Here is a 55,153-nt window from a genome sequence, read left to right on the forward strand (position 1 = left end):
CAGGTGGATGACCGCATGCTGGGACTTCCAGCGGGGGCGTCACATGTCCGTCGCGCAATACATGTGCGCAAACGACCGTAAAACGCGGTTACAACTCGTCGCAAAGTCGACGTCAACGCCATAAGATGGCGTGCCGTTGTTGCGAGTGACACGTCTGACACGCGTCGAACCCTCCAAACTTCGGAACCTCCTGAGGTACTCGCAATGAAAAAACTGATCGCTGCCCTGGCTGTTGGCCTGTTCGCTACCGGCGCCTTCGCGCAGGCTTCGGCCCCGGCCGCTGACGCCATGCCGGCCGCCAAGGAAGCCACCAAGCCCGCGAAGACCACCCACAAGAAGCACACCAAGAAGCACGCCAAGAAGGCGGCCGCTTCGGCCCCGGCCGCCTGATACGGCGGGCTGCCGCGCCGCCCCCCGCGGCGGCGCGCATCGCAAGGCAGGCGCCCCGGCGTCCTGCCTTTTTTCATGCCCGGCGCGCGGGCACGGGCAGCATGGCTGCGCTATGCTCTCGCCTGCAGTTGACCTCCAACGACAAGAACCGCCATGCATCCCGTGTTCAAGTACCTGATTGCCGTGGGCGCCACCGCGCTGACGGGCCTGGCCCAGGCGCAATCGGCGCTGCCCGTCATTCCGCTGACGGCCGGCATGTATGCCATCCAGGCCGAGGTGGCCGGCACGCCCGAGGCGCGCGAGCGCGGGCTGATGTACCGCAAGTCGATGCCCGCCAACGCCGGCATGCTGTTCGTCTTCGAGGAAAAGGCCGGCCATTGCTTCTGGATGCGCAACACGAACCTGCCGCTGTCGATCGCCTTCCTGGCCGACGACGGCAGCATCGTGAACATCGAGGACATGAAGCCCCAGACCGAGGACAACCACTGCCCGCGCGCGGCCGTACGCTACGCGCTGGAGATGAACAAGGGGTGGTTCGCGCAGAAGGGCATCAAGCCCGGCGCAAAAATCGGCGGCCTGCCGCAGCCGCGGCAGGCGCAGTAGGGGCGGCTGGGCGGGCGCTCAGTCGCGGAAGTTGTTGAAGTCCAGCGGCGCTTCGCTCACGTCCTTGCGCAGCAGCGCGATGACCGACTGCAGGTCGTCGCGCTTGCCGCCGGAGACGCGCACCGCGTCGCCCTGGATGCTGGCCTGGACCTTGATCTTGCTGTCCTTGATCATGCGGACGATCTTCTTGGACAGGTCGCCGGTGACGCCCTTCTTGATCGTGACGACCTGCTTGACCTTGTCGCCGCTGATCTTCTCGACCTTGCCGTAGTCCAGGAAGCGCACGTCCACGTTGCGCTTGGCCATCTTGTTGATCAGCACGTCCTTGACCTGGTCCAGCTTGAAGTCGTCGTCGGCAAAGACGACCAGTTCGCCTTCCTTCTGCTCGACCCGGGCGTCGGATCCCTTGAAGTCAAAGCGCGTGGAAATTTCCTTGTTGGCCTGCTCCACGGCGTTCTTCACTTCCACCATGTTGGCTTCGCACACTACGTCAAACGACGGCATTTCGGTTCTCCTGGCACGGCTCGGCGCGCCGCCTGCGGCGGTGGCCGGTCCATACGGTTACGTATAATCGGGGCCTGCCCCGGTCCGGGGTGCTTTCCCCGTCCTTCATGGCAGATTTTCACGAATTTTATCCCCTGCGCCGCCACAATACATTCGGCTTCGATGCGCGTGCGCGCCTGGCGGCGCATATTCGCACCGAAACCGACCTCGTGACCGCCCTGGCGGACCCCCGCGCGGCCGGCATGCCCGTGGTGGTGCTCGGGGGTGGCAGCAACGTGGTGCTGACGGGAGACCTGGACGCCTGCGTGCTGCTGATGGAGATTTCGGGCTACGCCGTGGCCGACCAGGGCGACAACTGGCACGTCACGGCCGGCGCTGGCGAGAACTGGCACGCGCTGGTATCCCGCACCGTGGCCGACGGCCTGCCCGGCCTGGAAAACCTGGCGCTGATCCCCGGCACGGCCGGCGCGGCGCCGATCCAGAACATCGGGGCCTACGGCGTGGAACTGCGCGAACGCTTTGCCAGCCTGCGCGCCTACGACCGCCAGGCGGGGGAATTCGTCACGCTCGACCTGGACGCCTGCGCGTTCGGCTACCGCGACAGCCTGTTCAAGCGTGCCGGCCGTGACCGCTACATCATCACGGCCGTGACGCTGCGCCTGCCCAAGGCGTGGCAGCCAGTGCTCAACTATGGCGAACTGGCACGCGAACTGGAGGGCCTGGCCGCGCCGACGGCGGCGCAGGTCCGCGACGCGGTCATTGCCATCCGCTCGCGCAAGCTGCCCGATCCGGCGCGGATCGGCAATGCAGGGTCGTTCTTCAAGAATCCGGTGGTCCCGGCCGCCCAGCGCCACGCGCTGCTGGCCGATCACCCGGCGCTGGTCAGCTATCCCCAGCCCGACGGCAGCTACAAGCTGGCCGCCGGCTGGCTGATCGACCAGTGCGGGTTCAAGGGGCTGGACGACGGCCCGGTGGGCGTCTATGGCAAGCAGGCGCTGGTGCTGGTGCACCACGGCGGCGGCACGGGTGCCGCGCTGCTGAAGCTGGCCGACCGTATCGCGGATACGGTCCAGGCGCGGTTCGGGGTCAGGATCGAGCCGGAGCCGGTGATCCTCTGAGCCCCGGCGGGGTCATTCGAAGTGGCAGACGTAGTCGAGCGTCTCGGTCACTTCGATGTCGAAGCTGCTGTTGCCGGGCACGTTGAACTGCTGGCCGGCGCCGTAGGTCTTCCACTCGTCGGCCCCGGCCAGGCGCACGCGGCAGCTGCCCGCGTTGACTTCCATGATCTCCGGGGCGCCCGTGTTGAACGTCAGCGTGGCCGGAAAGATCACGCCCAGCGTCTTGCGCGTGCCGTCGGCAAACAGCACCGTGTGGCTCACGCACTTGCCGTCGAAATACAGGTTGGCTTTCTTGACGACCGACACGTTGTCGAACTGGCTCATCTCATCTCCTCGATTCGGGTTTGCAAGGACGTAAAAAAGGGAGCCCTCGCGGCCCCCTTCCATCGGCTCCGGTGCGCGCTCAGTAGCGGCCGCAGAGCAGGTATTCCATCAGCGCCTTCTGCACGTGCAGGCGGTTTTCGGCTTCTTCCCAGACCACGCTGCGCGGGCCGTCGATCACGGCGGCTTCCACTTCCTCGCCGCGGTGCGCGGGCAGGCAGTGCATGAACAGCGCGTCGTCGGCGGCGCGGTCCATCATCGCCGTGGTCACCATCCAGTCCTTGAACGCGCGCTTGCGGGCGTCGTTCTCGGCCTCGAAGCCCATGCTGGTCCAGACGTCGGTGGTCACCAGGTGGGCGCCCTCGCAGGCCTGCAGCGGATCGGCAAACACCTTCACGCGCGACGCGGCGGAGGCCGGCACCATCGCCGGGTCAAGCTGGTATCCCGGCGGCGCCGAGAACGTGAACGTGAAGTCGAGCCGCTCGGCCGCCTGGATCCACGTGTACGCCATGTTGTTGGCGTCGCCGATCCACGCCACGGTCTTGCCGGCGATGCTGCCGCGCTGCTCGATGTACGTGAAGACATCGGCCAGCACCTGGCACGGGTGGTATTCGTTGGTCAGGCCGTTGATGACCGGCACGCGCGAGTGGGCGGCAAATCGGTCGATGATGTCCTGGCCGTAGGTGCGGATCATGATGATGTCCACCATCCGCGAGATGACCTGGGCCGCGTCCTCGATCGGCTCGCCACGGCCCAGCTGTGAATCGCGCGTGTTCAGGAACACCGCATGGCCGCCAAGCTGGTGGACGCCGGCCTCGAACGACAGCCGCGTACGCGTGGAATTCTTCTCGAAGATCATGGCCAGCGTGCGGTCGTGCAGCGGGTGCCATGTCTCGTAGTTCTTGAACTTCGCCTTCAGGATCCTTGCGCGGTCCAGCAGGTACGCGTACTCATCGGCACCGAGGTCGCTGAACTGGAGGTAATGCTTGATCGGGGTTGGGCTCATAAAACAAAGAAGGCGACTCGCTTGGGACACGCAGTCCGGAGGCGCGCGCCAAGCGCAAACCTTCAGGACTGGAGCGTGTCGCGGAGCCGCCTTTCGCGTCGCTTACGCAATGTAATTGCAAAGATCATAAGGGATTATTCCAGCTTTGGCGAGCCCGCGCCGTTAACCCGGCAGAGGACCCTGATGGCCGCCGCTGACAGGTTCCCGACAGGATTTCGTCGTATGCGCAAGTCTTATATAAGATATAATACTCGCTGATTCACGCGGGGCCCGGCATACCCATGCCACCGCCCGCCGCCGGCATCAAAAGTGCCCCCGTCGACATGACCGCCCCGCTCCCCGTCCGGACGCGCGCGAACCAATCGCCCGCCGGACCCGTCAAACGGGGCGCCCGTGCCACGGGTTTACCGTCGAGTCACCAAGCAGATCCCCGCAGTCCCATGACCACCCCCCAAGTTCGCGAATATTTCATCCAAGGCGTGACAAAGGAAGGCAAGACCTTCCGTCCCAGCGACTGGGCCGAGCGGCTGTGCGGCGTGATGGCGCAATTCCGACCCGAGGGCGATACCGGCGATCCCCGACTGACCTACTCGCCGTACGTGCGGCCCGTGATCGTGGCTGGCGTGAAGAACGTGGTGGTCGATACCCGGCTGCGCGAGATCGAGCCCAAGGCGCTGGACTTCGTGCTGAATTTTGCCCGCGACAACAACCTGCAGGTCGTGGAAGCCTGTTCCGTGCATCACGACTGACCGGCCCGCCCGGCACCAGAAAAGCAAAACCCGGCCTACGCCGGGTTTTTTACTGGACGGCCCACCCGAGGCGGATCGTCCGGCAACAAAAAAGCCCGTCCGGAGACGGGCTTTTCGATACCACCGGCCGCCGGAGCGGCCCGGGCGGTTATCAGGCAGCCATCGACTTGATGGCGGCCGACAGGCGCGACTTGTGGCGCGCTGCCTTGTTCTTGTGCACGATCTTCTTGTCGGCGATGCTGTCGATGATCGTCTGCGATTGCTTGAAGATCTCGGCGGCTGCGGCCTTGTCGCCAGCGTCGATGGCCTTGCGGACGGCCTTGACGGCGGTGCGCAGACGCGAGCGCAGGCTGGAGTTGTGGGCGTTCGCGGCGACGGCCTGGCGCGCGCGCTTGCGAGCTTGTGCGGAATTTGCCATGTATCTCTTCCTGAATTCAGAATGCGCGCCCGGGGCGACGCAATAATTTGGGACGCAACAATTAAGTCACATCGTGCGACCCGGGATGTTTCGACAAACGAATCCTGGACGCGACTGTCCTTGCGAATCGGCGATTATACACACATGGCCGCGCCGGAGGCAAGGCCGATCCACGACACTTGCGCCACGGCGCCCCCGCAGCCGGCAAACCGTGGCCGATCCGTATAATAAGCGCCACAATCGGCACCCCGGCGTGGCGCCGCGGCAACTTTGCGCGCGGCCGGGCAGTCTGATCCGCCAGACAAGGCGCCCGGCTTGCCGGCGCCAGGCACCGCAGCTTCCCCCGACCGATACCTTGAACCTCCTCAAAGCGCTCGCCACCATCAGCGGCCTGACGATGCTCTCGCGCATCACGGGCCTGATGCGCGAAATCCTGATCGCCCGGGCCTTTGGCGCCTCGGACATGACCGACGCCTTCAACGTGGCGTTCCGCATCCCCAACCTGCTGCGCCGCATCTTTGGCGAGGGCGCGTTCTCGCAGGCGTTCGTGCCGATCCTGAACGAGTACCACGGCAAGCGCGGCGACGAGGAAACCCACCGGCTGATCGACGCCGTGGCCACGGTGATGGCCTGGGTGCTGGCGGCCGTGTCGCTGCTGGGCGTGGTGGCCGCGCCGATTGTCATGACCGTCGTGGCCACCGGCTTCCGGGGCGACGCCGAGACCTACGACGCCGCCGTATTCATGACGCGCGTCATGTTCCCGTACATCGGCCTGATCTCGATGGTGGCGCTGGCGTCGGGCGTGCTGAACACGTGGCGCAACTTTGCCGTGCCGGCCTTCACGCCGGTGCTGCTCAACGTCTGCCTGATCGTGGCGGCGCTGTGGGTCGGCCCGCACATGGCGCAGCCGATCTACGCGCAGGCGTGGGGCGTGCTGGTGGGCGGCGTGCTGCAACTGGCCATCCAGGTCCCGGCCATGCGGCGCCTGGGCGTGCTGCCGCGCGTGTCGCTGAACCTGCGCGCGGCGTGGTCCAACCCCGGCGCCCGGCGCGTGGCCCGGCAGATGGCGCCGGCGCTGCTGGCCGTGTCCGTGGCCCAGATCAGCCTGATCATCAATACGAATATCGCGTCGCGGCTGGCGGCGGGCAGCGTGTCGTACCTGACCTATGCCGACCGGCTGATGGAATTCCCCACCGCCCTGCTGGGCGTGGCGCTGGGCACCATCCTGCTGCCCAGCCTGTCGCGCGCCAGCGCCAACGATGACCGCGAGGAATACTCGGGTCTGCTGGACTGGGGCCTGCGCCTGACCTTCCTGCTGGCCGTGCCGTGCGCGGTGGGCCTCTTCGTGTTCGGCACGCCGCTGACGTCGGTGCTGTTCAACTACGGGAAGTTCGACGCCCACGCCGTGGAAATGACGCGCCAGGCCGTGGCCACCTACGGCGTCGGGCTGCTGAGCCTCATCCTGATCAAGATCCTGACGCCTGGCTTCTATGCGCGGCAGGACATCCGCACGCCGGTCAAGATCGCGGTGCTGGTGCTGGTCATCACCCAGGTGTCGAACTTCGTGTTCGTGCCGATGTTCGCCCATGCGGGGCTGGCGCTGTCGATCAGCTTTGGTGCCACGGTCAACGCGCTGCTGCTGTTCTTCGGCCTGCGCCGGCGCGGCTTCTACCACCCCGCGCCGGGCTGGGGGCTGTTCCTGCTGCGGCTGGTGGCGGCCGTGCTGATCCTGTCGGGCATGCTGCTCTGGTTCTCGCGCAACTTCGACTGGGTGGGAATGGGCGCCACCCCCTGGCTGCGCATCGCGCTGATGGCGGCCTGCCTGGTACTTGCGGCGGCGGTCTACTTCGGTACACTGTGGCTCATGGGCCTGCGCTATGCGGCCTTCCGGCGCCGCGCCGGCTAGTCAGGAACATCGCCCCCATGACCTCCACGAAAGTCCTGGACTATTTCGCCAGCCTCGTGGCCGACGACGACGCCATCCCGCTGACGGAAACCGCGCTCGCGATCGCCCAGGACGCCTATCCGGACCTCGACCTGCAGGCCGAGCTTGCCGCGCTGGACGTGCTGGCGGTGCGCCTGAAGCGCCGGATTGCCGAGGGCACGCCGGCCATCCAGCGCCTGCGGCTGCTCAATCATTTCTTCTACCGCGACCTGGGCTTCGGGCCCAACGCGAACGACTACTACGACCCCGACAACTCCTACCTGAACGTGGTGCTCAAGCAGCGCCGCGGCATTCCCATCTCGCTGGCCGTGTTGTACATGGAACTGGGCCAGCAGATCGGCCTGCCGCTCAAGGGGGTGTCGTTCCCGAACCACTTTCTGGTGCGCATGACCATTCCGGCCGGCGAGGTCGTGCTCGACCCGCTGACCGGCGAGACGCTGTCCCGGGAGCAGTTGCAGGAAATGCTCGACCCGTGGCTGGAGCGCGAAGGCATCACCGGGTCCAACGAGGTACCGCTGGGATTGTTCCTGCAGGTGGCCGGCCACCGCGAGATCGTGGCGCGCATGCTGCGCAACCTGAAGGCGATCTACCTGCAGGAATCGCGCTGGCAGCGGCTGCTGGCGGTGCAGAACCGCCTGGTCATCCTGCTGCCCGATTCGATCGAGGAAGTGCGCGACCGGGGGCTGGCCTATGCCAACCTGGAGTGCTTCCGGCCGGCGCTGGAAGACCTGGAAGCCTACGTGCGGGCGCGGCCCGATGCGGCCGACACCACGCAGATCCGCGACCGCATGCCGGCCCTGCGGATGATGAGCCGCAGCCTGAGCTGACGGCCCACCGGTGAGCGCCCCGGGGGCGCCCCCCGCTCAGGGCTTGCGGTCGGCCGGACGGCGGCGCGGGCCGCGCACCAGCTTCCAGAGCCCGCCCAGCACCAGCGGCACGATGGCCGCGCCGATCCCGGCCAGCACGATCAGGTTCAGGTACTGCTTGATGAACGGCAGGTTGCCGAAGAAGTAGCCGGCAAAGACCAGGCCGAACACCCACAGGGCGGCGCCCAGCACGTTGAAGAGCTGGAAGCGCGCGAACGTCATCTGCGACACCCCCGCCACGAACGGCGCAAACGTCCGCACGATCGGGATGAAACGCGCCATGACCAGCGTCTTGCCGCCGTGGCGCTCGTAGAAATCGTGCGTCTTGCGCAGCGCGTTCTGGTCCAGGAAGCGCCACTGGTGGTCAAACACCTTCGGCCCGATCCAGCTGCCGATGAAATAGTTGACGGTGTTGCCGATCACCGCGGCCGCGAACAGCAGGCCGCAGAGCATCCACTCGTTCATCGCCCCGGTGGCGCACATGGCCCCCGCGATGAACAGCAGCGAATCCCCGGGCAGGAACGGCACGACCACGAGGCCGGTTTCCGCGAACACGATGGCAAACAGGATGCCGTAGACCCAGACGCCATAGTCCAGGACGAACTGACCGAGGAATTTGTCGACATGCAGGATCATGTCGAACAGGTGCAATGCGGTATCCAAATTTGACCTCTCTCTCGTGAAGGCCCCCATCATACAAGAGCCATGAAACCGTTCCGGCCCCTGCCGGTCCGGAGTGCGCCGAAAAGGTGTCCGGCCGCACGTATAATCGCCCGCATGCCTGCCGACGCCGCCCTGCCCGAAGCCCGGGCCTCCCTCCGCACCACCCAGCCCGGCCGCCCGATCCGGCCGTTGCCCGATCAACTGATCAGCCAGATCGCCGCCGGCGAGGTGGTGGAGCGGCCCGCGTCGGTGGTCAAGGAACTGCTCGAAAACGCGCTCGACGCCGGCGCCACGCAACTGGGCATCCGGCTGGAGGAAGGCGGCGTGCGCCGCATCGTCATCACCGACAACGGCTGCGGCATTCCCGCCAGCGAACTGCCGGTAGCCCTGATGCGGCACGCCACCAGCAAGATTGCCTCGCTCGACGAGCTGGAATCGGTGCTGACGCTGGGCTTCCGCGGCGAGGCGCTGGCGTCCATCGCTTCCGTGTCGCACCTCGTGCTGACCAGCCGCACGGCCGGCGACGCCCATGCCACGCAGATCAGCGCCGATACCGGCCACGTGCAGCCCGCGTCCGGCGGGGTCGGCACGATGATCGACGTCCAGCACCTGTACTTCAACACGCCGGCGCGCAGAAAGTTCCTCAAGTCCGAGCAGACCGAGCTGGGCCATTGCCTGGAGATGATCCGCCGCGCGGCGCTGGCACGGCCCGACGTCACGATCTCGGTCCACCACAACGGCAAGCCGCTCGAACACTGGAACGCCGGCGACGTGGCCACGCGCACCGCCCAGGTGCTGGGCAGCGACTTCGCGCGCGCCCGGCTGGCGCTGGACGAAGGCGCCGACGCGCTGCACCTGTACGGCTTTGCCGGGCTGCCCACCGCGTCGCGCGGGCGGCCGGACCAGCAGTATTTCTTCGTCAACGGCCGCTTCGTGCGCGACAAGCTGCTGAACCACGCCGTGCGCAGCGCCTACCAGGACGTGCTGCACGGCGACCGCTTCCCGTCGTACGTGCTGTGCCTGGACCTGCCGCCCGAGCTGGTCGACGTCAACGTGCACCCGTCGAAGATCGAAGTGCGCTTCCGCGAATCGCGCGCGGTGCACCAGTTCGTCTACCACGCCGTGCAGCGCTGCCTGGCGCGCCAGGCCGGCGAACAGGGCGACAGCCTGCATTCCGATACCGGCGACGGTGCCGGGCTGGTGCCGATGCCGGCGGCACGTCCGGCCGGCGTGCCCGGCGCCGCGCCGCAGTGGATCAACTATTCGGCCGGCCGCCAGAGCGAGCTGGGCATCGCCCAGCCGCGCCAGGCGTACCTGGGCATGGTGCGCGAGGCCACCGCGCCGGCGTCCGGCGACACCGCGCGGGCCTGGCAGCCGTCCCCGCAGCCGCCGGCTTGGCTGGCCGATGCCCAGGCCGCCCGCGCCGACGAGCCGCCCGGTCTGCTGGACCGCCTGCCGCCGCGCGACGCCGGCCTGCCGGCCACGAACGATGACGATGCCGACGCCGACGCCGACCATCCGCTCGGCTACGCCATCGCCCAGCTCCACGGTATCTACGTGCTGGCGCAGAACGCGCGCGGGCTGGTGCTGGTCGACATGCACGCGGCCCACGAACGCATTCTCTACGAGCAGATCAAGACCGGTCTGGACGCCCGCGACCTTGCGGTGCAGCCGCTGCTGATCCCGGTGACGCTGCCCGCCAGCCCGGTCGAGATCGGCGCCGCCGAGGAACATCAGGAAACGCTGCAGTTGCTGGGCTTCGACATCGCGCCGGTGTCGCCCACCACGCTGGCCGTGCGCGCGGTGCCGGCGCTGCTGAAGCAGGCCGACGCCGAGGCGCTGGCGCGCGACGTGCTGCGCGACCTGCAATCGTTCGGCGGCTCGCGCGTGCTGGCCGAGCGCCGCAACGAACTGCTGGCCACGCTGGCGTGCCACAGCGCCGTGCGCGCCAACCGCAAGCTCACGGTCGAGGAAATGAACGCGCTGCTGCGCCAGATGGAGCAGACCGAGCGCGCCGACCAGTGCAACCATGGCCGTCCCACCTGGGTCCAGTTGACCGTGACCGAACTCGACCGCCTGTTCCTGCGCGGCCAGTAACCTGCCTGCAAGATGTCCGCGCAGTCTTCCATTCACCCGCCCGTCGTCTGCCTGCTGGGTCCCACCGCCTCGGGCAAGACCGCGGCGGCGCTGGCCCTGGCCGCGCGCCGGCCCGTGGAGATCATCAGCCTCGATTCGGCGCTGGTCTATCGCGGCATGGATATCGGCACGGCCAAGCCGACGCCCGACGAACTGGCCAGCGTGCCGCACCACCTGATCGACATCATCGACCCGCTCGACAGCTACTCGGCCGCGCAATTCGTGACCGATGCCGAGCGGCTGGTGGACGATATCCGCGCGCGCGGGCGCACGCCGCTGATCGTGGGCGGCACGATGCTCTACTACAAGGCGCTGACGCAGGGGCTGAACGACCTGCCGCAGGCCGACCCGGCCCTGCGCGCCGAGCTGGACGCGCTGGCGGCCGCGCGCGGCTGGCCGGCGCTGCATGCGATGCTGGCCGAGGTGGACCCGGTGACCGCCGCCCGCCTGGCGCCGAACGATGCGCAGCGCATCCAGCGCGCGCTCGAAATCTTCCGCCTGAGCGGCCAGCCGATGTCGGCGCTGCTGGCCCGCCAGGCCGATGCCCGCACGTTCGCCGGCGCCGCCGACGCGCGCTACCGGGTGATCGCGCTGGAGCCATCGGACCGCGCCGTGCTGCACGCGCGCATCGCCGCCCGCTTCGACGCCATGCTCGAAGGCGGCCTGCTGGACGAGGTCAAGGCCCTGCGCGCGCGCGGCGACCTGCACCTGGGGCTGCCGTCGATGCGGTGCGTCGGGTATCGGCAGGTCTGGGAGTATCTGGATGGCGACTGCGACTTCGCCACCATGCGCGAGCGCGGCATCGCCGCCACGCGCCAGCTTTGCAAGCGCCAGTTGACGTGGCTGCGCAGCACGCCCGAGCGCGTGTCCGTCGATGCGCTGGCGCCCGACTACGTCGCCCAGGTGGCCCGCGCCGCGGGCTGGTGATCGCGCCAGAGCTGGACGATAATCGGCGTTCACTTTTTCAAGCGCCGACGCTCGGCACGCCCCGCCATGACCCCGTACTCGATCCGCCCCGCCATGCCCGCTGACAGCGCCACGCTGTTCCGCCTGATCTCCGACCTGGCCGAATACGAAAAGCTGACCCATCTGGTGGAAGCCACGCCGCAGAAGATCGAAGCCGCGCTGTTTGGCGCCCGGCCCCATGCGGAAGCGGTACTCGTGGAAGTCGACCAGGATGGCGCCCCGCGCGCCGTGGGCTTTGCACTGTTCTTCCACAATTTCTCGACCTTCCTGGCCAAGCCGGGGCTCTACCTGGAAGATCTGTTCGTGGAACCGGCCTGGCGCGGCCACGGGCTCGGCAAGGCGCTGCTCAAGCATCTGGCGGCACTGGCCGTGGCGCGCGACTGCGGCCGCTTCGAATGGTCGGTGCTCGACTGGAACCAGCCGTCGATCGACTTCTACCGCGCCATGGGCGCCGACGTGATGCCGGACTGGCGGATCTGCCGGGTAACCGGGGAAGCGTTGCGGGAGCTGGGGGCGGCGTAGGAACGCCGGGGAGGGAGGTTTCTCCCCTCTCCCGCCGTGCGGGCGAGGGGAGCACTACACCGGTGGGGCGTTACACCACCACCGTCTGGGCCTGGCCTTCGGCGCGTTCCTGGATCTCGCCGATCTGCCACACGGCTTCGCCGGCGGCCTGCAGGTGGCGGATGGCGCGTTCGGCGTCTTCCTTGGCGACGATCACCACCATGCCGATGCCGCAGTTGAACACGCGGTGCATTTCGGCGTCGGCCACGTTACCCTGGGCCTGCAGCCACTGGAACAGCGGCGGCAGCGTCCAGGCGTCCTTCTGGATCACGGCGGTCAGGTTGTCGGCCAGCACGCGCGGCACGTTCTCGGTCAGGCCGCCGCCGGTGATGTGGGCCATGCCCTTGACCGGCAGCGTCTCGATCAGCGACAGCAGCGGCTTCACGTAGATGCGCGTGGGCGCCATGATGGCGTCCTGCAGGCGCTGGCCGTGGAAATCGGCATTCAGGTCCGGCTTGGCCACCTCGATGATCTTGCGCACCAGCGAGTAACCGTTCGAGTGCGCACCCGACGAGGCCAGGCCCAGCACCACGTCGCCCGGGCGGATCGTCGTGCCGTCGATGATCTTCTTCTTTTCCACCGCGCCGACCGCAAAACCGGCCAGGTCGTACTCGCCGTCCGGGTACATCGACGGCATCTCGGCGGTCTCGCCGCCGATCAGCGCGCAACCGGCCAGTTCGCAGCCGTGGGCGATGCCCTGGATGACCGTCGCGGCGGTGTCCACGTCCAGCTTGCCGCAGGCGAAGTAGTCGAGGAAGAACAGCGGCTCGGCACCCTGCACCAGGATGTCGTTCACGCTCATCGCCACGAGGTCCTGGCCCACGGTGTCGTGGCGGTTCAGTTGGAACGCCAGCTTGAGCTTGGTGCCCACGCCGTCCGTGCCGGAGACCAGCACCGGCTCCTGGAACTTCTTCGACAGCTCGAACAGGGCGCCGAAACCGCCGATGCCCGCCATCACGCCTTCGCGCATGGTGCGCTTGGCAAACGGCTTGATGCGGTCGACCAGGGCGTCGCCGGCATCGATGTCAACACCGGCATCGCGGTAGGAAAGGCCTGCCTGGCCGGCGGTCGGGGATGCGCTCATGAGAACCTGCTTGTCTTTGAGGAGGGTGAAGTGTGGAATCCGCCGCTTTTTGACGCGCTTCCCGGACCGTTGGGGCCAATCGGACGCGGGGCGCGGGCGCGACTCCAGTAAAATCGCGATTTTAACGGATACAGGCTCCCGGCGACCAGTAGGCGGGCGCATCGGCCTGCTAGCGCACCCGCATCGCGCAAGTTACGGATTCGTCATGTCACCGCGTCAAAGTCACAAGCAGCTATCTCTCGAACTGGGCAGCCCGCCCCCTTCGACGTTCGAGAATTTTTTCGTGGCTGCCAACCGCGAGCCCGTGCAGCGGCTGAAGGAACTGCCCGGCCAGGTGGCACGCGAGCAGGCCAACGACCGGCTGGTCTACCTGTGGGGCGACATGGGCTCGGGCCGCACGCACCTGCTGCACGCGGTCTGCGACGGCGCCATCCACGCGGGACTGAACTGCCGCTACCTGAGCCCGCACCACGCGCTGGCCGACTTCATCTTCGATCCGGCCTGCCAGGTCTACACGGTCGACAACGTGGAGCTGCTGGACGAGGCGCGCCAGATTGCCGTGTTTTCGCTGTACAACGAAGTGCGCGCCCATGTGCGCTGCGCGCTGATCGTGGCGGGCGGCTTGGCGCCGCGCGCGATGCCAGTACGTGAAGACCTGCGCACACGGCTGGGCTGGGGGCTTGTCTACCAGCTCCAGCCGCTGTCCGACGAGGACAAGATGGCCGCGCTGGTGCAGGCCGCCAGGGAACGCGGGCTGCAGCTATCGCCCGAAATCCCGCACTGGCTGGTCACGCGCCACTACCGCGACATGCCGAGCCTGATGGCCCTGCTGGACGCGCTGGACATGTATGCGCTGGAGCGCAAGCGGGCCGTGACGCTGCCGCTGCTGCGCGAAATGTTCGCCGAATTCCGGGAGTAGCCGCCCCGCCCCCTATCCGCGGGGCCGGCCACGCGCCGCCCCACCCCCGCCCGGGCCAGGCCGACCGCCCGCGGCACCTTAATGTAAAATCGCGCCCCATGAATCTGGCACTGTTTGACCTCGACCACACCCTGATCCCGACCGATAGCGACCACGAATGGGGCCGCTTCCTGGTCCGCATGGGCGTCGTCGACGAGGAATCGTATCGTCGCAAGAACGACGAGTTCTACAGCCAATACAAGGCTGGGACGCTCAATATCCAGGAATTCCTGCGCTTCGCGCTGGCCCCGCTGGCGGCCAACCCGCGCGACCGCCTGGACCAGTGGCGCGTGCGCTTCATGCACGAGGTCATCGAGCCCGTCATCACGCCGCAGGCCAGGGCCCTGGTGTACAAGCACCTGGAAGCCGGCGACCTGTGCGCCGTGGTCACCGCCACCAACAGCTTCGTCACCGCCCCCATCGCGCAGGCATTCGGCATCAAGCACCTGATCGCCACCGACCCGGAGACCGTCGACGGCAAGCCCGAGAGCGCCTTCACCGGCGAGGTCATGGGCGTGCCGAGCTTCCGCGAGGGCAAGATCACCCGCGTGGAAAGCTGGCTCAAGAGCCTGGGCGCGAAGTGGGACGACTTTGGCACCACCACGTTCTACAGCGATTCGGCCAACGACCTGCCGCTGCTCGAAAAAGTCAGCGAGCCGATCGCCGCCAACCCCGACGACCGCCTGCGCAACCACGCGGCCGCCGCCGGCTGGCGCATCATGGACCTGTTCTGACGTGATCAAGAAGCTCATCACCCGGCTGCTCGGCAAGCCGGGGCCGAAACAGCGCCGCACCGGCCGCGCCCACATGCCGAACATCGTCGGCGTCGACGAACACCGCATCGATCCGTCCCTGATCTCGCGCAACGCCGTCAAGGTGACGTCCACGCTCCAGCAGGCCGGCTACCAGGCCTTCATCGTGGGCGGCGCCGTGCGCGACCTGCTGCTCGGCATCAAGCCGAAGGACTTCGACGTGGCCACCAACGCCACGCCGGAGCAGGTGCAGGCCCTGTTCCGCCGCTCGCGCATCATCGGCCGGCGGTTCCAGATCGTCCACGTGACGTTCTACGGCGGCCGCGAGCAGGAAATCATCGAAGTCTCCACGTTCCGCGCGCTGGTCGACGCCGTGGCCAGCGAGACGCTGCCCGAGGGCCGCCGCCTGAAGCGCGCGGAGCTGGACAGCAAGACGCATGCGATCGACGCCAGCGGCCGCGTGCTGCGCGACAACGTCTGGGGCTCGCAGGCCGAGGACGCCGAGCGCCGCGACTTCACGATCAACGCGATGTACTACGATCCGGCCGCCCAGACCGTGCATGACTACCATCACGGCATGGAAGACATCCGCGCGAAGACGCTGCGGATGATCGGCGACCCGGTCACCCGCTACCGCGAAGACCCGGTGCGCATGCTGCGCGTGGTGCGCTTTGCGGCCAAGACCGGCTTTGGCATCGACGAGGCCACGCGCCTGCCGATCGGCGAGCTGGCGCCGCTGATCCACAACGTGCCCAGCGCGCGGCTGTTCGACGAGATGCTGAAGCTGCTGATGTCCGGGCACGCCTGGGCGTCGCTGCAGGAACTGCGCAAGGCCGGCCTGCACAAGGGCCTGCTGCCGCTGCTGGACGTGGCGATCGAGCAGCCCATGGGCCAGCGCTTCGTGCAGCTTGCGCTCGACAACACAGACCGCCGCGTGCAGGCTGGCAAGCCGGTATCGCCGGGCTTCCTGTTCGCGTCGCTGCTGTGGCACCACGTGCTGCAGCGCTGGACCAAGCTGCGCGAAGGCGGCGAGCACCCGATCGCCGCGCTGAACACGGCCATGGACATGGTGCTGGAAAAGCAGACCGGCCAGCTGGCCATCCAGCGCCGCTTTGTCACCGACATGCGCGACATCTGGGGCATGCAGCCGCGCTTTGAAAAGCGCGTGGGCCGCATGCCGTACCGGCTGCTGGAATCGCCGCGCTTCCGCGCGGGCTACGACTTCCTGCAACTGCGCTGCCAGGCGGGCGAACAGCCGGCCGAACTGGGCCAGTGGTGGACGGACTTCCAGAACGCCCATCCCGAGGAACGCGAGACGCTGATCGACGCCGTACGGCCCGCGCGCGGCAAGTCCGGCAAGGGCGGCGCACGCGGCGGCGATGCCGCCCATGAAGGTGCCGAAGGTGGCGCGGACGCCGGCGACGACGGCGGCGCGGAGTTCGCCGGCGGCCCCGAGGGCGACGCCCCGGCACGCAAGCGGCGCCGCCGGCGCGGTCCGCGGAAATCGGATAAAGTGTCTTCCCGCAGCGAGGCGGATGCCGCCGACCGGACCGATGGAGGTCAGTCCGAGCCGGACCCCCGCCGCGCCCAGCCGGAGGAATAACATGACGCTCGCCTTCATCGGCATCGGCGCCAATCTTGGCGATGCGCGCCAGGCATTGAAGGACGCGATCGTGTGCCTGGCCCAGCAGGTCGGCATCACGGTCGTGGCCCGGTCTTCGTTCTATCGCACCGCGCCGGTCGACGCGACGGGCGACGACTACTTCAACGCCGTGGTGAAGATCGAGACGTCGTTTACCGCGCCGCAGCTGCTGCGCATCTGCCACCACATCGAAGACCAGTTCGGCCGCGAGCGGCCGTTCCAGAACGCCCCGCGCACGCTGGACCTGGACCTGCTGCTGTTCGGCGCCGATGCCATCAACACCGAGACGCTGACCGTGCCGCACCCGCGCATCACCGAGCGCGCGTTCGTGCTGGTGCCGCTGCTGGAACTGGACCCGGCGCTGGAGATTCCCGGCCACGGCCGCGCGGCCGGCTACCTGCCCGGCGTGCAGGGCCAGCGCATCGAGAAGCTTTCCTCATGCAAGTGCACTCGCTTGCAGGAAGGCAACGCGCCGACCTGAGCGCGACGGAGCATCCCGGCCATGCTCGACCACCTGCGCCGCATCGTCATCGAAGGCCCCATCGGCTCCGGCAAATCGGCGCTGGCCCAGCGGCTGGCGCAATACCTGCGGGCCGGCGAACTGCCCGACGGCGCCCGCCACAATCCCTTCCTGGAACGCTTCTACCGTGAACCGGCGCGCTACGCGCTGCCGATGCAGCTGGCGTGCCTGAACCAGCGTGCCACGCAGTTGCAGCAGTGGCAGGCGGCGATGCTGGCCGGCCATCGGATGATCACCAACTTCGTGGCCCCGCGCGACCGGCTCTACGCCGCGCTGACGCTGGAGTCCGACGAACTCGCGCTCTACGATGCGCTGGCCGCCCGGCTGGCGCTGCCCGCGCAGCGCGTGGACCTGGTGATCCTGCTGCAGGCCACGCCATCGCTGCTGCGCGAGCGCATCCTGCGGCGCGGGCTGCCGGGCGAAACCGCCATCGACGAGTCGTACCTGCAGCGCCTGCACGACGCCTATGGCGAGCTGTTCCACCGCTACGACGACGCGCCGGTGCTGATCGTCGATACCGCGCATTTCAATCCGGTGGACAACGACGGCGATTTCCGTACACTACTGTCGCGCATCGAGACCATGCGGGGCCGCAAGGCTTTCCTGAATCTCGCCGCGCCCTGAGTCTGCTCCACCCGCCGCTGCAAAGACGCGCCTAAGGCCCCCGGCAGCACGACACGATAACGACAACGGCCGCCGCCGGGGCGTATCCGGCGCTCCACGGCCGCCACTCCTACGGGCACCGCCATGAGTTACCTCCTCGATCCCTCCCGCAAGACCGTCACGATCCCCCGGCTGCAGGCCATGCGCGACGCGGGCGACAAGATCGCCATGCTGACCGCCTACGACTCCAGCTTCGCCGCGCTGCTCGACTACTGCGGCGTGGAGATGATCCTGGTCGGCGATTCGCTGGGCAACGTGATGCAGGGCCAGCAGACCACGCTGCCCGTCACGCTGGAGCACATGGCCTACCACACCGAATGCGTGGCGCGCGGTAACCAGACCGCGCTGCTGGTGACGGACCTGCCGTTCGGCACCTATCCCACGCCCGAGAAGGCGTTCGAGAGCGCCGCCACGCTGATGCGCGCCGGCGCGCAGATGGTCAAGCTCGAAGGCGGCGAATGGCTGGCGCCCATCGTGAAGTTCCTGGTCGAGCGCAGCATCCCGGTCTGCGCCCACATCGGCCTGACGCCGCAGTCCGTGCACGCGTTCGGCGGCTTCAAGGTGCAGGGCAAGACCGAGGCCGGCGCCGCGCAACTGAAGCGCGACGCGCAAGCCCTGGAAGCGGCCGGCGCGCAGGTCATCCTGATGGAAGCCGTCCCCGCCAAGCTGGCCGGCGAAGTCACCGCGCTGCTGAAGGTGCCCACCATCGGCATCGGCGCCGGCGTGGACTGCTCGGGCCAGGTGCTGGTGCTGCAGGACATGCTGAACATCTACCCCGGCCGCAAGGCCAAGTTCGTCCGCAATTTCATGGAAGGCCAGACCTCGATCGAGGCCGCCGTCCGGGCCTACGTGACCGCCGTGAAAGACAGCAGCTTCCCGGCGGAAGAACATACGTTTTCGGCTTGAGCGACGGCTCCGGCCAGCCGTGATGGCTCGCTTGGTTTGGCTCCCCTCTCCCGCGCGCGTGGAGTAAGCCGGGCGCAAACGTAATGCCGTAGCTTGGTTTGGCTCCCCTCTCCCGCCTGCGGGAGAGGGGCTGGGGGTGAGGGCCGGCGCTTGCACGACCACGGGCGTCTCGCAGGTTGACCCGCTGGCCCTCTCCCTCGACCCACTCCCGCGCGCGGGAGAGGGGAGAAAACCGCGCGGGGCTACACGCCTCGTCAATCCCGCTGCCGCCGCACCCTCACCCGCATCACACCGCGCAGTGCATTGCCGATGGCTACCGACTCGGCGCGCAGCACCATGTCCCGTGTCACCGGCGCCTCTTTCACCGGGCCGTCGATTGCCGCATCTCCTTCCTCGATCACCACGGCCCGCATCACGCCGGGCAGGATATCGGCCGACAGCGGCGGGGTCAGCCATTGCCCGTCGACCTTGACGAACACCGACGAGCGCCCGCCTTCCAGCAGTTCGCCGCGTGTGTTGAAGAACAGGCGGTCGAATGCGCCGCCCTGCTCGGCGGCCTGCCAGCCCTGGTCGAAGGTGGCGCGGGCGCTGTGCTTGTGGCGCCGCAGCGGATCTGCCACCGGCAGCGGCGTGTCTCCCAGTTCGACGACCACCTCGCCCGCCGGCAGCGGGGCCAGCGCGCCGCTGGCGAACGTGACCGCGCCCTGCTTGTCGATTGCCATCCGCAGGCGCCAGTCGCCATCGCCAAGCCGGCCGGCTTCGGCCTGCAGCGCCGCGCGCACGGCGGGCAGGTCGATGGCGAAGCCGAACGCGTGGCACGAGCCCGCGATGCGGGCCAGGTGCCGCTCGCGGTGCCGGACCACCCCATCCCGCGCGTGCATGGTCTCGAACAGCGTGAAGCCCGGATCGTGGGCCGTCAGGAAGCGCGCCTTCCAGCCGCACTCGGCGTATTCGTCGTCGGCCACGCTGTCGTGGACGATGCCGCCGCCCACGCCCATTTCGCCGCGCCGCAGGCCATCGTCGGCCACCGGCCCCAGCACCAGCGTGCGGATGGCGACGGACAGCCCGAACGCGCCCAGCGTCTGCGCATCGCGCGGGGCGTCGAGCCAGCCGATGGCGCCGGTGTAGAGCCCGCGCGGCGACGGCTCCAGTTCGGCGATGATCTGCATGGTCCGCCGCTTGGGCGCGCCGGTGATCGACCCGCACGGAAACAGCGCCTGCATGGTCGCCCCGAACGACGTGGCCGGCCGCGCGGTGGCGGTGACCGTCGACGTCATCTGCAGCACCCGCCCGAACGGTTCGACGACGAAGCGCGCCGGCACCTGGACGCTGCCCGGCACGGCCAGCCGCCCGAGGTCGTTGCGGAGCAGGTCGACGATCATCACGTTCTCGGCCCGGTTCTTCGGATCGGCGGCCAGCACCCTTGCCGACCGGGCGTCGGCGTCGGCATCGCCGGTGCGCGGGGCCGTGCCCTTCATCGGCCGAGCCACCAGATGCCCGTCGCCATCGTGCGCGACGAACAGTTCCGGCGACAGCGACAGCACCCAGCCATCGCCGGGCAGCCGGGCCAGCGCGCCGAACGGCACCGGCTGGGCCGCGCGCAGCGCCGCGTAGAACGCCACCGGGTCGCCGAACGCCTGGAAGCGCAGCCGCTGCGTGAAGTTGACCTGGTAGGTGTCGCCGGCCGCGATATAGGCGTGGATGCGCGCGATGGCGTCGGCGTACTGCTGGCGCGACAGGTTGCCGGCCACGCCGAGCACGCCGGCCGGGCCGGGCTGGCGGCGGGCGTCCAGCCAGGCCGCCACCGCGCCGGCGTCGAGCCGCGCCAGCGATCGGAACCACATCAGCCGCAGCGCGCCATCGTGCAATGGCAGCGCCGTGTCGACGTGCACCGGCGCGTCGACCAGATGGCCGCCGTACTCGTAGGGCGCGAACAGCGCGGCGTGCAGGCCGGCCTGCCAGCCCTGCGCCAGCAGCGCGTCCAGCGTGGCGGGGCCGGTGCCGGCCGGCAGCACGTCCTGGCGCGCGAAGCCGGTGTACAGGCGCGACGCGGCCACGCCGGGCGCGTGGGCGTCATCGAGAAGGACGAAAGGATCGGAAAAGTCGGACAAGGCGCGGGCGTGGTGGGTTGAGCGGCGGCGTGCGGGCCATCCTGCACCAACCATACATAAAAAAACCGGCCACGTTGCGCACGTAGCCGGTTTCAGTTTCCAGCCGCCGCCGGATCAGCTGAAGAAGCTCTTCACCTTGTCCAGCCAGGATTGCTCCTGCGGGCTGTGGCGCGAGCCGCCTTCGTGAACCGAGCGGTCGAACTGGCGCAGCAGTTCCTTCTGGGCGTCGGTCAGCTTGACCGGCGTCTCAACGAGCACATGGACGTAGAGGTCGCCAGGATAGCCCGAGCGCACGCCCTTGATGCCCTTGCCGCGCAGCCGGAACGTCTTGCCGGCCTGCGTGCCCTCGGGCACCGGGAAGCTGGCCTTGCCGCCCAGCGTCGGCACTTCCAGCTCGCCGCCCAGCGCCGCCGTGGCGAACGAGATCGGCATCTGGCAGTGCAGGTCGTCGCCGTCGCGCTCGAACACCTCGTGCGGCTTGATGTGCACTTCGACGTAGAGATCGCCCGGCGGCCCGCCGTTGATGCCCGGCTCGCCGTTGCCCGACGAGCGGATGCGCATGCCTTCGTCGATCCCGGCCGGGATCTTGACCTCCAGCGTCTTCTGCGACTTCAGCTTGCCCTGCCCGTGGCACTTGGTGCACGGCTTGGGGATGAACTTGCCGCTGCCGTGGCACTTCGGGCAGGTCTGCTGCATCGTGAAGAAGCCCTGCGACACGCGCACCTGGCCGATGCCGTTGCAGGTCGGGCAGGTTTCCACCGACGACCCCGGCTCGGCCCCCTTGCCGTGGCAGTGGTCGCAGTCGTCCCAGTGCGGCACGCGGATCTGCGCCTCGTGGCCGTGCGCGGCCTGCTCCAGCGAGATTTCCATGCTGTAGCGCAGGTCGGCGCCGCGATACGCCTGCGGGCCGTTGCCCCGGCGGCCACCGGCGGCCGCCTGGCCGAAGATGTCGCCAAAGATGTCGCCAAATGCCTCGGCAAAGCCGCCGCCGCCAAACCCGCCGGCACCGAATCCGCCGGCCATGTTCGGGTCCACGCCGGCGTGGCCATACTGGTCGTAGGCCGCCTTCTTCTCGGGGTCGGAAAGCATCTCGTAGGCTTCCTTGACCTCCTTGAATTTTTCCTCGGCTTCCTTGTTGTCCGGATTGCGGTCCGGATGGAATTTCATCGCGAGCTTGCGATAAGCCTTCTTGATCTCGTCGTCGCTCGCGTTCTTGCCTACCCCGAGCACTTCGTAGTAGTCACGTTTTGCCATGGTGGCTCATACCTGATTGGCCCGGCGGGTCTGGAAAACCCCGCCGCGCGATAAGCAAAAAAGCCGAGCGCGGTGTCCGACCGTGGTTTGCACCGCAAGTCAGACCACCGTCGCCCGGCGTGGGGGGCGGGCGGCGGCGCCGGCATCACCTGGCGCCGCCGCCCCCGTCCCGCTTACTTCTTGTCGTTCACTTCCTTGAATTCGGCATCCACGACGTTGTCGTCCTGCGGCTGGGCCTGCTGCTGCGCGCCCGCGCCACCGGCCGGGCCCGCGGCGCCGGCTTCGCCAGCCTTGGCCTGCATCTCGGCGTAGACCTTCTCGCCCAGCTTCTGGCTGGCTTCGGACAGCGCCGCCACCTTGGCGTCGATCTCGGCCTTGTCGCCGCCGCGTGCGGCGTCTTCCAGTTCCTTGATCGCCGTTTCGATCTTTTCCTTCTCGCCGGCCTCCAGCTTGTCGCCATGCTCGGTCACGGCCTTGCGGGTCGAGTGGATCAGCGCGTCGGCCTGGTTGCGGGCGTCAGCCAGCTCGCGGGCCCTCTTGTCTTCCTCGGCGTTGGCCTCGGCGTCCTTGACCATGCGCTGGATCTCGTCTTCCGACAGGCCCGAGTTCGCCTTGATCGTGATGCGGTTTTCCTTGCCGGTGGCCTTGTCCTTGGCGCCCACATGCAGGATGCCGTTCGCGTCGATGTCGAACGAGACCTCGATCTGCGGCGTGCCGCGCGGCGACGGCGGAATGCCTTCCAGGTTGAACTCGCCCAGCAGCTTGTTGCCGCTGGCCATCTCGCGCTCGCCCTGGAACACCTTGATCGTCACGGCCGGCTGGTTGTCGTCGGCGGTGGAGAACACCTGGGCATGCTTGGTCGGGATGGTCGTGTTCTTGCTGATCATCTTGGTCATCACGCCGCCCAGCGTCTCGATGCCCAGCGACAGCGGCGTCACGTCCAGCAGCAGCACGTCGGTACGGTCGCCCGACAGCACCGAGCCCTGGATGGCGGCACCCACGGCCACGGCCTCGTCCGGGTTCACGTCCTTGCGGGCTTCCTTGCCGAAGAACTCGCGCACCTGCTCCTGCACCTTGGGCATGCGGGTCATGCCGCCCACCAGGATCACGTCGTCGATGTCGCTGACCTTGACGCCGGCGTCCTTGATCGCGGTGCGGCACGGGTCGATCGTGCGCGAGATCAGGTCTTCCACCAGCGCTTCGAGCTTGGCGCGCGTGATCTTCAGGTTCAGGTGCTTCGGGCCCGAGGCGTCGGCGGTGATGTACGGCAGGTTGATCTCGGTCTGCTGCGAGCTCGACAGCTCGATCTTGGCCTTCTCGGCCGCTTCCTTCAGGCGCTGCAGGGCCAGCACGTCCTTCGACAGGTCGACGCCCTGTTCCTTCTTGAACTCGCCGATGATGTAGTCGATGATCCGCTGGTCGAAGTCCTCGCCGCCCAGGAACGTGTCGCCGTTGGTCGACAGCACCTCGAACTGCTTCTCGCCGTCCACGTCGGCGATCTCGATGATCGAGATGTCGAACGTGCCGCCGCCCAGGTCATAGACGGCGATCTTGCGGTCGCCCTTCTCGTTCTTGTCCATGCCGAACGCCAGCGCGGCCGCGGTCGGCTCGTTGATGATGCGCTTGACGTCCAGGCCGGCGATGCGGCCGGCGTCCTTGGTGGCCTGGCGCTGGGAATCGTTGAAGTACGCCGGCACCGTGATCACGGCCTCGGTCACCGGCTCGCCCAGGTAGTCCTCGGCGGTCTTCTTCATCTTGCGCAGCACTTCGGCGGACACCTGCGGCGGGGCCAGCTTCTGGTCGCGCACACCCACCCATGCGTCGCCGTTGTCGGCCTTGACGATGGCGTACGGCATCAGGCCGATGTCCTTCTGGACTTCCTTTTCCTCGAACTTGCGGCCGATCAGGCGCTTCACGGCGTACAGCGTGTTGCGCGGGTTCGTGACGGCCTGGCGCTTGGCGGGCGCGCCCACCAGGATCTCGCCGTCTTCCATGTAGGCGATGATCGACGGCGTCGTGCGGGCGCCTTCCGAGTTCTCGATGACCTTCGGCGTGTTGCCTTCCAGCACCGACACGCAGCTATTGGTGGTACCGAGGTCGATACCGATGATCTTACCCATAGTGTTCTCTCCTTATTCGCCCTGTCTCTCATCAGGGGCTTGCATACTCGACTGAGGGCGAAATGTGGCCGTCCCGGGCCATTTCAAGGGCGAAATCGGCAATGCCGAGTAAATTTCTCGATTTTTTGGCCGTCTGCGCCCGCCCCCGGACAAAAGTTACGTATAAATTACTTTTCGGGATGCCGGGTGCGCTGCCACAGCACGTCGCTGCCGCCGCCGGCGCGGTTCAGCACGCGGGCCAGCACGAACAGCAGGTCCGAGAGCCGGTTCAGGTACTGGCGCGGCGACTCGTTGAGCGCTTCGGCGGCGCCCAGCTCCACCAGCGAGCGCTCGGCGCGGCGCGCCACGGTGCGGCAGACGTGGGCCTGTGCGGCGGCGCGGCTGCCGCCGGGCAGGATGAATTCGGCCAGCCGCGGCAAGCTGGCGTTGTAGTGGTCCAGCCAGGCGTCGAGCTGGGCCACCTGGGGCGGCTGGAGCAGCGTGTAGCCGGGGATCGACAGCTCGCCGCCCAGGTCGAACAGGTCGTGCTGGATATGGAGCAGCGCGTCGCGCACGTCGTCGGGCAGGCCCGGCTCGGTCAGCAGCAGGCCGAGATGGGAATTCAGCTCGTCGACGTCGCCGATGGCGGCGATGCGCAGGCTGTTCTTGCCCACGCGGCTGCCGTCGCCCAGGCCGGTGGTGCCGGCGTCGCCGGTGCGCGTGGCAATCTTGGACAGGCGGTTGCCCATGCCGGTCTCCTTGGTCAATGAGGGTATGTCCGGGGCCGAGCGGCCCGGTCAAGCGGCGCAATTATGGCCTGCTTCCGGCCCGGGCTGGCCGTTTATCGGCCCGGTGACGGCAAAAGCCCACCGATCCGGGGGCGCGCGCGGCGTAGGCCGGTCGTAGAATAGCGGCATTCGACTGCATACAGCGCCATACGGCCCGCCCGGAGACCCGCATGAACCACCCAACACCTGCCGCCGCCCTGGCGCGCCGTCCGTTCCCGTCCGCGCTGGCCGACGCCCTGTCGGCCCGCTTTGCCGAGCGGTTCTCTACCTCGGCCGGCGTGCGCGACCATCACGGCCGCGACGAGTCGCCGTTCCCGCCCGCGCTGCCTGACGCCGTGGTCTTTGCCCACACCACCGAGGAAGTGGCCGACGTGGCGCGGCTGTGCAACGCCCACGGCGTGCCGCTGATTCCCTACGGCGCCGGGTCGTCGCTGGAAGGCCACCTGCTGGCCGTGGCCGGCGGCGTCAGCCTGGACCTGTCCCAGATGAACCGCGTGCTGGCCGTGCACCCCGAGGACCTGACCGTCACGGTCCAGCCCGGCGTGACGCGCAAGCAGCTCAACCAGGAAATCAAGGACACCGGGCTGTTCTTCCCGATCGACCCGGGCGCCGATGCGTCGCTGGGCGGCATGTGCGCCACCCGGGCATCGGGCACCAACGCCGTGCGCTACGGCACCATGCGCGAGAACGTGCTGGCGCTGACCGTGGTGACGGCCGACGGCCGCGTGATCCGCACCGGCACCCAGGCGCGCAAGTCGTCGGCCGGCTACGACCTGACGCGCCTGTTCATCGGCAGCGAGGGCACGCTGGGCATCATCACCGAGGTCACCGTGCGCCTGTACCCGCAGCCGGAGGCCATTTCGGCGGCCGTCTGCGCGTTCCCGAGCATGGGCGACGCCGTGCGCGCGACCATCCAGACCATCCAGCTTGGCGTGCCGGTGGCCCGCGTGGAGTTTGTCGATGCGCTGGCCATCCGCGCGATCAACCGGCACGACAACCTGACGCTGCCCGAAACCCCGCACCTGTTCTTCGAATTCCACGGCACCGAGGCCGGCGTGCGCGAGCAGGCCGAGACCGTGCAGGAAATCGTCGCCGAGCACGGCGGCCAGGGCTTCGAATGGGCCACCCGCCCCGAAGACCGCTCGCGGCTCTGGAACGCGCGCCACACGGCCTACTTCGCCATGCTGCAGCTCAAGCCGGGCTGCCGCGCGGTGACCACCGACGTCTGCGTGCCGATCTCGCGCCTGGCCGACTGCGTGACCGAGACCGAGCGCGACCTGAACGCGTCGTCGCTGCCCTGCCCCATCGTCGGCCACGTCGGCGACGGCAATTTCCACGTGGCGATCCTGGTGGACACGGCCCGGCCCGAGGAAATGGCCGAGGCCGAGGCGATCAACCGCCGCATCGTCGAACGGGCGCTATCGATGGGCGGCACCTGCACCGGCGAGCACGGCGTGGGGCTGCACAAGATGGGCTTCCTCGTGCAGGAGCATGGCGAGGACGCGCTGGACCTGATGCGGGCGATCAAGGACGCGCTCGATCCGAACCACATCCTGAACCCGGGCAAGATCTTCAGCGCCACGCGCTGAGCCACGGCCATGGCATCGGTTTTCCAACGTGTGCCGCCGTTGCACCTGCTGATCGCGTTCGAATCGGCGGCGCGGCTGGGCAGCTTTGCCCGCGCGGCCGAGGAGCTGTCGGTCACGCCCAGCGCGGTGTCGCACCGGATCAAGAACCTTGAGGAGCTGTGGGGCGAGGACCTGTTCGTGCGTTCCAACGCCGCGCTGCGGCTGACCGCCGCCGGCACGCGCTACCAGCGCAACGTGCAGGACGCGCTGAAGTCGCTCAACGAACTGGCCCGGCCCGAGTACAACAAGCTGCGCACGCGGCTGCGGGTGGCCATCCCGCCCACGTTCGGCCGCCAGCACCTGGTGCCGCGCCTGCCCGAATTCAGCGCGCTGTACCCGCATATCGACCTGGAGCTGCACCTGGCGGTGCCGTTCCTGGACGTCAAGGCCGAGGACACCGACATCGAGATCCGCTACGGCACGGGCCGCTACCCGGACCTGAAGACCACGCGGCTGCTGGTGGAGCAGGTGTTTCCGGCCTGCGGGCGGGAATACTACGAACGGGTGAATGGCTTCGCGGTGACCAAGCCCGAGGACCTGCACAACCTGACGCTGCTGCGCAGCCCGCTGGAGCCATGGCGGCCGTGGTTCGAGACCGCCGGGCTGGACTGGCCCGAGCCGCAGACCGGCGCCCAGTTCAACGACATCGGGCTGATGCTGGAAGCCATCGTCTCGAACCAGGGCGTGGGGCTGGTGCGGCAGCGCATGGCGCGGCAGTGGCTGGCGGCGGGCCAGATGGTCAAGCTGCTGGATATCGAGTCGGTGTCGCCGCACGGCTACTACATCGTGGAGCGCGAACAGGCGCCGCTGATGCCCGAGGCGCGCTACTTCATCGACTGGCTGCTCGGGCTGGACTGGTAGCGTCCGAGCCACTACGCTGGAATCGTCCCCCGGCCCGCGGCGGCCGGCATGAACCATTTTGATCGGGTTGCCATGCCGAATTCACGTGCGCCGGGGCCCGCCTGGCGAGGGGCCTGCGCTATAGTCTGCCGTCCCGGCCGTGCACTGGCGCTTCGCGTGTCGATCCCGTGCGCGGCGCCCGGTCCGTCACAGGAGTTGCTGCCATGAACGCCCCGCAAGACGCCCACCCCGTCGCGGAAGTATCCGCCGAGTCGCGCCGCGCCACGCTGCTGGCCCGGCTTGCGGCCATCCTGCCCGCGTCCGCCGTGCTGTGGAAGGCCGAGGACACCATTCCCTACGAATGCGATGGCCTGGCCGCCTACCGCCAGGTGCCCGACGCCGTGGTGCTGCCCGACACCGAGGACCAGGTCTGCGCCGTGCTGCGGCTGTGCCACGAACTGGGCGTGCCGGTGGTGCCGCGCGGGTCGGGCACGAGCCTGTCTGGCGGCGCCATGCCGATTGCCGGCGGGCTGGTGCTGTCGCTGGCCAAGTTCAAGCGCATCGTGTCGGTCGATCCGTACGCGCGCACGGCCGTGGTCCAGCCCGGCGTGCGCAACCTGGCAATCTCCGAGGCCGCCGCGCCGCACAATCTCTATTACGCGCCCGATCCGTCGTCGCAGATCGCCTGCTCCATCGGCGGCAACGTGGCCGAGAACTCGGGCGGCGTCCACTGCCTGAAGTACGGCCTGACCGTCCACAACGTGCTGCGCGTGCGTGCCGTGACGATGGAGGGCGACGTCGTGGTGTTCGGCTCGGAGGCGCCGGATTCGCCGGGGCTGGACCTGCTGGCCACCGTGATCGGCTCCGAGGGCATGCTGGCCGTGGTCACCGAGGTCACCGTGCGGCTGGTGCCCAAGCCCCAGCTTGCGCAGGTCATCATGGCCAGCTTCGACGATGTGGAAAAAGGCGGCAACGCCGTGGCCGACGTGATCGCGGCCGGCATCATCCCGGCGGGCCTGGAGATGATGGACCGCCCCGCCACGGCCGCCGTGGAGGAATTCGTCAAGGCCGGCTACGACCTGGACGCGGCCGCCATCCTGCTCTGCGAGTCCGACGGCACGCCCGAGGAAGTGGCCGAGGAGATCGGCCGGATGAGCGAGGTGCTGCGCGCGTCGGGCGCCACGCGGATCACCGTGTCGCAGAACGAGGCCGAGCGGCTGCGCTTCTGGAGCGGCCGCAAGAACGCGTTCCCGGCGGCGGGCCGGATCTCGCCCGACTACTACTGCATGGACGGCACCATCCCGCGCAAGCACATCGGCACGCTGCTCAAGCGCATCGAGCAGATGGAGCACAAGTACGGCTTGCGATGCATCAACGTGTTCCACGCCGGCGATGGCAACATGCATCCCCTGATCCTGTTCGATGGCGGCGACGTGGACGAGTGGCACCGCGCCGAGCTGTTCGGCTCCGACATCCTTGAGACCTGCGTGGAGCTGGGCGGCACCGTGACCGGCGAGCACGGCGTGGGGGTGGAAAAGCTGAACTCGATGTGCGTGCAGTTCTCGCGCGAGGAATGCGAGGCGTTTTTCGGCGTGAAGGCGGCCTTCGACCCTGCGCGGCTGCTCAACCCGGACAAGGCCATCCCCACGCTCGCGCGCTGCGCCGAATACGGCAAGATGCACGTCAGGCGCGGCCTGCTGCCGCACCCGGACCTGCCGCGCTTCTGACCGGCGCGTGGCAACGGGATCGGCGCGCCGCCTTTTCCGAAACCCGACCGTCCGATATGCCGAACCGCAACCTCAACGCCCTGAACCGCCAACGCCTGGGCCAGCCCGAATCCGGCTGGCGCCAGCGCTGGTACACGATCATCTTCGAAGCCGACACGCGCCAGGGGCGCCTGTTCGACGAAGTGCTGCTGGTGGCCATCGTCGCCAGCGTGCTGGTGGTGATGCTGGACAGCACGCCGTCCATCCACGCGCGCTTCGGCACGCTGTTCACGGTGCTGGAATGGATGTTCACGTTGCTGTTCACGGCCGAGTACTGCATGCGGCTGGCCGTGGTACGGCGCCCGCTGCGCTACGCGCTGAGCTTCTACGGCATCATCGACTTCATCTCGATCATGCCCACCTGGGCGTCGTTCTTCGTGCCGGAGCTGGCGTTCCTGATCGACGTGCGGCTGCTGCGGCTGCTGCGCGTGTTCCGGATCCTGAAGCTGACCGTCTACTTCGAGGAAGCCGAGATCCTGGCCCGGGCGCTGTCCAACAGCCGCCGCAAGATCTTCGTGTTCCTGGGCACCGTGTTCATCATCACCGTGATCCTGGGCACCGTGATGTACGTGGTGGAAGGCCCCGAGAACGGCTTCACGAGCATTCCGCTCAGCATGTACTGGGCCATCGTGACGCTGACCACCACGGGCTTTGGCGACATCGTGCCGCGCACGCCCGTGGGCCAGTTCATCACGTCGCTGACGATCCTGCTGGGCTACGGGATCATCGCCTTCCCGACCGGCATCGTCGGCGCCGAGCTGGCCGCCAGCATCATCAAGCGGCCGCTGACCACGCGCAGCTGCGAGCACTGCCTGACCGAGGGACACGAGCCCGGCGCCCGCTTCTGCAAGCACTGCGGCACCGAGCTGCCCGAGTACCAGTCCGACTCGAAGCTCGAAGGCGCGATCGACAACGCACCGGGCGCCCGGCCGCCCGACCAGTGACGCCCCGCCCCCCATTCCGACAACGATAACCACGTCCCCATGCAAGCCACTCTCGACGCCTTCCGCGATGCGATCCGCCAGGCCCGCGACAGCCGCACGCCGCTGCGCCTGCGCGGCGGCGGCAGCAAGGATTTCTATGGCCAGGCCCTGTCCGGCACGGTGCTGGACACGCGTGCCTACCGCGGCATCGTCGACTACGATCCGGCCGAACTGGTGATCACGGCGCGCTGCGGCACGCCGCTGGCCGAGATCGAGGACACGCTGGCCGGTCATCGGCAGATGCTGGCCTTCGAGCCGCCGCACTTTGCCGCGCCGGGCCAGGGCAGCAGCGCCACGCTGGGCGGCGCGGTGGCGGCGGGGCTGTCCGGGCCGCGCCGCCAGGCAGTGGGCGCGCTGCGCGATTTCGTGCTCGGCGCCCAGTTGATGGACGGCCAGGGCGAGATCCTGAACTTCGGCGGGCAGGTGATGAAGAACGTGGCCGGCTACGACGTGTCGCGGCTGCTGGCCGGGTCGCTGGGCACGCTGGGGCTGATCACGGAGGTGTCGCTGAAGGTGCTGCCGGTGCCGTTCGACGACGCCACGCTGCGCTTTGGCATGGCGCAGGCGGAAGCCATCGACCAGCTCAACAAGTGGGGCGGCAAGCCGCTGCCGATTGCGGCGTCGGCGTGGCATGACGGGGTGCTGCACGTGCGGCTGTCCGGCGCCACGGCGGCCGTGCGCGCCGCGCGCGAGAGCCTGGGCGGCGAGACGGTGGATGCCAGCCATGGCGCCCAGCTCTGGGCGGCGCTGCGCGAGCAGACCCACCCGTTCTTCACGCCGGCGCGCGAGGCCGGCCACGCGCTGTGGCGCATTGCCGTGCCGACGGTGACGCCGCCGCTGGACCTGCCCGGCGGCACGCTGGTGGAATGGGGCGGCGGCCAGCGCTGGTGGCTGGCGCCGGACGCCAGTGCGGCATCGGCCGACCACGTGCGCGCCATCGCCCAGGCCGCCGGCGGCCACGCCACGCTGTTCCGCAACGGCGACAAGGCCGTGGGGGTCTTCACGCCGCTGGCCGCGCCGCTGGCCGCCATCCACAAGCGGCTCAAGGCCAGCTTCGACCCGGCGGGCATTTTCAACCCGCAGCGCCTCTACCCCGGCCTCTGATCGCGCCCCGCGCCAACATCACGATCCCCCACCATGCAAACCACCCTGGCCGAATTCCTGCGCAACACCCCCGAGGGCGAAGAGGCGAAGTCCATCGTCGGCAAATGCGTGCACTGCGGCTTCTGCACGGCCACCTGCCCCACGTACCAGTTGCTGGGCGACGAGCTGGACGGCCCGCGCGGGCGCATCTACCTGATGAAACAGGTGCTGGAAGGCAACCCGGTGACCGAAAGCACGCGCGTGCACCTGGACCGCTGCCTGACCTGCCGCAACTGCGAATCCACCTGCCCGTCGGGCGTGACGTACGGGCGGCTGGTCGACATCGGCCGGCAACTCGTTGACGACCGGCTGGCCGAACAAGGCGTGCAGCGCCCGGCGGGCCAGCGCATTGCCCGCTGGCTGCTGCGCGAGGGGCTGACGCGGCCGGCGCTGTTTGGCCCGGCGCTGAAGCTCGGCCAGGTGGTGCGCCCGCTGCTGCCGCAGGCGCTGCGCAACAAGGTGCCGGCCCATCCCACCCCGCCCGGCACGTGGCCGCGCACCGAGCATCCGCGCAAGATGTTGTTGCTCGACGGTTGTGTGCAGCCCGCCATGTCGCCCAACATCAATGCCGCCACGGCCCGGGTGCTCGACAAGCTGGGCGTGCAACTGGTGGTGGCGCCCCAGGCCGGCTGCTGTGGCGCCATCCGCTTCCACACGAGCGACCATGCCGGCGGGCTGGACAACATGCGCGCCAACATCGACGCATGGTGGCCGCATATCGAGGCCGGCGCGGAGGCCATCGTCATGACCGCGTCCGGCTGCGGCGCGATGGTCAAGGATTACGGCCACCTGCTGCGCAACGACCCGCGCTACGCGGAGAAGGCGGCCCGGGTGTCGGCACTGACGCGCGACCTGTCCGAACTGCTGCCCGACTTTGCCGACGACCTGCACCGGCTGGCCGGCGCCGTGCCGCGCGACGGCCGCCGCGTGGCGTGGCATCCGCCCTGCACGCTCCAGCACGGCCAGCAGATCCGCGGCAAGGTGGAGGCGCTGCTGACCCGCCTGGGCGTGGACGTGCGGCTCTGCGCCGACAGCCACCTGTGCTGCGGATCGGCGGGCACCTACTCCGTGCTGCAGCCGGAGCTGTCGTACCGGCTGCGCGACGACAAGCTCGACAAGCTCCAGGCCACGTCGCCCGATTCCATCGTCACGGCCAACATCGGCTGCATCACGCACCTGCAGAGCGGCACGGAAACGCCGGTGATGCACTGGGTGGAACTGGTGGACCGGATGATGGCCGGCGTGGCGGTGGGGTGAAGTAGTCCCGATGTTGTCTCCCCTCTCCCTCATTGTGGGAGAGGGGAGCTAATCCGGGGCTGCCGACACCCTTGCACGCGGCTTGTACGGGAGTACCATGTCGGCACTTCGGTTCCCAAGCTGCCCCCATGCTTCAGACTTTCGCGATCCTGCTGGTCTTCCAGACCGTGGGCGAGGTGATCAGCTACGCGCTGCGCCTGCCCGTGCCCGGTCCGGTGATCGGCATGCTGCTCCTGTTTGGCTGGCTCGTCTTCGACAACCGGCTGCTGCCCGTGATCCAGGGGTCGGCCAGCGAGCTGCTCAAGCACCTGTCGCTGCTGTTCGTGCCGGCCGGGGTGGGCATCATGGTCCATGCCAACCGCATTGGCAGCGAGTGGATGCCGATCGTCATCGCACTGGTGCTCTCCACGTGGATCGCCATCGCCGTCACGGCGCTGGTCACGCGGGCGCTGATGCGCAAGCCGCCCCGGGAAGCGCCGGCCGACGCGGGAGCGCAGCCATGATGTCGCCGCGTCTCAATGAAATCTGGGTGTACCTGGCCGCCAGCCCGCTGATCGGGCTTACGGCCACGCTGATCGCCTACGTGTTCGCGTTCCGCATCTACGAGCGGGCGAAGTTCTCGCCGCTGGCCAATCCGGTCATGATCTCGGTGGCCATCCTCGTCACCGTGCTGACCGTTACGGGCACGCCGTACAAGACCTATTTCGACGGCGCCCAGTTCGTCCACTTCCTGCTCGGGCCGGCTACCGTGGCGCTAGCGGTGCCGCTGTACACCCAGCTACCGAAGCTGCGCAGCAACGTGCTGCCGCTGTTGGTGGGGCTGCTGGCGGGGTCGGTGGCGGCGGTGGTGTCGGCGGTCGGCATCGCCTACCTGCTGGGCGCGTCGCCGGAGGTGGTGCGCTCGCTGGCGCCGAAGTCGGTGACGATCCCGATCGCGATGGGCGTGTCCGAGAAGATCGGCGGGCTGCCGTCGCTGACGGCCGTGCTGGTGATGGCCACCGGCATCATCGGCGCGGTCAGCGCCACCGGGCTGCTGAATCTGCTGCGCGTGCGCGACTACACGGTGCGCGGCTTTGCCACCGGGGTGGCGGCGCACGGCATCGGCACGGCGCGGGCGTTCCAGGTCAGCCAGGAGGCCGGCGCGTTCTCGGCGCTGGGCATGGGCCTGAACGGCGTGCTGACCGCCATCCTGGTACCGGTGATGGCCGCCTGGATGCCGCGCTGAGGCCCCTGACAGGCTCCTGACAGCACGCTGTCAGGAGGCGCCGCGCATCATCCGGTCTCCCCAACGACGATGAGGAGCGCCACCATGGCCCAACCATCCAATGCCCTGGTCAACTGGCTCGAAATTCCGGTGACCGACATGCAGCGCGCGATCCAGTTCTACGAGGCGGTGTTCGAGCATCCGCTGCGCCGGGAGACCCTTGGCGACGAGGAGCTTGCGGTGTTCACCCACGTCGATGGCGGCGCGCTGGTGCGCGGCGACCAGTACCGCTCCAGCGCGTTCTACGGGCCGGTGCCGTACCTGAACGCGCCGCAGCTGGACGACATGCTGGCCCGCGTGGCCTACGCCGGCGGCCGGACCGTGCGCGGGCCGGTGCAGCTACCCGACAACATGGGCCGCTACGCCCACATCACCGACAGCGAAGGCAACCGGATCGGCCTGCACGAGCCGGCCACGATGCCGCAAGCGCAGCCGGCCGAGACCGCCGCCGCCTACTGACCCGCCATCCGCCATGAGCCGACGCGCCGACCGCCTCTTCCAGATCGTGCAGGTCCTGCGAGGCCGCCGCCTGACCACGGCGGCGCTGCTGGCCCAGCGGCTGGGCGTGTCCGAGCGGACGGTCTATCGCGATATCCAGGCGCTGTCGCTGTCCGGCGTGCCCGTCGAGGGCGAGGCTGGCATCGGCTATCGGCTGCGGCCCGACTACGACGTGCCGCCGCTGATGTTCACGTCGCTGGAGGTAGAGGCGATGGTGGCCGGCCTGCGCCTGCTCAAGGCGTGGGGCGGCGGCGCGCTGGCCGCCGCGGCCGAGCCGTCGCTGGAAAAGCTGATGGGCGCGCTGCCGCCGCAGCGCCGGCTGGCCGCCCAGCAGAGCCGGATCTTCGCGCCCGAGTACGTGAACCAGCCGGCCGTGCGCGACGCGTTCGACATCGTCCACACGGCCATCGGCGCGCAGCGGCTGCTGCAGATCGATTACCGCGACGCGCAGCAGCGCGACACCGTGCGCGTGGTGCAGCCGCTGGGGCTGTTCTTCTGGGGCAATGTCTGGCTCGTGGCGGCGTGGTGCACGGCGCGCGAGGACTACCGCAGCTTCCGGCTCGACCGCTGCCGCCAGCTCACCATGCTGGCCGAGCACTTCCAGGAAACGTCCGACCGCTCGCTCAACGGCTTCCTGCGGGCGGTCAGCAACGATTGCCACGGCTGACCGTGGCGGTGGCGGCGATACAGGGCTGAGGCGCTCAGGCGCCCGGGTCGCTCAGCAGCGTCTCGATGTCGGCGCGGACTTCGTCGGGCTTGGTCGTCGGCGCGTAGCGCTTGAAGATCGTGCCGTCGCGGCGCAGCAGGAACTTGGTGAAATTCCACTTGATCGCCTGGGTCCCCAGCAGGCCCGGCTTCTCGGACGTCAGCCACTTGTAGAGCGGGTGGGCGTCGGCGCCGTTCACGTCGATCTTGGCGAACATCGGAAACGTGACGTGGAAGCGCGACTCGCAGAACGCGCCGATCTGCTCGGCATCGCCGGGCTCCTGCTTGCCGAACTGGTTGCACGGAAAGCCCAGCACGTCGAAACCGCGCGTCTGGTAGGCGTCCTGCAGCGCCTGCAGCCCCGCGTACTGCGGCGTGAACCCGCACTCGCTCGCCGTGTTGACGATCAGCAGCACCTTGCCGCGGAAGTCGGCCAGCGGCACCGGCTGGCCCGCCAGCGAGCTGGCTTCGAACTGGTAGACGTTTTGCATCGTCGGTCTCCTGGTGGGGATGGGCGCAAGGATACCGCGCCCGGCTCCCGGCGCGTCAGATCACGTTCAGGTGCTCGGTACCGGCGCCCAGGTCCGCGTCGCGGTGGCGCGTGCTGTGCAGCTTGATCATCAGGCGCAGGTCGTTCAGCGAGTCGGCGTTCTTGAGCGCGTCCTCGTACGTGATCTTGTCGGCCTCGTACAGCTCGAACAGCGCCTGGTCGAACGAGATCATGCCCTGCTCGCGCGATTTCTTGATGACTTCCTTGAGCTCGTGGATCTCGCCCTTGAAGATCAGGTCCGCCACCAGCGGCGTGCCGATCATGATCTCCACGGCCGGCACGCGGCCCTTGCGGCCGGCGCGCGGCAGCAGCCGCTGCGAGATCATCGCCTTCAGGTTCAGCGACAGGTCGATCAGCAACTGCTGGCGCTTTTCCTCGGGGAAGAAGTTGACGATCCGGTCGATGGCCTGGTTGGCGTTGTTCGCGTGCAGCGTGGCCAGGCACAGGTGGCCCGTCTCGGCGTACTGCATCGCGTACTCCATGGTCTCGCGGTCGCGGATTTCGCCGATCAGGATCACGTCGGGCGCCTGGCGCAGCGTGTTCTTGAGCGCGATGTGCCACGACTCGGTGTCGATGCCCACCTCGCGCTGCGTGACGATGCAGTTCTGGTGCGCGTGAACGTACTCGATCGGGTCCTCGATCGTGATGATGTGGCCGTACGAGTGCGCGTTGCGGTGGTCCAGCATCGCCGCCAGCGACGTCGACTTGCCCGACCCCGTGGCGCCGGTGACGATCACCAGGCCGCGCTTGGACATGACGATGTCATGCAGCGACGGCGGCAGGTCCAGGTCCTCCACCGACGGGATGCGCGTGTTGATCGTCCGCACCACCATGCCGGCCCGGCCCTGCTGGATGAACGCCGATACGCGGAACCGCCCGGCGTTGGGCGCCGTGATGGCGAAGTTGCACTCGCGCGTGTCGTCGAACTCCTTCACCTGGCGCTCGTTCATGATCGATCGCACCAGCCCAAGGGCCTGCGTCGGGTTCAGCGGCTGCTGCGACACCGGCGTGATCTTGCCGTCCACCTTGATCGCGGGCGGGAATTCCGACGTGATGAACAGGTCCGAGCCGCGGTTGTTCACCATCAGCTCCAGCAGGTCGTTGATGTACTTCGATGCGCTTTCGCGGTCTAGCATGCTGGCTCCTTATCCCATGAAGGCGTCAGGATTCTTGGCAATCGCCCGCGCGTCGTTGTAGTTGATCATGCCGCGCTTGATCAGGTCGCTCAGGCACTGGTCCAGCGTCTGCATGCCCAGGCCGCTGGACGTCTGCATCATCGAGTACATCTGGGCGATCTTGTTCTCGCGGATCAGGTGCCGGATGGCCGGCGTGGCGATCATGATCTCGTGCGCGGCGGTCCGGCCGTTGCCGTCGCGCGTCTTGAGCAGCGTCTGCGAGATGACCGCTTCCAGCGATTCGGACAGCATCGTGCGGACCATGTCCTTTTCCTCGGGCGGAAACACGTCCACGACCCGGTCGATGGTCTTGGCCGCCGAGCTGGTGTGCAGCGTGGCAAAGACAAGGTGGCCCGTTTCCGCGGCGGTCAGCGCCAGGCGGATGGTTTCCAGGTCGCGCAGTTCGCCCACCAGGATCACGTCCGGATCCTCGCGCAGCGCCGAGCGCAGCGCGTTGGCGAACGAGTGCGTGTGCGGCCCGAGCTCGCGCTGGTTGATCAGGCTTTTCTTGGAGTTGTGGACGAATTCGATCGGGTCCTCCACCGTGAGGATGTGGCCCATGTCGTTGTCGTTGCGGTGGTCCACCATCGCCGCCAGCGTGGTCGACTTGCCCGAGCCCGTGGGCCCGGTCACCAGCACCAGCCCGCGCGGCTTCATGCACAGGTCGGCAAACACGGCCGGCGCGTGCAGGTCGTCGAGCGTCAGTACCTTGGAGGGAATCGTCCGGAACACGGCCGCGGCGCCGCGCTGGGTGTTGTAGGCGTTGACCCGGAAGCGGGACAGCCCGGCGATCTCGAAAGAGAAATCTACCTCCAGCCGCTCTTCGTAGGATTTGCGCTGCACGTCGCTCATGATGTCGTACACCATGGCGTGGACGTCCTTGTGCGTCATGGCCGCGACGTTGATGCGGCGCATGTCCCCGTGAATACGCACCATCGGCGGCATGTCTGCCGAGAGGTGAAGATCGGAAGCCTTGTTCTTGACCGCGAAGGCCAGAAGCTGTGCGATGTCCATCTATAATGACCCCACCCTGAACAGGCCCTGGCGGTACACCGTTTGCCGGGCCTTTACCGGTTTATTGTTGTACTTCTGTTTGTACTTCTTGGAATTATTCCGCTGGATTATGTCTGTAATCGCCGCCAACTTGCAAGCCGTGAACCATGACATCGCGGCGGCCGCACAACAAGCCGGCAGGGCGCCCTCCGACGTCATGCTGCTGGCGGTTTCCAAGACTGTTTCGGCGGCCCGGGTGCGCGAGGCGGTGGCGGCCGGGCAGCGGGCATTTGGCGAGAATTACGTCCAGGAAGGGGTGGAAAAGATTGCCGCGCTGGACGACCTGCGCGGCCAGCTCCAGTGGCATTTCATCGGCCCCCTGCAGAGCAACAAGACGCGCCCGGTGGCCGAGCAGTTCGACTGGGTGCATGCGATCGACCGGCTGCGGATTGCCGAGCGGCTGTCGGCCCAGCGGCCGGCCGGGCTGCCGCCGCTGCAGGTCTGCATCCAGGTCAATATCAGCGACGAGGACACCAAGAGCGGCGTGGCGCCGGCCGAGGTGCCCGCACTGGCGCAGGCTATCGCCCAACTGCCGAACCTGCGCCTGCGCGGGCTGATGGCCATCCCGGCGCCGGCGTCGGACCCCACCGCCCAGCGCCAGCCGTTTGCCGCGCTGCGCGGGCTGCTTGACCAACTGCGCCAATCCGGGCTAAACGTGGACACGCTGTCGATGGGCATGTCCGCCGACATGGACGCGGCCATTGCCGAAGGCGCCACGCTGGTGCGCATCGGCACCGCCATCTTCGGCGCGCGGCAGTAGCACGCCGCCAGCCCCCCCGACACCGCACCACGCACCACGCCGGTCGACACGCTTCGCACCGGCCTACCAGGAAACTTCATGCTCGATTCCCTTACCTTCGGCTTCCTTGGCGGCGGCAACATGGCCGCCGCCCTGATCGGCGGCCTGGTGGCCCGTGGCGTGCCCGCCGGCGCGATCCGCGTGGTCGACCCGTCCGCCGACGTGCGCCAGCGCCTGGCCCAGACCGGCGTGCAGGCCATGGCGGCGCCCGACGCCACCTTTGGCGCCAGCGAGGTGATCGTGCTGGCCGTCAAGCCGCAGCATTTCCGCGACGCCATCGCGCCGCTGATGCCGCTGCTGGCCGACAACCTCGTCATCAGCGTGGCGGCCGGCATCCGGCTGCAGGACATGGCCCGCTGGCTCGGCCGCAGCCGGCTGGTGCGCGCCATGCCCAACACCCCGGCGCTGGCCGGCATGGGCATGACCGGGCTGGCCGCCGCGCCGGGCCTGGCCGAGCGCGACCGGGCCATCGCCACGGCGGTGGCCGAGGCCGTGGGCCAGTGCGTCTGGGTCGATGGCGACGACCAGATCGACGCCGTCACGGCCATCTCCGGCAGCGGCCCGGCCTACGTGTTCTATTTCGTCGAAGCGATGGAGCGCGCGGCGCGGGAGCTGGGGCTGTCGGCCGAGCAGGGCCGCAAGCTGGCCGTCGAGACATTCCGCGGCGCCGCCGCGCTGGCCGCCGAATCGCCCGAGCCGGTGTCACTGCTGCGCGAGCGCGTGACCTCGAAAGGCGGCACCACCTACGCCGCCCTGACCGCCATGGACGCCGGCGGCATCGCCGAAGCCTTCGTCAAGGCCATGCACGCGGCCGCGGCGCGGGGCAAGGAAATGGGCGCGGAGTTCGGGAAGGATTGAAGGTTGGGGGCGTAGTCTGAAGCCCGCAGGTTTGCTCCCCTCTCCCGCCTGCGGGATAGGGGAGCAAACAAACGCGACCCTGCCCTACTTCACCAGATACGCCGCCAGCGTGCCCCCAAACACGCACGCGCCGAGCCAGTTGTTGTGGCGGAATGCGGCGAAGCATTGCATGCGGTCGCGGTTGCGGATCAGCGTGTAGTGGTAGCCGGCCATCGCGGCTGCCGCGGCCAGGCCGGCGTAGTAGGGCCAGCCCAGGTCCAGCAGCGCGCCCGCCCAGGCCATCAGCCCCAGGAATGCCGCGTAGCAGATCATGATCGCGGCCACGTCGAAACGGCCGAACGTGATGGCCGACGTCTTCATGCCCAGCAGCAGGTCGTCGTCGCGGTCGACCATCGCGTAGGCGGTGTCGTACGCCACGGCCCAGAACACGTTGGCCAGCAGCATCAGCCACGCCACGAACGGCACCTGCGCCTGGATGGCGGCAAACGCCATCGGGATGCCAAACCCGAACGCGATGCCCAGGTACGCCTGCGGAATCGCAAAGAAGCGCTTGAAGAACGGATACGTGCCGGCCAGCACCGCCGCCACCACGGCCAGCCACTTGGTCAGCCCGTTCAGCGGCAGGATCAGCGCGAACGCCACCAGTGCCAGCACGGCCGCCACGGCCAGCGCCTCCCAACTGGCGATCAGCCCGGCGGTCAGCGGCCGCTCGCGGGTGCGCTTGACGTGGCGGTCGAAGTCGCGGTCCGCCCAGTCGTTGATGGCGCAGCCGGCCGAGCGCATCAGGAACGTGCCGGCAAAGAAAATGCAGAAGATTTGCCACGTCGGCGGGCCTTCCGCGGCCATCCACAGCGCCCAGAGCGTGGGCCACAGCAGCAGCAGCGTGCCGATCGGCTTGTCGATGCGCACCAGCCGCGCGTAGAGCGCGAGGCGGCCAGGATGGTGGGGAGCGGCGGACGGATGGGACATGGCGGAGGCGGACTTCAGGAATTACCAAGCAAAAACGCGCCTCGGCACGGGTCCGAGGCGCGTTGTACCGGTTCAACCGGTGACGGGCATGACGGGGATCAGGCCAGCAGCGAGCGCAGCATCCACGCGGTCTTCTCGTGCGTCTGCATGCGCTGGGTCAGCAGGTCGGCCGACGGCTCGTCGCCGGCTGCGTCGATGACCGGGAACAGCGAGCGCGCGGTGCGCACCACGGCTTCCTGGCCTTCCACGAGCTTGCGGATCATGTCCGTGGCCTCGGGCACACCCTCTTCCTCGGCGATCGACGACAGCTTGGCGAATTCGCGATAGGTGCCCGGTGCCGGGTAGCCCAGCGCGCGGATCCGCTCGGCGATCGAGTCCACAGCCAGCGCCAGTTCGGTGTACTGGGTCTCGAACATCGTATGCAGCGTGTTGAACATGGGACCCGTCACGTTCCAGTGGAAGTTGTGGGTCTTGAGATAGAGGGTGTAGGTGTCGGCCAGCAGCTTGCTCAGGCCTTCCGCGATCTTCTTGCGGTCCTTGTCCGAAATACCGATGTTCACGCTCATCTCATTCTTCTTTGCCATTTTTCTCAGCTCCATTCTTGGTCAGGCCACGAGGATCGACCGCCCGCGCATGGCGGACGAACAGCGGCCATTATCGTATCAGGTTCAAGTCACAAGGACGGACAGCCCGCGAGCCGCGTCCATGAACATGACCATCGCGCCCAGCGCCACGACGGCCATGCCGATTTCCTTGCGGACCACCTTGCGGCGCAGCCGCGCGGTATCGCCTGCCTTGCCCGCCTGCGCGCGCAGTTGCCGGAATTCGCTGACGAACAGCCCGAGCATTGCCATGATGATTCTCCTGAGTCCATGGGGGCTGCCGTCATGTCCGCCTGGCATGCGTGCAACCGATGGACGAAGTGTAGTCATCGGCTATGAATGTGACTATTTGATACTTTTTAACTATGGGATAGTCCGGGACTATGTCCGGGTTGCGAACAGGGTCTTGGTGCAGGGGCCGGACGGCAAAACGGCAGGGTCGCCCCTGCCGTTCTCGTATGTCCGAAGCCTGGCGCGTATCAGGCGGCCACGGCCTCGACGGGTTCCGCGTCGCCGATCTTGCGCACGCCCGGCAGGTCGCAGGCGGCCACGGCATTGGCCAGCGCCTCCATGGCGGGCAGCCGGGTGAAGCTCTTGCGCCAAGCCAGCACCACGCGGCGATCGGGCACCGGATCGGCAAACGGCACGTACGACAGCATGTCGTTGCGCGGCTTCAGGTCCGGCACCGACGTGCGCGGCAGCACCGTGATACCGACGCCGCTGGCCACCATGTGGCGGATGGTTTCGAGCGACGAGCCCTCGAAGGTCTTCTGGATGCCGTCCGCGGCCTGCGAGAACCGCGACAGCTCCGGGCAGACGCCCAGCACGTGGTCGCGGAAGCAGTGGCCGCTGCCCAGCAGCAGCATGGTCTGCTGCTTGAGTTCATCGGGATCGACCATGGCCTGCTCGGCCAGCTTGTGGCCGCGCGGCACGGCTACCACGAACGGCTCGTCGTAGAGCGGCCGGACGGTCAGGCCTGAATCGGGAAACGGCTCGGCCATGATCGCGCAGTCGATTTCGCCCTGCTTGAGCAGCTCGATCAGCTTGTTCGTATAGTTTTCCTGCAGCATCAGCGGCATCTGCGGGACGGTGTCGATCATCTGCTTGACCAGCGCCGGCAGCAGGTACGGCCCGATCGTGTAGATCACGCCCACGCGCAGCGGGCCGGCCAGCGGGTCCTTGCCCTGCTTGGCGATTTCACGAATCGCCATGGTTTGCTCCAGCACGCGCTGGGCCTGGGCGACGATCTGCTCGCCGATGGCGGTCACCGATACCTCCGAGGTGCCGCGCTCGAAAATCTGCACGGTCAGCTCGTCTTCCAGCTTCTTGATGGCGACCGACAGCGTCGGCTGCGATACGAAGCACGCCTCGGCCGCCCGGCCGAAATGGCGCTCGCGCGCTACGGCAACGATGTACTTGAGTTCGGTGAGCGTCATGATTAATCAAATCTGGTTAGGCGATAGATTTTAACTTCGAATCCGCCGTCTGTCAGATCGCAGAAGCAATGTCAGTCTTGCGCCACTTTTTCGGACTGATCAGATAGGGAGCGGGCGCAACCTAGGCCTTCAGGAAGTGCTCGCGCCCGCCCAGCCAGCGCGACAGATGGGCCTCCACGGCCTCGGGGAACTGCGCCAGCATCATTTCGGCGGCCGCCTGCGCATAGTCCACCAGCCACGCGTCGGTCTCCAGATCGGCAAAGCGCAGCATCGCCTCGCCAGACTGCCGGGCACCCAGGAATTCGCCCGGCCCGCGGATCTCCAGGTCGCGGCGGGCGATCTCGAATCCGTCGGTGGTCTCGCGCATCGTCGCCAGCCGTTCACGCGCGTTGGGTGACAGCGGCGCCTGATACATCAGCAGGCAGACCGATTCGGCGCTGCCCCGCCCCACCCGGCCGCGCAACTGGTGCAGCTGCGCCAGCCCGAAGCGCTCGGCATGCTCGATCACCATCAGCGAGGCGTTGGGCACGTCAACGCCCACCTCGATCACAGTCGTCGCCACCAGCACGTGCAGCCGGTTGGCGCTGAAGTCGTCCATCACGGCCGCCTTCTCGGCCGGCGGCAGGCGGCCGTGGACCAGCCCCACGCGCAGGTCCGGCAGCGCGGCCATCAGCGTTTCGTACGTTTCCTGCGCGGTCTGAAGCTGCAGCGCCTCGCTTTCCTCGATCAGCGGGCAGACCCAGTAGACCTGGCGGCCCTCGGCCGCGGCGTGGTGGACGCGCTCGATGACCTCGTCGCGCCGCGCATCGTTGACCAGCCGCGTGACGATTGGCGTGCGGCCCGGCGGCAATTCGTCGATCACGGACACGTCCAGGTCCGCGTAGTAGGTCATGGCCAGCGTGCGCGGAATCGGCGTGGCCGACATCATCAACTGGTGCGGCACCTTCTCGTCGACCGGCCCTGGCGCGCCGGGCTCGCCGGCCTTGCCGCGCAGCGCCAGCCGCTGGGCCACGCCGAAGCGGTGCTGCTCGTCGACCACGGCCAGCCCCAGGTTGGCAAACTTCACGCCGTCCTGGATCAGCGCGTGGGTGCCGATCACGAGCCGCGCCTCGCCCGATTCAGCGCGCGCCACGGCCTCGCGCCGGGCCTTGGCCTTGAGGCTGCCGGCCAGCCAGGCCACGGGCACGCCCAGCGGCTCCAGCCACGCCGACAGCTTGCGAAAGTGCTGCTCGGCCAGGATTTCCGTGGGCGCCATCAGCGCGGCCTGGTAGCCGGCGTCGATGGCCTGGCACGCGGCCAGCGCGGCGACGATGGTCTTGCCGCTGCCCACGTCGCCCTGCAGCAGCCGGTGCATGGGATGGGGACGCGCCATGTCCGCCGCGATCTCCTCCACCACGCGCGCCTGCGCGCCGGTGAGCCGGAACGGCAGCGCCGCCAGGAAGCGCGTCAGCAGGCCATCGTCCCGGCGCAGCATCGACGGGGCATTCTTCTCGCGCCGCGCGGCCTGCGAGCGGCGCAGCGAGATCTGCTGCGCCAGCAGTTCGTCGAACTTGATGCGCACCCAGGCCGGATGCGAGCGATCGGCCAGCGCCGCCTCGCTTTCCTGCGGCGGCGGGTTGTGCAGCAGGCGCAGGCAATCGGGCAGCGGCGCCAGCTTCAGCGATGCCAGCGGGCCGCGCAGCACCGCCTGGGGCAGCGTCTCGGGCATCGGCGTGCGCGACATCGCCCCGCCGATGGCCTTGCGCAGGTACGCCTGCGAGATGCCGGCGGTGGCGGGATAGACCGGGGTCAGGCGGTCGGGCAGCGGCTCGTCGGGGGTCACGGGGCGCACGGTCGGATGGACCATCTCGGCGCCGAAGAACCCGCCGCGCACCTCGCCACGCACGCGCAGCCGCATGCCTTCGGCCATCTGCTTGGTCTGGCTGCCGTAGAAATTCAGGAACCGCAGCGTCAGCTCGCCGGTGTCGTCAGCAATCTTCACCACAAGCTGGCGGCGCGGGCGGAACGTGACCTCGTTCGACACCACCTCGCCCTCGACCTGCGCGGCCAGGCCCATGCCGGCGCGGCGGATGGCCTCGCGGATCGGCTCCAGCGTGGTTTCGTCCTCGTAGCGCAGCGGCAGGTGCAGCACCAGGTCAACCGGGCGCCGCAGGCCCAGCTTGGCCAGCCGGGCCATGGCGGATGACGGCTTGGCCTTGTCCGCCGCCCCGGTGCCCGGCTTGCCGGCCTGTCCTGCGGCGGGCCGGGCCGGCTTGGCGGCGGCGGGCGCGGGGTCGTCTAGGGGGTCGGTGGCGGTGCCTGGCATCAGCGCGGAAATATGAAAGTCACAAGCAGGGCGCGGGCGAAGCCGGCCGCCCAAGCCTTACAATGTCGGATTCGCCGATTGTACCCATGCCGTACCGATCACTGCGGCGGCACCGCGCAAGGACTGCCGCCCAGCCCCCTATTGCCTTCGGTACGGCGCTGCCTTGCCCGCTGAACCCATGCTGACCCTGTCCGATTTCGATTTCCCGCTGCCGCCCGAACTGATCGCGCAGTCCGCCCTGCCCGACCGCAGCGCCAGCCGCCTGCTGGTGGTGGAACGGACAGCGCCCGCCGATACCGCCGACGCCGTGCGGCTGGTGGACCGCGCGTTCAGCGACATCCTGGACTACCTGCGCCCGGAAGACCTGCTCGTCTTCAACGACACGCGCGTGATCAAGGCGCGCTTTTTCGGCCAGAAGCCCAGCGGCGGCCGCGTGGAGGTGCTGGTCGAGCGCGTGGTGGACACCCACACGGTGCTGGCCCAGGTGCGGGCCTCGAAGACGCCCGCCGAAGGCAGCCAGCTCCTGCTGGCTGACGACGCCTTCGCGGTCACGGTGGGGCCGCGCGTCGACCAGTTCTTCACGCTGCACTTTCCCGAGCCGGCGCTGGACCTGATCGAGCGCTACGGCCGGCTGCCGCTGCCGCCGTATATCACGCACGACCCCGACGCCTACGACGAGACGCGCTACCAGACCGTCTACGCGCGCAACCCCGGCGCCGTGGCCGCGCCCACGGCCGGCCTGCATTTCGACGACGCGCTGTTCGCGCGGCTGGACGCCGCCGGCATCCGCCGCGCGTTCCTGACGCTGCACGTGGGCGCCGGCACGTTCCAGCCGGTGCGCACCGAGAACCTGGCCGAGCACAAGATGCATTCGGAGTGGTACAGGATCACCCCCGAACTGGCCGATGCCGTGCGCCAAACCCGCGCGCGCGGCGGCCGGGTCATCGCCGTGGGCACCACGTCGCTGCGCGCGCTGGAATCGGCCGCGGCCCCGGACGGCACGCTGCACGCGGGCCACGGCGACACCGACATCTTCATCACCCCCGGCTACCGCTTCCGCGCGGTGGACGCGCTGATCACCAACTTCCACCTGCCGAAGTCGACGCTGCTGATGCTGGTGTCGGCGCTGGCCGGCGTGGAAGCCATCCGCGCCGCCTACCGCCACGCCGTGGCACAGCGCTACCGCTTCTTCAGCTACGGCGACGCCATGCTGCTGACCCGCCGCGACTGACCGCATCCGAGAACCGAATCATGCTGAACTTCGAACTGCTGACCACCGATGGCAACGCGCGCCGCGGCCGCGTCACGCTGAACCATGGCGTCGTGGAAACGCCAATTTTCATGCCCGTGGGCACCTACGGGTCGGTCAAGGCGATGTCGCCGCTGGAGCTGAACGAGATTGGCGCCCAGATCATCCTGGGCAACACGTTCCACCTGTGGCTGCGCCCCGGCCTGGACGTGGTCGAGACGCACCAGGGCCTGCACAAGTTCGTCGGCTGGGACAAGCCCATCCTGACCGATTCGGGCGGTTTTCAGGTGTTTTCGCTCGGAGAACTGCGCAAGATCACCGAGGAAGGCGTCACGTTCGCGTCGCCGGTGAATGGCGACAAGCTGTTCCTGTCGCCCGAGATCTCGATGCAGATCCAGCGCACGCTGAACTCGGACATCGTCATGCAGTTCGACGAATGCACGCCGTACGAGATCGACGGCCGCCCCGCCACGCACGACGAGGCGGCCCGGTCCATGCGGATGAGCCTGCGCTGGGCCAAGCGCTCGCGCGACGAATTCGACCGGCTGGCCAACCCCAACGCGCTGTTCGGCATCGTCCAGGGCGGCATGTTCGAGGACCTGCGCGACGAGTCGCTGGCCGGGCTGTCGGAGCTGGACTTCCATGGCTACGCCATCGGCGGGCTGTCGGTCGGCGAACCCAAGGCCGACATGATGCGGGTGCTGGAGCACGTGGGCCCGCGCCTGCCGGCCCACAAGCCGCACTACCTGATGGGCGTGGGAACGCCGGAAGACCTGGTGGCCGGCGTGGCGCACGGCGTGGACATGTTCGACTGCGTGATGCCCACACGCAACGCGCGCAACGGCTGGCTGTTCACCCGCTTTGGCGACGTGAAGATCCGCAACGCCGCGCACCGCAACGATCCGCGCCCGCTGGACGAGCAGTGCGGCTGCTACACCTGCCGCAACTTCTCGCGCGCCTACCTGCACCACCTGCACCGGGTGGGCGAAATCCTGGGCGCGCGGCTGAACACCATCCACAACCTCTATTACTACCTGGAATTGATGCGCGAAATGCGCACCGCCATCGAGGAACATCGCTTCGAGGCGTTCCGCCGCCGGTTTGCCGAAGACCGGGCGCGCGGCACCAGATGACATTGTTTTAAGGATCAGACAGGCAGCGCGAACTTTTGGCCCGCAGCCTGTCGAATCACTGCCCGCGCCGGGGTTGCGCGGGGCGCTTCTGCTTCGTCTGCAAAGTACTTGCAAAGCACCCGAACAAACCCGTAATTCGCCCTAGAATGCCAAGGCGGGACAACAAGCGGGTGATAGAATGCCCGATTCCCTGATTGACCTTTGTGACGGAGAAGTAACGTGCTGATTTCGAACGCTTTTGCGCAGACCGCCGGTGCCGGCGGCGCGGCCGGTGGCCTCATGAGCTTCCTGCCGATCATCCTGATGTTCGCGGTGCTGTGGTTCATCATGATCCGCCCGCAGATGAAGCGCCAGAAGGAAGCGAAGGCAATGCTGGAAGCGCTGGCCAAGAACGACGAAGTCGTCACCGCCGGCGGCATCCTGGGTCGTGTCACGAAGGTCAACGAGAATTACGTGACGCTGGAAGTGGCCGAAGGCATGGAAATCACCGTGCAGAAGAACGCCGTGACCAACGTACTGCCCAAGGGCTCGCTGAAGTCGCTCTGATCGGACGGTCTCCTCCTCCTGATCCGGCACACGTCGAGTGGCGCCCCGTCGCTACGCCGACCCTGCCCTGCGCAGCCGCCTGAACCAGCCCGGCGGGTCCTCCCGGACCCGTGTCGGGGCTGCCAGGCGGCTGTTTGCCAACCGGTCCGCCGAACCGGCGCGCGTTTTGCGCGGCTTGTCGGCATGCCAACCGCAATGACTGGCCAAAGATGAATCGCTATCCGCTTTGGAAATACATCGTGATCCTGGTGGCCCTGGCCATCGGCATCATCTACACCCTGCCGAATTTCTTCGGCGAGGCCCCTGCTGTCCAGGTATCGTCCGCCAAGGCGACGGTCAAGGTGGACCTCTCCATGCAGAAGCAGGTGGAGGACATCCTGGCCCAGCACCAGCTGCAGCCCGACGGCGTGTTCTTTGACGTCGCCGGCCAGTCGGGCTCGGTCAAGGCCCGCTTCCGCACCACGGACGAGCAGTTGAAGGCCAAGGACGCGCTGACCCGCGCGCTGAACCCCGACGCCAACGACCCGACCTACGTGGTGGCGCTGAACCTGCTGTCGGGCTCGCCCCGGTGGCTGACGTCGCTGCACGCGCTGCCGATGTACCTGGGCCTGGACCTGCGCGGTGGCGTGCACTTCCTGCTCCAGGTGGACATGAAGGGCGCCGTCGACAAGAAGCTGGACAGCCTGTCCGGCGACACGCGCACGCTGCTGCGCGACAAGAACGTGCGCCACGGCGGCATCGACCGCGACGGCGACCGCCTGACCGTGCGCTTCAGCAACGCCGACGACGCCAACCGCGCGCGCGGCATCCTGGCCGACAACCTGCGCGAGCTGGCGTTCTCGATCGACGGCAACAACGTCGTGGGCGTGTTCACCGAAGCGGCCCGCAAGGCCGTGCAGGACGCGGCGGTCAAGCAGAACATCACCACGCTGCACAACCGCGTGAACGAGCTGGGCGTGGCCGAGCCCGTGATCCAGCAGCAGGGCGCCGACCGCATCGTCGTGCAGCTGCCGGGCGTGCAGGACACCGCCAAGGCCAAGGACATCATCGGCCGCACCGCCACGCTGGAAGCGCGCCTGGCCGATCCGGACGCGCCGCGCAACCCGCGTCCGGGCGATCCGGTGCCGTTTGGCGACGAACTGTTCACCCAGGGCAATGGCGCGCCGGTGATCCTGCGCAAGCAGGTGATCTTCACGGGCGACCGCATCGAGAGCGCGTCGGCCGGCTTCGACCAGAACCAGCGTCCGTCCGTCAACATCAAGCTCGACGCCCAGGGCGGCCGCGTGCTGCGCGACGTGTCGCGCGAGAACATCGGCAAGCCGATGGGCATCGTCCTGTTCGAAAAGGGCAAGGGCGAAGTGCTGACCGTGGCGACGATCCAGTCCGAACTCGGCTCCAGCTTCCAGATCACCGGCTCGTACTCGACCGAGGCCGCGAACGACCTGGCGCTGCTGCTGCGCGCCGGCTCGCTGGCCGCCCCGATGGAGATCATCGAGGAACGGACCATCGGCCCGTCGCTGGGCGCCGACAACATCAGGAAGGGTTTTGACTCGGTGGCCTACGGCTTTGCCGCCATCGCCGTCTTCATGGTGCTGTACTACATGCTGTTCGGCCTGTTCTCGGTGGCCGCGCTGGGCATCAACCTGCTGCTGCTGATTGCGGTGCTGTCGATGCTGCAGGCCACGCTGACGCTGCCCGGCATCGCGGCCATCGCGCTGGTACTGGGCATGGCCATCGACGCCAACGTGCTGATCAACGAGCGGATCCGCGAGGAACTGCGCGCGGGCGCGTCGCCGCAGATGGCCATCGCCATCGGCTTCGACCGCGCCTGGGCCACCATCCTGGACTCCAACGTGACCACGCTGATCGCCGGCCTGGCGCTGCTGGCCTTCGGCTCGGGCCCGGTGCGCGGCTTTGCCGTGGTGCACTGCCTGGGCATTCTGACGTCGATGTTCTCGGCGGTGTTCTTCAACCGCGGCCTGGTCAACCTCTGGTACGGCCGCAAGAAGAAGCTCCAGAGCCTGGCCATCGGCCAGATCTGGAAGCCGGACGCCGACGCGCCGGTGGCCAAGTAAGCCAGGACACATCAGGACAACATCATGGAATTCTTCCGCATCAAGCGCGACATTCCGTTCATGAAGCACGCGTTGATCTTCAACGTGGTCTCCTTCCTGACGTTTGCCGCCGCTGTCTTCTTCCTCTGGCAAAAGGGCCTGCACCTGTCGATCGAATTCACCGGCGGCACGGTGATGGAGGTCAACTACCAGCAGGCCGCCGACCTGGAGAAAATCCGGGGCCAGGTGGGCAAGCTGGGCTACACCGACGTACAGGTGCAGAACTTTGGCACCTCGCGCGACGTGATGATCCGCCTGCCGCTGCAGAAGGGCCCGGACGGCAAGCCCGTCACGTCGGCCCAGCAGAGCGAACAGGTGATGGGCGCGCTGACCGCCGCCGCACCCGACGTGAAGCTGCAGCGCGTGGAGTTCGTCGGCCCGCAGGTCGGCAAGGAACTGGCCACCGACGGCCTGCTGGCGCTGCTGTGCGTGGTGGCCGGCATCGTGATCTACCTGTCGTTCCGCTTCGAGTGGAAATTTGCAGTGGCCGGCATCATCGCCAACCTGCACGACGTGGTGATCATCCTGGGCTTCTTCGCGTTCTTCCAGTGGGAGTTCTCGCTGTCGGTGCTGGCGGCCATCCTGGCCGTGCTGGGCTACTCGGTGAACGAGTCGGTGGTGATCTTCGACCGGATCCGCGAGGCCTTCCGCAAGTACCGCAAGATGAGCACGCGCGAGGTGATCGACCACGCCATCACCAGCACGATGTCGCGCACGATCATCACCCACGGCTCGACCGAAATGATGGTGCTGTCGATGTTCTTCTTCGGTGGCCCGACGCTGCACTACTTCGCGCTGGCGCTGACGGTCGGTATCCTGTTCGGCATCTACTCGTCGGTGTTCGTGGCCGCAGCGCTGGCCATGTGGCTCGGCGTGAAGCGCGAGGACCTGGTCAAGGGCGAAAAGAAGGCCGACGTGACGGACCGCAACGACCCGAACTACGGGGCACAAGCCTGACGGGCTCCGTCGCGCGGCATGAAAAAAGGCACCTGCGGGTGCCTTTTTCTTTGGGTGCCGCGCCCTTGGCATCAGTTCCTGAACCTGATGGCCAAGGTGAGCAAGCGGGACTTCAACACTGCAAAAACAGCCGGACCGCCCTACGCCTCCGTCAACTCCTCGATCCACACCGCCAGCCGGTCGGCCGAGAACGATTCGGTACGGGGGGTGGTGCGGGCCGAGATGGCGTCGCCTTCGCGTACGAGTTGCAGGGCGCCGCCCGCTTCTTCCAGCCACAGCAAGGCGGCCAGCCAGCCGGCGTGCTCGGGCGATACCTCTTCGGCTACCGGCCGGGAGACGAACTCGTTGAGCGTGGCGGGCGAGGTCCAGGTAACCACGTCGCCGTCGCGGCGCACGCTGGCGCCCAGCGATTCCGCCAGCACGGCGGCCACGTCGCCCGCGCCGCGGTTAGCGGTGCGCAGGGCGGTCAGCTTGTTGCTGACGGCGTGGCCGAACGATCCGCTGCGCTTGCTTTCGGCGCCTACCAGGTCGGCGTAGTCCAGGCGCTGCCAGTCCGGCTCGGCGTTCCTGGCGCCGGCCAGCGACGTGCCGGACAGGTAGGTTTCCACCGGCTGGAAGCGGCCCGGGCCGATCAGGCTGGCGCACAGCGCGTGGATCATGCCGACCCGCGTGGCGACCGTCTGCTTCTGCAGCACCATCAGCTTCTCGCGCACCAGCTGGTCACGTTCCTTGCGCAGTCCGGACAGTTCCAGCGCCTGCTTCAGCTCCATGCGCAGCGCGGTGATGTCCCACGGCTTCTTGATATAGCGATGGATCTGGCCCTGGTTCACGGCCTCGACGGTCTGGTCCAGTTCCGAATAGGCCGTGGTCAGGATCCGCACGATATGCGGATAGCGCTCGCGCGCGTAGCGCAGCAGTTCGTTGCCGTACTCGCCGGGCATGCGCTGGTCGGACACCAGCACGGCCAGGCTGTCGGCGTGGGCGTCGAGCAGCGTCTTGCCCTCCTCCACGGACTGGCCGGTCACCACCGGCGCAAGCTGGCCGATGGCCCGCTGGAAATACTTGACCGCAGTCGCTTCGTCGTCGACGAACAGAATCGCCGGGGGTGCCTGCGTAGTATTCGGTTCGCTCATCGATCACTCCTGTGCATACGATTCTTGAAATTGGGGAAATCGAGGGTAACGGTCGTGCCGGCGCCCGAGGCCGACGCAATCCGGATGCCGCCACCGAAGGACTGCATCACCCGGTTGCAGAAAATCATGCCCATGCCACTGCCGCCCGCCGACGCATGCGTGGTCACCGGATCCACCAGCAGCCGGCCCATGACCTCGGGCGGGATGCCGGGCCCGTTGTCGGCGATGCGGATCTCGGGCCGGTCGCCAGCCACCACCACAAAACGTAGCGAGGGGGCACTCACATCGGCCAGAGCGCGCAGCGCATTGCTCATGACCGACGACAGCACCAGCGCCACGCAGTTCGGCAGCGTGGGCACGGGGAAGTCGCCCTCCATCTCCACGTGCACCCAGCTACGCTGGTTATCGGCAAAAGGATAGGTATCCAGCAGGGATGCGACGAGCGCCCCCGCGCTGACCTCCTGTCCGACACCGCGCGCCGGCACCGCCCCGCCGGCGCTGCTGCGCACCGACTGCAGGAACGACGACAGCACCGCCAGGCAATACTGGGCGTTGTCATGCATGGCACTGGCCGCCCGCCCGATCTCGGCCTGCCGCGCCTCGCTGTACTCGCCGCCCACGCGCGACTCGATGCCGAGCGCGAAATTGGCGATCGCCGCGAGCGGCGTGTTCAGTTCATGCGCCAGGAACGCCAGCGTCTCGTCGATGGCCATCAGCCGCTGCTGGCGCACCGCGCGTTCGCGGTAGCGCTCGCCGGCCAGGCGCAGGATGTCCCGCACGTCGGCCACGCCGATGGGCTTTTCGAGTATCCGGAACACCTCGCCGGTATTCACGGTCTCCAGCAGCATGTCCTTGTCGGCATAGGCCGTGACCAGGATGCGCACGATCTGGGGGAATTCCTGCGCCACCTGCCGCAGCAGGTCGCCGCCGTCGCGGCCGGGCATGCGGAAATCGGTCACCAGCACCGAGATGCGCGCGTGGTGCGCGCGCAGGATGCCGACGGCCTCGTCGGCGCCGGTGGCCGACAACACCTCGTACTCGCTACCGACCGCGCGCGCGAAATACTTGCAGGCCATCTCCTCGTCGTCGACGTAGAGAATGGTGGGCCGCGTCTGCGTGGTGTCCATCGTCACTGCCTTACTCCGCCCGCGGGAGGTCGAAACTGAAGGCGGCCCACTGGCCGACCTCGCTTTCGGCGAATAGCACCCCGCCGTGGCGCTCGATCACCGCATAGCTGATCGACAGCCCCAGGCCCAGCCCCTGCCCCACTTCCCGCGTCGTGAAGAACGGCTCGAATACGCGTGCCAGGTGCTCGGGCGCGATGCCCGGGCCGTTGTCCTTGACCGTCACGTGCAGGCGCTTTTCCTGCCAGCGCACCGTGGTATGGATGGCCGGCTCCTTGGTGCCGGCCTTGCGCATCGCCAGCGCGGCGTTCGAGAACAGGTTGATCAGCACGCCGATAATGGCGGCTTCGTCGCCCATCACCAGCGTGTCGTCGGGCATCTCGCGCGTCATCTTGACGCCGCGCAACTCGTGCGCGGTCAGGCGCTGCGACGAATCCAGCGCCTTCTCGAACAGGAACGGCGTGCCTTCCACCTCGGCCCCGGGCTTGCGGTAGGCAAAGGTCTTCAGGTCGGACACGATATGCTGGATGCGCTGCATGCCCTGCTTGGCATCGACCAGGCACTCTTCCAGCATCGGCTCGGACTTGGCCGCCGGCTCCTCCATGGCCACCTCGATGGCCATCAGGCAGAAGTTCACGGGGTTGTTCACCTCGTGCAGCAGGCCGGCCGCCAGCGTACCGATGGCCGCCATCTTTTCCTGCTGGAGCATCTGGCCCTTGATGTCGACGAGCTTGCGGTTGATGACCTCCAGCTCGGTATTCTTGTCCGCCACCTCGGCCTTGAGCCGGAACAGCATGAAGCGCGCCCGTTCGTTGAAGAACGTGTACACACCGCTGGCCGCCGCCGCGAACAGCAGGAACAGCGAGTTGACGATGAACGTGCCCATCGGCTCGATGCCGCCGGGGTGCAGCAGGCAGGCCGCGGCGTAGAGCACGTACGACAGGATGCCGAACACCAGGTTCTGCCATAGCCCGAACGGCAGCGCGATGCCCGACGCGAAGATCGCCAGGTTCAGGCCGACGTAGTACGGCGATTCCACCCCTTCGGTGCGCGAGATCATCCAGGCGATCATGATCTGCGGCAGCAGCAGCCACGTCATGGTCAGCCACGGCGCAAAGCGGCGGCCGGCCTGGCTGTACAGCGCCACCACCACGCCGGCGATCAGCAGCGACACCAGCACGCGGGCGATGGCGAACGGCACCTGCAGGTGCGGGTACTGGCCGTAGTCGAGCCCCACGCCCAGCATCACCAGCGCGATGGCCGTGTACGCCCCGCCCCGGCTGAACGCCAGGCGGAAGTCGGCCAGTTCGGACTGGTAGCCGGCGTAGAGCTGGTTCGAGCTGACGGGCCTGGCCGCCGGCGCCGCCTCTTCGGCGTCCGCCACGTCGGCCACGTCAGCTGACAGTGGCTTCGGCGAAGACATTGACGCCGGTTTCATCGACATAAAGTCGGTGGGCATGCGAGTTCTCCGGCAAGACCGAGGTCATCCCTGCCTCGTCTCGGTAGATCAGATACCACTCCAGCAGGTGTTCCATCCCGAACTTCTCGGGGTTGTCGGAGTGGACGTTGGTGACCAGCAACTGGCCGCCCGGCCGCGAGCGCGACGCAAAATACTGCAGCAGCCGCGCGCAGACCTTGTCTGACAGGTAGTCGAACAGCCCGGCGCAGTAGACGGCGTCGAATTCGCGCAGGCTCGGGTCGTCCATCGCAATGCGGCGCTTGAGCAGGTCGTGCACGGACTGGTGCACCATCTCCACCGACACCTTGCGGCCGGCGCCCGCCGCCGAGCGCTCCACGGAGGCGCGGGTGTATTCCAGCGTTTCCTCGCTGAAGTCGATCAGCTGGAACGATAGCAGCTCGGGATTCGGGTATTCACGGACAAAGCGCTGGATCTCGAACGCCGGGCCGCAGCCCACGTTGAGCACCCGGAACGGCCGACCCTCGGCCCGCGCGCGTTCGGCCTGCCGGGTCAGGAAGTCGACCAGCAGGTCGATCCGGTTGCGGTGGGCCGTGGCCACCGCCGCCTTCAGGAAGGCGGTATTG

The 55,153-nt window shown here is 68.0% G+C and carries 55 protein-coding genes (2 of these 55 only partly in view); 33 read left to right on the forward strand and 22 right to left on the reverse strand.

Going from position 1 to position 55,153, the window contains the following annotated elements:
- From QTN24_RS03170 to QTN24_RS03180, 3 genes are all read left to right on the forward strand, one after another.
- On the forward strand, positions 1–81 hold the 3' portion of the coding sequence (locus QTN24_RS03170; RefSeq protein WP_313835277.1) for a pseudouridine synthase. It extends 531 nt beyond the left edge of the window; 81 of the gene's 612 nt are visible here — the last part of the coding sequence; its start codon lies beyond the left edge, outside the window; its stop codon occupies positions 79–81.
- Between the two features lie 123 nt (positions 82–204).
- Positions 205–390: a hypothetical protein gene (locus QTN24_RS03175; protein ID WP_124683354.1), complete on the forward strand. Its 186-nt coding sequence runs from the start codon at positions 205–207 to the stop codon at positions 388–390.
- A 153-nt stretch (positions 391–543) separates the two neighbouring features.
- Positions 544–993, forward strand: a complete 450-nt coding sequence (locus tag QTN24_RS03180) for a DUF192 domain-containing protein (RefSeq protein WP_124683353.1) — start codon at positions 544–546, stop codon at positions 991–993.
- An 18-nt stretch (positions 994–1,011) separates the two neighbouring features.
- Here QTN24_RS03180 and QTN24_RS03185 read toward each other — a convergent pair whose 3' ends face one another.
- Positions 1,012–1,497, reverse strand: a complete 486-nt coding sequence (locus tag QTN24_RS03185) for a YajQ family cyclic di-GMP-binding protein (RefSeq protein WP_124683352.1) — start codon at positions 1,495–1,497, stop codon at positions 1,012–1,014.
- Positions 1,498–1,604: 107 nt separating this feature from the next.
- On the opposite strand from QTN24_RS03185, the gene murB reads away from it, so the two are divergent.
- Entirely contained in the window at positions 1,605–2,615 is a 1,011-nt protein-coding gene (murB, locus tag QTN24_RS03190; RefSeq protein WP_313835279.1) for a UDP-N-acetylmuramate dehydrogenase, read from the forward strand.
- 12 nt (positions 2,616–2,627) lie between these two features.
- Here murB and QTN24_RS03195 read toward each other — a convergent pair whose 3' ends face one another.
- Together QTN24_RS03195 and argF are read right to left on the reverse strand one after the other, a co-directional pair.
- Positions 2,628–2,939, reverse strand: coding sequence for a pyrimidine/purine nucleoside phosphorylase (locus QTN24_RS03195; protein ID WP_124683350.1), 312 nt, complete (start codon positions 2,937–2,939; stop codon positions 2,628–2,630).
- Between the two features lie 79 nt (positions 2,940–3,018).
- Complete coding sequence (gene argF, locus QTN24_RS03200) at positions 3,019–3,942, reverse strand: ornithine carbamoyltransferase (RefSeq protein ID WP_124683349.1); 924 nt, start codon at positions 3,940–3,942, stop codon at positions 3,019–3,021.
- 440 nt (positions 3,943–4,382) lie between these two features.
- Between argF and QTN24_RS03205 the strand changes: the two genes are divergently transcribed.
- On the forward strand, positions 4,383–4,691 hold the full coding sequence (locus tag QTN24_RS03205) for a DUF3579 domain-containing protein (RefSeq protein ID WP_124683348.1): 309 nt from the start codon (positions 4,383–4,385) through the stop codon (positions 4,689–4,691).
- A gap of 151 nt (positions 4,692–4,842) precedes the next feature.
- Here the strand turns inward: QTN24_RS03205 and rpsT are convergent, their stop codons facing one another.
- A complete protein-coding gene (rpsT, locus tag QTN24_RS03210) occupies positions 4,843–5,109 on the reverse strand; it encodes a 30S ribosomal protein S20 (RefSeq protein WP_124683347.1) in 267 nt (88 codons plus the stop codon).
- A 355-nt stretch (positions 5,110–5,464) separates the two neighbouring features.
- Between rpsT and murJ the strand changes: the two genes are divergently transcribed.
- Together murJ and QTN24_RS03220 are read left to right on the forward strand one after the other, a co-directional pair.
- Complete coding sequence (murJ, locus tag QTN24_RS03215; protein ID WP_124683346.1) at positions 5,465–7,015, forward strand: murein biosynthesis integral membrane protein MurJ; 1,551 nt, start codon at positions 5,465–5,467, stop codon at positions 7,013–7,015.
- Positions 7,016–7,032: 17 nt separating this feature from the next.
- Positions 7,033–7,881, forward strand: coding sequence for a SirB1 family protein (locus QTN24_RS03220; protein WP_124683345.1), 849 nt, complete (start codon positions 7,033–7,035; stop codon positions 7,879–7,881).
- A 36-nt stretch (positions 7,882–7,917) separates the two neighbouring features.
- On the opposite strand, the gene QTN24_RS03225 is transcribed toward QTN24_RS03220, so the two are convergent.
- Complete coding sequence (locus tag QTN24_RS03225) at positions 7,918–8,613, reverse strand: VTT domain-containing protein (RefSeq protein ID WP_409558978.1); 696 nt, start codon at positions 8,611–8,613, stop codon at positions 7,918–7,920.
- A gap of 84 nt (positions 8,614–8,697) precedes the next feature.
- Here QTN24_RS03225 and mutL point away from each other — a divergent pair, with 84 nt between their 5' ends.
- From mutL to QTN24_RS03240, 3 genes are all read left to right on the forward strand, one after another.
- The gene (mutL, locus tag QTN24_RS03230; protein WP_313835281.1) at positions 8,698–10,680 is read left to right on the forward strand and encodes a DNA mismatch repair endonuclease MutL; all 1,983 of its coding nucleotides are present in this window, start codon (positions 8,698–8,700) and stop codon (positions 10,678–10,680) included.
- A gap of 12 nt (positions 10,681–10,692) precedes the next feature.
- Complete coding sequence (miaA, locus tag QTN24_RS03235; RefSeq protein WP_313835282.1) at positions 10,693–11,646, forward strand: tRNA (adenosine(37)-N6)-dimethylallyltransferase MiaA; 954 nt, start codon at positions 10,693–10,695, stop codon at positions 11,644–11,646.
- 66 nt (positions 11,647–11,712) lie between these two features.
- Positions 11,713–12,207 (forward strand): GNAT family N-acetyltransferase, encoded by a 495-nt coding sequence (locus QTN24_RS03240; RefSeq protein ID WP_313835283.1) that lies wholly within the window; start codon positions 11,713–11,715, stop codon positions 12,205–12,207.
- A 70-nt stretch (positions 12,208–12,277) separates the two neighbouring features.
- Here the strand turns inward: QTN24_RS03240 and purM are convergent, their stop codons facing one another.
- Positions 12,278–13,330: a phosphoribosylformylglycinamidine cyclo-ligase gene (gene purM / locus QTN24_RS03245; protein WP_313835284.1), complete on the reverse strand. Its 1,053-nt coding sequence runs from the start codon at positions 13,328–13,330 to the stop codon at positions 12,278–12,280.
- 205 nt (positions 13,331–13,535) lie between these two features.
- On the opposite strand from purM, the gene hda reads away from it, so the two are divergent.
- The 6 genes from hda (at position 13,536) to panB (ending at position 18,771) form a co-directional block, all read left to right on the forward strand.
- Positions 13,536–14,249 (forward strand): DnaA regulatory inactivator Hda, encoded by a 714-nt coding sequence (gene hda / locus QTN24_RS03250; protein WP_124683339.1) that lies wholly within the window; start codon positions 13,536–13,538, stop codon positions 14,247–14,249.
- 98 nt (positions 14,250–14,347) lie between these two features.
- The gene (locus QTN24_RS03255; protein ID WP_313835285.1) at positions 14,348–15,022 is read left to right on the forward strand and encodes an HAD family hydrolase; all 675 of its coding nucleotides are present in this window, start codon (positions 14,348–14,350) and stop codon (positions 15,020–15,022) included.
- A gap of 1 nt (position 15,023) precedes the next feature.
- Positions 15,024–16,643, forward strand: a complete 1,620-nt coding sequence (gene pcnB, locus QTN24_RS03260; RefSeq protein WP_313835286.1) for a polynucleotide adenylyltransferase PcnB — start codon at positions 15,024–15,026, stop codon at positions 16,641–16,643.
- A 1-nt stretch (position 16,644) separates the two neighbouring features.
- Positions 16,645–17,163 carry a 2-amino-4-hydroxy-6-hydroxymethyldihydropteridine diphosphokinase gene (gene folK / locus QTN24_RS03265; RefSeq protein ID WP_124683336.1) on the forward strand — a complete coding sequence of 173 codons (519 nt, stop codon included), beginning with the start codon at positions 16,645–16,647 and terminating at the stop codon, positions 17,161–17,163.
- A 21-nt stretch (positions 17,164–17,184) separates the two neighbouring features.
- On the forward strand, positions 17,185–17,826 hold the full coding sequence (locus QTN24_RS03270) for a deoxynucleoside kinase (RefSeq protein WP_313835287.1): 642 nt from the start codon (positions 17,185–17,187) through the stop codon (positions 17,824–17,826).
- 123 nt (positions 17,827–17,949) lie between these two features.
- A complete protein-coding gene (gene panB / locus QTN24_RS03275) occupies positions 17,950–18,771 on the forward strand; it encodes a 3-methyl-2-oxobutanoate hydroxymethyltransferase (RefSeq protein WP_124683334.1) in 822 nt (273 codons plus the stop codon).
- 254 nt (positions 18,772–19,025) lie between these two features.
- Here the strand turns inward: panB and pabB are convergent, their stop codons facing one another.
- From pabB to QTN24_RS03295, 4 genes are all read right to left on the reverse strand, one after another.
- A complete protein-coding gene (gene pabB, locus QTN24_RS03280; protein ID WP_409558968.1) occupies positions 19,026–20,936 on the reverse strand; it encodes an aminodeoxychorismate synthase component I in 1,911 nt (636 codons plus the stop codon).
- 60 nt (positions 20,937–20,996) lie between these two features.
- Entirely contained in the window at positions 20,997–22,136 is a 1,140-nt protein-coding gene (gene dnaJ, locus QTN24_RS03285; protein ID WP_124683332.1) for a molecular chaperone DnaJ, read from the reverse strand.
- A 173-nt stretch (positions 22,137–22,309) separates the two neighbouring features.
- On the reverse strand, positions 22,310–24,256 hold the full coding sequence (gene dnaK / locus QTN24_RS03290; RefSeq protein ID WP_313835289.1) for a molecular chaperone DnaK: 1,947 nt from the start codon (positions 24,254–24,256) through the stop codon (positions 22,310–22,312).
- A gap of 167 nt (positions 24,257–24,423) precedes the next feature.
- Positions 24,424–24,984, reverse strand: coding sequence for a cob(I)yrinic acid a,c-diamide adenosyltransferase (locus QTN24_RS03295; RefSeq protein ID WP_313835393.1), 561 nt, complete (start codon positions 24,982–24,984; stop codon positions 24,424–24,426).
- A 209-nt stretch (positions 24,985–25,193) separates the two neighbouring features.
- On the opposite strand from QTN24_RS03295, the gene QTN24_RS03300 reads away from it, so the two are divergent.
- From QTN24_RS03300 to QTN24_RS03345, 10 genes are all read left to right on the forward strand, one after another.
- A complete protein-coding gene (locus QTN24_RS03300) occupies positions 25,194–26,612 on the forward strand; it encodes an FAD-linked oxidase C-terminal domain-containing protein (protein ID WP_313835290.1) in 1,419 nt (472 codons plus the stop codon).
- Positions 26,613–26,621: 9 nt separating this feature from the next.
- A complete protein-coding gene (locus QTN24_RS03305; RefSeq protein ID WP_124683329.1) occupies positions 26,622–27,512 on the forward strand; it encodes a LysR substrate-binding domain-containing protein in 891 nt (296 codons plus the stop codon).
- A 203-nt stretch (positions 27,513–27,715) separates the two neighbouring features.
- The gene (locus tag QTN24_RS03310) at positions 27,716–29,218 is read left to right on the forward strand and encodes an FAD-linked oxidase C-terminal domain-containing protein (RefSeq protein ID WP_313835291.1); all 1,503 of its coding nucleotides are present in this window, start codon (positions 27,716–27,718) and stop codon (positions 29,216–29,218) included.
- A 56-nt stretch (positions 29,219–29,274) separates the two neighbouring features.
- Positions 29,275–30,201, forward strand: a complete 927-nt coding sequence (locus QTN24_RS03315; RefSeq protein WP_124683327.1) for an ion transporter — start codon at positions 29,275–29,277, stop codon at positions 30,199–30,201.
- Positions 30,202–30,240: 39 nt separating this feature from the next.
- Positions 30,241–31,344: a glycolate oxidase subunit GlcE gene (gene glcE / locus QTN24_RS03320; RefSeq protein WP_313835292.1), complete on the forward strand. Its 1,104-nt coding sequence runs from the start codon at positions 30,241–30,243 to the stop codon at positions 31,342–31,344.
- A 33-nt stretch (positions 31,345–31,377) separates the two neighbouring features.
- The gene (glcF, locus tag QTN24_RS03325; RefSeq protein ID WP_313835293.1) at positions 31,378–32,640 is read left to right on the forward strand and encodes a glycolate oxidase subunit GlcF; all 1,263 of its coding nucleotides are present in this window, start codon (positions 31,378–31,380) and stop codon (positions 32,638–32,640) included.
- Positions 32,641–32,768: 128 nt separating this feature from the next.
- Positions 32,769–33,143, forward strand: a complete 375-nt coding sequence (locus QTN24_RS03330; RefSeq protein WP_124683324.1) for a CidA/LrgA family protein — start codon at positions 32,769–32,771, stop codon at positions 33,141–33,143.
- Positions 33,140–33,865, forward strand: a complete 726-nt coding sequence (locus QTN24_RS03335; protein ID WP_124683323.1) for an LrgB family protein — start codon at positions 33,140–33,142, stop codon at positions 33,863–33,865. Before QTN24_RS03330 ends, QTN24_RS03335 begins: the two co-directional genes overlap by 4 nt.
- 84 nt (positions 33,866–33,949) lie before the next feature.
- On the forward strand, positions 33,950–34,363 hold the full coding sequence (locus QTN24_RS03340; protein ID WP_124683322.1) for a VOC family protein: 414 nt from the start codon (positions 33,950–33,952) through the stop codon (positions 34,361–34,363).
- A gap of 13 nt (positions 34,364–34,376) precedes the next feature.
- A complete protein-coding gene (locus QTN24_RS03345) occupies positions 34,377–35,069 on the forward strand; it encodes a YafY family protein (protein ID WP_313835294.1) in 693 nt (230 codons plus the stop codon).
- A 34-nt stretch (positions 35,070–35,103) separates the two neighbouring features.
- Here QTN24_RS03345 and QTN24_RS03350 read toward each other — a convergent pair whose 3' ends face one another.
- From QTN24_RS03350 to QTN24_RS03360, 3 genes are read right to left on the reverse strand one after another with little or no spacing between them, the layout of a single operon-like run.
- Positions 35,104–35,598 carry a glutathione peroxidase gene (locus tag QTN24_RS03350; protein ID WP_313835295.1) on the reverse strand — a complete coding sequence of 165 codons (495 nt, stop codon included), beginning with the start codon at positions 35,596–35,598 and terminating at the stop codon, positions 35,104–35,106.
- A 55-nt stretch (positions 35,599–35,653) separates the two neighbouring features.
- Entirely contained in the window at positions 35,654–36,793 is a 1,140-nt protein-coding gene (locus QTN24_RS03355; protein WP_124683319.1) for a PilT/PilU family type 4a pilus ATPase, read from the reverse strand.
- Between the two features lie 9 nt (positions 36,794–36,802).
- Positions 36,803–37,846: a type IV pilus twitching motility protein PilT gene (locus QTN24_RS03360; RefSeq protein WP_124683318.1), complete on the reverse strand. Its 1,044-nt coding sequence runs from the start codon at positions 37,844–37,846 to the stop codon at positions 36,803–36,805.
- A gap of 109 nt (positions 37,847–37,955) precedes the next feature.
- Between QTN24_RS03360 and QTN24_RS03365 the strand changes: the two genes are divergently transcribed.
- Positions 37,956–38,645: a YggS family pyridoxal phosphate-dependent enzyme gene (locus QTN24_RS03365; protein ID WP_313835296.1), complete on the forward strand. Its 690-nt coding sequence runs from the start codon at positions 37,956–37,958 to the stop codon at positions 38,643–38,645.
- A gap of 78 nt (positions 38,646–38,723) precedes the next feature.
- The gene (proC, locus tag QTN24_RS03370; protein WP_313835297.1) at positions 38,724–39,542 is read left to right on the forward strand and encodes a pyrroline-5-carboxylate reductase; all 819 of its coding nucleotides are present in this window, start codon (positions 38,724–38,726) and stop codon (positions 39,540–39,542) included.
- A gap of 84 nt (positions 39,543–39,626) precedes the next feature.
- Here proC and ubiA read toward each other — a convergent pair whose 3' ends face one another.
- From ubiA to recG, 5 genes are all read right to left on the reverse strand, one after another.
- Positions 39,627–40,511 (reverse strand): 4-hydroxybenzoate octaprenyltransferase, encoded by an 885-nt coding sequence (gene ubiA / locus QTN24_RS03375; protein ID WP_124683315.1) that lies wholly within the window; start codon positions 40,509–40,511, stop codon positions 39,627–39,629.
- A gap of 98 nt (positions 40,512–40,609) precedes the next feature.
- Positions 40,610–41,095 (reverse strand): Dps family protein, encoded by a 486-nt coding sequence (locus QTN24_RS03380; RefSeq protein ID WP_124683314.1) that lies wholly within the window; start codon positions 41,093–41,095, stop codon positions 40,610–40,612.
- Between the two features lie 84 nt (positions 41,096–41,179).
- On the reverse strand, positions 41,180–41,365 hold the full coding sequence (locus QTN24_RS03385; protein ID WP_124683313.1) for a hypothetical protein: 186 nt from the start codon (positions 41,363–41,365) through the stop codon (positions 41,180–41,182).
- Between the two features lie 227 nt (positions 41,366–41,592).
- Positions 41,593–42,549, reverse strand: a complete 957-nt coding sequence (locus QTN24_RS03390) for a LysR substrate-binding domain-containing protein (protein WP_313835298.1) — start codon at positions 42,547–42,549, stop codon at positions 41,593–41,595.
- A gap of 121 nt (positions 42,550–42,670) precedes the next feature.
- Entirely contained in the window at positions 42,671–44,854 is a 2,184-nt protein-coding gene (gene recG, locus QTN24_RS03395; protein WP_313835299.1) for an ATP-dependent DNA helicase RecG, read from the reverse strand.
- A gap of 178 nt (positions 44,855–45,032) precedes the next feature.
- Between recG and queA the strand changes: the two genes are divergently transcribed.
- The 5 genes from queA to secF all read left to right on the forward strand — a co-directional run bounded on the left by queA (position 45,033) and on the right by secF (position 50,853).
- Positions 45,033–46,085 carry a tRNA preQ1(34) S-adenosylmethionine ribosyltransferase-isomerase QueA gene (gene queA / locus QTN24_RS03400; RefSeq protein WP_313835300.1) on the forward strand — a complete coding sequence of 351 codons (1,053 nt, stop codon included), beginning with the start codon at positions 45,033–45,035 and terminating at the stop codon, positions 46,083–46,085.
- 20 nt (positions 46,086–46,105) lie between these two features.
- Complete coding sequence (gene tgt / locus QTN24_RS03405; protein WP_313835301.1) at positions 46,106–47,236, forward strand: tRNA guanosine(34) transglycosylase Tgt; 1,131 nt, start codon at positions 46,106–46,108, stop codon at positions 47,234–47,236.
- Positions 47,237–47,455: 219 nt separating this feature from the next.
- Positions 47,456–47,782, forward strand: coding sequence for a preprotein translocase subunit YajC (gene yajC / locus QTN24_RS03410; RefSeq protein WP_124683308.1), 327 nt, complete (start codon positions 47,456–47,458; stop codon positions 47,780–47,782).
- Positions 47,783–47,991: 209 nt separating this feature from the next.
- Positions 47,992–49,857 (forward strand): protein translocase subunit SecD, encoded by a 1,866-nt coding sequence (secD, locus tag QTN24_RS03415; RefSeq protein ID WP_124683307.1) that lies wholly within the window; start codon positions 47,992–47,994, stop codon positions 49,855–49,857.
- A 24-nt stretch (positions 49,858–49,881) separates the two neighbouring features.
- Complete coding sequence (gene secF, locus QTN24_RS03420) at positions 49,882–50,853, forward strand: protein translocase subunit SecF (RefSeq protein WP_313835302.1); 972 nt, start codon at positions 49,882–49,884, stop codon at positions 50,851–50,853.
- Between the two features lie 140 nt (positions 50,854–50,993).
- Here secF and QTN24_RS03425 read toward each other — a convergent pair whose 3' ends face one another.
- The 4 genes in view from QTN24_RS03425 to QTN24_RS03440 are tightly spaced (at most 10 nt apart) and all read right to left on the reverse strand, a layout consistent with a single transcriptional unit that may run on beyond the window.
- Positions 50,994–51,986: a response regulator gene (locus QTN24_RS03425; RefSeq protein ID WP_313835303.1), complete on the reverse strand. Its 993-nt coding sequence runs from the start codon at positions 51,984–51,986 to the stop codon at positions 50,994–50,996.
- Positions 51,983–53,113, reverse strand: a complete 1,131-nt coding sequence (locus QTN24_RS03430; RefSeq protein WP_313835394.1) for a hybrid sensor histidine kinase/response regulator — start codon at positions 53,111–53,113, stop codon at positions 51,983–51,985. The genes QTN24_RS03425 and QTN24_RS03430 overlap by 4 nt, the downstream gene beginning before the upstream one ends.
- Before the next feature lie 10 nt (positions 53,114–53,123).
- Positions 53,124–54,533 (reverse strand): sensor histidine kinase, encoded by a 1,410-nt coding sequence (locus QTN24_RS03435; protein ID WP_253700000.1) that lies wholly within the window; start codon positions 54,531–54,533, stop codon positions 53,124–53,126.
- A protein-coding gene (locus tag QTN24_RS03440; protein ID WP_124683303.1) for a class I SAM-dependent methyltransferase crosses the window boundary here: on the reverse strand, positions 54,505–55,153 show its final stretch. Its footprint extends 743 nt past the window's final position; the window shows 649 of its 1,392 coding nt (coding positions 744–1,392); its start codon lies beyond the right edge, outside the window; the stop codon is at positions 54,505–54,507. The genes QTN24_RS03435 and QTN24_RS03440 overlap by 29 nt, the downstream gene beginning before the upstream one ends.

Source organism: Cupriavidus sp. SZY C1, assembly GCF_032190535.1.
Lineage (GTDB): Bacteria > Pseudomonadota > Gammaproteobacteria > Burkholderiales > Burkholderiaceae > Cupriavidus > Cupriavidus pauculus_C.

Excerpts from the sequence above, each read along its gene's own strand:
- QTN24_RS03175 (WP_124683354.1), top strand. The coding sequence starts at position 205 with ATGAAAAAACTGATCGCTGCCCTGGCTGTTGGCCTGTTCGCTACCGGC.
- QTN24_RS03180 (WP_124683353.1), top strand. The coding sequence starts at position 544 with ATGCATCCCGTGTTCAAGTACCTGATTGCCGTGGGCGCCACCGCGCTG.
- QTN24_RS03185 (WP_124683352.1), bottom strand. The coding sequence starts at position 1,497 with ATGCCGTCGTTTGACGTAGTGTGCGAAGCCAACATGGTGGAAGTGAAG.
- murB (WP_313835279.1), top strand. The coding sequence starts at position 1,605 with ATGGCAGATTTTCACGAATTTTATCCCCTGCGCCGCCACAATACATTC.
- QTN24_RS03195 (WP_124683350.1), bottom strand. The coding sequence starts at position 2,939 with ATGAGCCAGTTCGACAACGTGTCGGTCGTCAAGAAAGCCAACCTGTAT.
- argF (WP_124683349.1), bottom strand. The coding sequence starts at position 3,942 with ATGAGCCCAACCCCGATCAAGCATTACCTCCAGTTCAGCGACCTCGGT.
- QTN24_RS03205 (WP_124683348.1), top strand. The coding sequence starts at position 4,383 with ATGACCACCCCCCAAGTTCGCGAATATTTCATCCAAGGCGTGACAAAG.
- rpsT (WP_124683347.1), bottom strand. The coding sequence starts at position 5,109 with ATGGCAAATTCCGCACAAGCTCGCAAGCGCGCGCGCCAGGCCGTCGCC.
- QTN24_RS03220 (WP_124683345.1), top strand. The coding sequence starts at position 7,033 with ATGACCTCCACGAAAGTCCTGGACTATTTCGCCAGCCTCGTGGCCGAC.
- QTN24_RS03225 (WP_409558978.1), bottom strand. The coding sequence starts at position 8,613 with ATGGGGGCCTTCACGAGAGAGAGGTCAAATTTGGATACCGCATTGCAC.
- mutL (WP_313835281.1), top strand. The coding sequence starts at position 8,698 with ATGCCTGCCGACGCCGCCCTGCCCGAAGCCCGGGCCTCCCTCCGCACC.
- miaA (WP_313835282.1), top strand. The coding sequence starts at position 10,693 with ATGTCCGCGCAGTCTTCCATTCACCCGCCCGTCGTCTGCCTGCTGGGT.
- QTN24_RS03240 (WP_313835283.1), top strand. The coding sequence starts at position 11,713 with ATGACCCCGTACTCGATCCGCCCCGCCATGCCCGCTGACAGCGCCACG.
- purM (WP_313835284.1), bottom strand. The coding sequence starts at position 13,330 with ATGAGCGCATCCCCGACCGCCGGCCAGGCAGGCCTTTCCTACCGCGAT.
- hda (WP_124683339.1), top strand. The coding sequence starts at position 13,536 with ATGTCACCGCGTCAAAGTCACAAGCAGCTATCTCTCGAACTGGGCAGC.
- QTN24_RS03255 (WP_313835285.1), top strand. The coding sequence starts at position 14,348 with ATGAATCTGGCACTGTTTGACCTCGACCACACCCTGATCCCGACCGAT.
- folK (WP_124683336.1), top strand. The coding sequence starts at position 16,645 with ATGACGCTCGCCTTCATCGGCATCGGCGCCAATCTTGGCGATGCGCGC.
- QTN24_RS03270 (WP_313835287.1), top strand. The coding sequence starts at position 17,185 with ATGCTCGACCACCTGCGCCGCATCGTCATCGAAGGCCCCATCGGCTCC.
- panB (WP_124683334.1), top strand. The coding sequence starts at position 17,950 with ATGAGTTACCTCCTCGATCCCTCCCGCAAGACCGTCACGATCCCCCGG.
- pabB (WP_409558968.1), bottom strand. The coding sequence starts at position 20,936 with ATGGTTGGTGCAGGATGGCCCGCACGCCGCCGCTCAACCCACCACGCC.
- dnaJ (WP_124683332.1), bottom strand. The coding sequence starts at position 22,136 with ATGGCAAAACGTGACTACTACGAAGTGCTCGGGGTAGGCAAGAACGCG.
- dnaK (WP_313835289.1), bottom strand. The coding sequence starts at position 24,256 with ATGGGTAAGATCATCGGTATCGACCTCGGTACCACCAATAGCTGCGTG.
- QTN24_RS03295 (WP_313835393.1), bottom strand. The coding sequence starts at position 24,984 with ATGGGCAACCGCCTGTCCAAGATTGCCACGCGCACCGGCGACGCCGGC.
- QTN24_RS03300 (WP_313835290.1), top strand. The coding sequence starts at position 25,194 with ATGAACCACCCAACACCTGCCGCCGCCCTGGCGCGCCGTCCGTTCCCG.
- QTN24_RS03305 (WP_124683329.1), top strand. The coding sequence starts at position 26,622 with ATGGCATCGGTTTTCCAACGTGTGCCGCCGTTGCACCTGCTGATCGCG.
- QTN24_RS03310 (WP_313835291.1), top strand. The coding sequence starts at position 27,716 with ATGAACGCCCCGCAAGACGCCCACCCCGTCGCGGAAGTATCCGCCGAG.
- QTN24_RS03315 (WP_124683327.1), top strand. The coding sequence starts at position 29,275 with ATGCCGAACCGCAACCTCAACGCCCTGAACCGCCAACGCCTGGGCCAG.
- glcE (WP_313835292.1), top strand. The coding sequence starts at position 30,241 with ATGCAAGCCACTCTCGACGCCTTCCGCGATGCGATCCGCCAGGCCCGC.
- glcF (WP_313835293.1), top strand. The coding sequence starts at position 31,378 with ATGCAAACCACCCTGGCCGAATTCCTGCGCAACACCCCCGAGGGCGAA.
- QTN24_RS03330 (WP_124683324.1), top strand. The coding sequence starts at position 32,769 with ATGCTTCAGACTTTCGCGATCCTGCTGGTCTTCCAGACCGTGGGCGAG.
- QTN24_RS03335 (WP_124683323.1), top strand. The coding sequence starts at position 33,140 with ATGATGTCGCCGCGTCTCAATGAAATCTGGGTGTACCTGGCCGCCAGC.
- QTN24_RS03340 (WP_124683322.1), top strand. The coding sequence starts at position 33,950 with ATGGCCCAACCATCCAATGCCCTGGTCAACTGGCTCGAAATTCCGGTG.
- QTN24_RS03345 (WP_313835294.1), top strand. The coding sequence starts at position 34,377 with ATGAGCCGACGCGCCGACCGCCTCTTCCAGATCGTGCAGGTCCTGCGA.
- QTN24_RS03350 (WP_313835295.1), bottom strand. The coding sequence starts at position 35,598 with ATGCAAAACGTCTACCAGTTCGAAGCCAGCTCGCTGGCGGGCCAGCCG.
- QTN24_RS03355 (WP_124683319.1), bottom strand. The coding sequence starts at position 36,793 with ATGCTAGACCGCGAAAGCGCATCGAAGTACATCAACGACCTGCTGGAG.
- QTN24_RS03360 (WP_124683318.1), bottom strand. The coding sequence starts at position 37,846 with ATGGACATCGCACAGCTTCTGGCCTTCGCGGTCAAGAACAAGGCTTCC.
- QTN24_RS03365 (WP_313835296.1), top strand. The coding sequence starts at position 37,956 with ATGTCTGTAATCGCCGCCAACTTGCAAGCCGTGAACCATGACATCGCG.
- proC (WP_313835297.1), top strand. The coding sequence starts at position 38,724 with ATGCTCGATTCCCTTACCTTCGGCTTCCTTGGCGGCGGCAACATGGCC.
- ubiA (WP_124683315.1), bottom strand. The coding sequence starts at position 40,511 with ATGTCCCATCCGTCCGCCGCTCCCCACCATCCTGGCCGCCTCGCGCTC.
- QTN24_RS03380 (WP_124683314.1), bottom strand. The coding sequence starts at position 41,095 with ATGGCAAAGAAGAATGAGATGAGCGTGAACATCGGTATTTCGGACAAG.
- QTN24_RS03385 (WP_124683313.1), bottom strand. The coding sequence starts at position 41,365 with ATGGCAATGCTCGGGCTGTTCGTCAGCGAATTCCGGCAACTGCGCGCG.
- QTN24_RS03390 (WP_313835298.1), bottom strand. The coding sequence starts at position 42,549 with ATGACGCTCACCGAACTCAAGTACATCGTTGCCGTAGCGCGCGAGCGC.
- recG (WP_313835299.1), bottom strand. The coding sequence starts at position 44,854 with ATGCCAGGCACCGCCACCGACCCCCTAGACGACCCCGCGCCCGCCGCC.
- queA (WP_313835300.1), top strand. The coding sequence starts at position 45,033 with ATGCTGACCCTGTCCGATTTCGATTTCCCGCTGCCGCCCGAACTGATC.
- tgt (WP_313835301.1), top strand. The coding sequence starts at position 46,106 with ATGCTGAACTTCGAACTGCTGACCACCGATGGCAACGCGCGCCGCGGC.
- secD (WP_124683307.1), top strand. The coding sequence starts at position 47,992 with ATGAATCGCTATCCGCTTTGGAAATACATCGTGATCCTGGTGGCCCTG.
- secF (WP_313835302.1), top strand. The coding sequence starts at position 49,882 with ATGGAATTCTTCCGCATCAAGCGCGACATTCCGTTCATGAAGCACGCG.
- QTN24_RS03425 (WP_313835303.1), bottom strand. The coding sequence starts at position 51,986 with ATGAGCGAACCGAATACTACGCAGGCACCCCCGGCGATTCTGTTCGTC.
- QTN24_RS03430 (WP_313835394.1), bottom strand. The coding sequence starts at position 53,113 with ATGGACACCACGCAGACGCGGCCCACCATTCTCTACGTCGACGACGAG.
- QTN24_RS03435 (WP_253700000.1), bottom strand. The coding sequence starts at position 54,533 with ATGTCTTCGCCGAAGCCACTGTCAGCTGACGTGGCCGACGTGGCGGAC.